This window comes from Pseudarthrobacter sp. NPDC055928, from assembly GCF_042270935.1.
Lineage (GTDB): Bacteria > Actinomycetota > Actinomycetes > Actinomycetales > Micrococcaceae > Arthrobacter.
On sequence record NZ_JBHJZH010000022.1, the window covers coordinates 1 to 57,671 of the forward strand.

At 64.5% G+C, this 57,671-nt stretch carries 51 protein-coding genes and 1 pseudogene (1 of these 52 running past the window's edge); 39 read left to right on the forward strand and 13 right to left on the reverse strand.

All coding sequences use genetic code 11. The annotated features are described in order from the left end of the window. Positions 1-78: 78 nt before the first annotated feature. Positions 79-1,350: a PrsW family glutamic-type intramembrane protease gene (locus ACFC25_RS20590; protein WP_376048582.1), complete on the reverse strand. Its 1,272-nt coding sequence runs from the start codon at positions 1,348-1,350 to the stop codon at positions 79-81. Positions 1,351-1,551: 201 nt separating this feature from the next. On the opposite strand from ACFC25_RS20590, the gene pyrR reads away from it, so the two are divergent. The 13 genes from pyrR to ACFC25_RS20655 all read left to right on the forward strand — a co-directional run bounded on the left by pyrR (position 1,552) and on the right by ACFC25_RS20655 (position 16,721). Further along, positions 1,552-2,139, forward strand: coding sequence for a bifunctional pyr operon transcriptional regulator/uracil phosphoribosyltransferase PyrR (pyrR, locus tag ACFC25_RS20595; RefSeq protein WP_337348590.1), 588 nt, complete (start codon positions 1,552-1,554; stop codon positions 2,137-2,139). Further along, a complete protein-coding gene (locus ACFC25_RS20600) occupies positions 2,136-3,134 on the forward strand; it encodes an aspartate carbamoyltransferase catalytic subunit (protein WP_337348589.1) in 999 nt (332 codons plus the stop codon). The genes pyrR and ACFC25_RS20600 overlap by 4 nt, the downstream gene beginning before the upstream one ends. Next, positions 3,134-4,474 carry a dihydroorotase gene (locus ACFC25_RS20605; RefSeq protein ID WP_376048586.1) on the forward strand — a complete coding sequence of 447 codons (1,341 nt, stop codon included), beginning with the start codon at positions 3,134-3,136 and terminating at the stop codon, positions 4,472-4,474. The genes ACFC25_RS20600 and ACFC25_RS20605 overlap by 1 nt, the downstream gene beginning before the upstream one ends. Next, positions 4,474-4,995: a hypothetical protein gene (locus ACFC25_RS20610; protein WP_337348587.1), complete on the forward strand. Its 522-nt coding sequence runs from the start codon at positions 4,474-4,476 to the stop codon at positions 4,993-4,995. Before ACFC25_RS20605 ends, ACFC25_RS20610 begins: the two co-directional genes overlap by 1 nt. Beyond that, the gene (gene carA, locus ACFC25_RS20615) at positions 4,976-6,277 is read left to right on the forward strand and encodes a glutamine-hydrolyzing carbamoyl-phosphate synthase small subunit (protein WP_376048696.1); all 1,302 of its coding nucleotides are present in this window, start codon (positions 4,976-4,978) and stop codon (positions 6,275-6,277) included. The genes ACFC25_RS20610 and carA overlap by 20 nt, the downstream gene beginning before the upstream one ends. Continuing rightward, positions 6,277-9,606, forward strand: coding sequence for a carbamoyl-phosphate synthase large subunit (gene carB / locus ACFC25_RS20620; protein WP_337348585.1), 3,330 nt, complete (start codon positions 6,277-6,279; stop codon positions 9,604-9,606). The genes carA and carB overlap by 1 nt, the downstream gene beginning before the upstream one ends. Beyond that, positions 9,599-10,471, forward strand: a complete 873-nt coding sequence (gene pyrF / locus ACFC25_RS20625) for an orotidine-5'-phosphate decarboxylase (protein ID WP_337348584.1) — start codon at positions 9,599-9,601, stop codon at positions 10,469-10,471. The genes carB and pyrF overlap by 8 nt, the downstream gene beginning before the upstream one ends. Positions 10,472-10,580: 109 nt before the next feature. Continuing rightward, complete coding sequence (gene mihF / locus ACFC25_RS20630; RefSeq protein ID WP_337348583.1) at positions 10,581-10,898, forward strand: integration host factor, actinobacterial type; 318 nt, start codon at positions 10,581-10,583, stop codon at positions 10,896-10,898. 44 nt (positions 10,899-10,942) lie between these two features. After that, complete coding sequence (gmk, locus tag ACFC25_RS20635; RefSeq protein WP_337348582.1) at positions 10,943-11,515, forward strand: guanylate kinase; 573 nt, start codon at positions 10,943-10,945, stop codon at positions 11,513-11,515. A gap of 39 nt (positions 11,516-11,554) precedes the next feature. After that, a complete protein-coding gene (gene rpoZ, locus ACFC25_RS20640; RefSeq protein ID WP_003800778.1) occupies positions 11,555-11,815 on the forward strand; it encodes a DNA-directed RNA polymerase subunit omega in 261 nt (86 codons plus the stop codon). Positions 11,816-11,845: 30 nt separating this feature from the next. After that, positions 11,846-13,090 carry a bifunctional phosphopantothenoylcysteine decarboxylase/phosphopantothenate--cysteine ligase CoaBC gene (coaBC, locus tag ACFC25_RS20645; RefSeq protein ID WP_376048593.1) on the forward strand — a complete coding sequence of 415 codons (1,245 nt, stop codon included), beginning with the start codon at positions 11,846-11,848 and terminating at the stop codon, positions 13,088-13,090. 77 nt (positions 13,091-13,167) lie between these two features. Further along, complete coding sequence (metK, locus tag ACFC25_RS20650) at positions 13,168-14,403, forward strand: methionine adenosyltransferase (RefSeq protein ID WP_337348580.1); 1,236 nt, start codon at positions 13,168-13,170, stop codon at positions 14,401-14,403. Between the two features lie 149 nt (positions 14,404-14,552). Beyond that, positions 14,553-16,721 (forward strand): primosomal protein N', encoded by a 2,169-nt coding sequence (locus ACFC25_RS20655; protein WP_376048596.1) that lies wholly within the window; start codon positions 14,553-14,555, stop codon positions 16,719-16,721. 23 nt (positions 16,722-16,744) lie between these two features. On the opposite strand, the gene ACFC25_RS20660 is transcribed toward ACFC25_RS20655, so the two are convergent. The 4 genes from ACFC25_RS20660 to ACFC25_RS20675 are packed head-to-tail and all read right to left on the reverse strand — an operon-like array spanning position 16,745 to position 20,659. Next, positions 16,745-17,848: a glycosyltransferase family 4 protein gene (locus ACFC25_RS20660; protein ID WP_376048599.1), complete on the reverse strand. Its 1,104-nt coding sequence runs from the start codon at positions 17,846-17,848 to the stop codon at positions 16,745-16,747. Further along, positions 17,845-18,774 carry an alpha/beta fold hydrolase gene (locus ACFC25_RS20665; RefSeq protein WP_376048602.1) on the reverse strand — a complete coding sequence of 310 codons (930 nt, stop codon included), beginning with the start codon at positions 18,772-18,774 and terminating at the stop codon, positions 17,845-17,847. Before ACFC25_RS20665 ends, ACFC25_RS20660 begins: the two co-directional genes overlap by 4 nt. A gap of 11 nt (positions 18,775-18,785) precedes the next feature. Then, positions 18,786-19,661 carry an aldo/keto reductase gene (locus tag ACFC25_RS20670; RefSeq protein ID WP_337351178.1) on the reverse strand — a complete coding sequence of 292 codons (876 nt, stop codon included), beginning with the start codon at positions 19,659-19,661 and terminating at the stop codon, positions 18,786-18,788. Between the two features lie 35 nt (positions 19,662-19,696). Beyond that, entirely contained in the window at positions 19,697-20,659 is a 963-nt protein-coding gene (locus ACFC25_RS20675) for a sugar-binding domain-containing protein (RefSeq protein ID WP_337348575.1), read from the reverse strand. Between the two features lie 123 nt (positions 20,660-20,782). Here ACFC25_RS20675 and ACFC25_RS20680 point away from each other — a divergent pair, with 123 nt between their 5' ends. The 4 genes from ACFC25_RS20680 to ACFC25_RS20695 all read left to right on the forward strand — a co-directional run bounded on the left by ACFC25_RS20680 (position 20,783) and on the right by ACFC25_RS20695 (position 25,857). Further along, a complete protein-coding gene (locus tag ACFC25_RS20680) occupies positions 20,783-22,594 on the forward strand; it encodes a glycerol-3-phosphate dehydrogenase/oxidase (protein WP_376048606.1) in 1,812 nt (603 codons plus the stop codon). Between the two features lie 95 nt (positions 22,595-22,689). Continuing rightward, a complete protein-coding gene (locus tag ACFC25_RS20685) occupies positions 22,690-23,439 on the forward strand; it encodes an MIP/aquaporin family protein (RefSeq protein WP_337348574.1) in 750 nt (249 codons plus the stop codon). 40 nt (positions 23,440-23,479) lie between these two features. Further along, positions 23,480-24,994 (forward strand): glycerol kinase GlpK, encoded by a 1,515-nt coding sequence (gene glpK, locus ACFC25_RS20690; protein WP_337351180.1) that lies wholly within the window; start codon positions 23,480-23,482, stop codon positions 24,992-24,994. A gap of 104 nt (positions 24,995-25,098) precedes the next feature. After that, positions 25,099-25,857, forward strand: coding sequence for a hypothetical protein (locus ACFC25_RS20695; protein WP_376048610.1), 759 nt, complete (start codon positions 25,099-25,101; stop codon positions 25,855-25,857). On the opposite strand, the gene ACFC25_RS20700 is transcribed toward ACFC25_RS20695, so the two are convergent. Continuing rightward, positions 25,848-28,181 carry a PEP/pyruvate-binding domain-containing protein gene (locus tag ACFC25_RS20700; protein WP_376048613.1) on the reverse strand — a complete coding sequence of 778 codons (2,334 nt, stop codon included), beginning with the start codon at positions 28,179-28,181 and terminating at the stop codon, positions 25,848-25,850. The genes ACFC25_RS20695 and ACFC25_RS20700 overlap by 10 nt on opposite strands. A gap of 298 nt (positions 28,182-28,479) precedes the next feature. On the opposite strand from ACFC25_RS20700, the gene leuS reads away from it, so the two are divergent. From leuS to ACFC25_RS20725, 5 genes are all read left to right on the forward strand, one after another. Beyond that, positions 28,480-31,011 carry a leucine--tRNA ligase gene (gene leuS, locus ACFC25_RS20705; RefSeq protein WP_376048616.1) on the forward strand — a complete coding sequence of 844 codons (2,532 nt, stop codon included), beginning with the start codon at positions 28,480-28,482 and terminating at the stop codon, positions 31,009-31,011. Between the two features lie 58 nt (positions 31,012-31,069). Continuing rightward, the gene (locus ACFC25_RS20710) at positions 31,070-32,077 is read left to right on the forward strand and encodes a DegV family protein (protein WP_376048619.1); all 1,008 of its coding nucleotides are present in this window, start codon (positions 31,070-31,072) and stop codon (positions 32,075-32,077) included. 49 nt (positions 32,078-32,126) lie between these two features. Next, positions 32,127-33,056 (forward strand): helix-hairpin-helix domain-containing protein, encoded by a 930-nt coding sequence (locus ACFC25_RS20715; protein ID WP_376048622.1) that lies wholly within the window; start codon positions 32,127-32,129, stop codon positions 33,054-33,056. A gap of 24 nt (positions 33,057-33,080) precedes the next feature. Continuing rightward, a complete protein-coding gene (locus ACFC25_RS20720) occupies positions 33,081-34,967 on the forward strand; it encodes a ComEC/Rec2 family competence protein (RefSeq protein WP_376048625.1) in 1,887 nt (628 codons plus the stop codon). A gap of 66 nt (positions 34,968-35,033) precedes the next feature. Continuing rightward, on the forward strand, positions 35,034-35,207 hold the full coding sequence (locus tag ACFC25_RS20725; protein WP_376048628.1) for a hypothetical protein: 174 nt from the start codon (positions 35,034-35,036) through the stop codon (positions 35,205-35,207). 537 nt (positions 35,208-35,744) lie between these two features. On the opposite strand, the gene ACFC25_RS20730 is transcribed toward ACFC25_RS20725, so the two are convergent. Together ACFC25_RS20730 and ACFC25_RS20735 are read right to left on the reverse strand one after the other, a co-directional pair. Then, a complete protein-coding gene (locus ACFC25_RS20730) occupies positions 35,745-36,605 on the reverse strand; it encodes a hypothetical protein (protein WP_376048631.1) in 861 nt (286 codons plus the stop codon). Between the two features lie 211 nt (positions 36,606-36,816). Next, positions 36,817-36,999, reverse strand: coding sequence for a hypothetical protein (locus ACFC25_RS20735; RefSeq protein WP_376048634.1), 183 nt, complete (start codon positions 36,997-36,999; stop codon positions 36,817-36,819). Between the two features lie 197 nt (positions 37,000-37,196). Here ACFC25_RS20735 and ACFC25_RS20740 point away from each other — a divergent pair. The 7 genes and pseudogenes from ACFC25_RS20740 to ACFC25_RS20770 form a co-directional block, all read left to right on the forward strand. After that, positions 37,197-37,774: pseudogene (locus ACFC25_RS20740) on the forward strand (zinc-binding dehydrogenase); the annotation flags it as partial. Positions 37,775-38,058: 284 nt separating this feature from the next. Beyond that, positions 38,059-39,075: a DNA polymerase III subunit delta gene (gene holA / locus ACFC25_RS20745; RefSeq protein ID WP_376048637.1), complete on the forward strand. Its 1,017-nt coding sequence runs from the start codon at positions 38,059-38,061 to the stop codon at positions 39,073-39,075. Between the two features lie 402 nt (positions 39,076-39,477). After that, the gene (locus tag ACFC25_RS20750; protein ID WP_337348562.1) at positions 39,478-39,774 is read left to right on the forward strand and encodes a hypothetical protein; all 297 of its coding nucleotides are present in this window, start codon (positions 39,478-39,480) and stop codon (positions 39,772-39,774) included. 222 nt (positions 39,775-39,996) lie between these two features. Then, on the forward strand, positions 39,997-41,211 hold the full coding sequence (locus tag ACFC25_RS20755) for a hypothetical protein (protein WP_376048641.1): 1,215 nt from the start codon (positions 39,997-39,999) through the stop codon (positions 41,209-41,211). After that, positions 41,208-41,810, forward strand: a complete 603-nt coding sequence (locus ACFC25_RS20760) for an ATP-binding cassette domain-containing protein (RefSeq protein WP_376048644.1) — start codon at positions 41,208-41,210, stop codon at positions 41,808-41,810. The genes ACFC25_RS20755 and ACFC25_RS20760 overlap by 4 nt, the downstream gene beginning before the upstream one ends. Beyond that, the gene (locus tag ACFC25_RS20765) at positions 41,807-42,310 is read left to right on the forward strand and encodes a hypothetical protein (RefSeq protein WP_337348559.1); all 504 of its coding nucleotides are present in this window, start codon (positions 41,807-41,809) and stop codon (positions 42,308-42,310) included. Before ACFC25_RS20760 ends, ACFC25_RS20765 begins: the two co-directional genes overlap by 4 nt. Before the next feature lie 3 nt (positions 42,311-42,313). Continuing rightward, positions 42,314-42,877, forward strand: coding sequence for a hypothetical protein (locus tag ACFC25_RS20770; protein WP_376048647.1), 564 nt, complete (start codon positions 42,314-42,316; stop codon positions 42,875-42,877). 133 nt (positions 42,878-43,010) lie between these two features. On the opposite strand, the gene rpsT is transcribed toward ACFC25_RS20770, so the two are convergent. Both rpsT and ACFC25_RS20780 read right to left on the reverse strand, forming a co-directional pair. Further along, positions 43,011-43,271 carry a 30S ribosomal protein S20 gene (gene rpsT, locus ACFC25_RS20775; RefSeq protein WP_066291556.1) on the reverse strand — a complete coding sequence of 87 codons (261 nt, stop codon included), beginning with the start codon at positions 43,269-43,271 and terminating at the stop codon, positions 43,011-43,013. Between the two features lie 161 nt (positions 43,272-43,432). Then, on the reverse strand, positions 43,433-44,026 hold the full coding sequence (locus ACFC25_RS20780) for a type II toxin-antitoxin system PemK/MazF family toxin (protein WP_376048650.1): 594 nt from the start codon (positions 44,024-44,026) through the stop codon (positions 43,433-43,435). A 184-nt stretch (positions 44,027-44,210) separates the two neighbouring features. Between ACFC25_RS20780 and lepA the strand changes: the two genes are divergently transcribed. Then, the gene (lepA, locus tag ACFC25_RS20785; RefSeq protein WP_337348556.1) at positions 44,211-46,064 is read left to right on the forward strand and encodes a translation elongation factor 4; all 1,854 of its coding nucleotides are present in this window, start codon (positions 44,211-44,213) and stop codon (positions 46,062-46,064) included. A 36-nt stretch (positions 46,065-46,100) separates the two neighbouring features. Further along, the gene (gene hemW / locus ACFC25_RS20790) at positions 46,101-47,330 is read left to right on the forward strand and encodes a radical SAM family heme chaperone HemW (protein ID WP_376048653.1); all 1,230 of its coding nucleotides are present in this window, start codon (positions 46,101-46,103) and stop codon (positions 47,328-47,330) included. Positions 47,331-47,404: 74 nt separating this feature from the next. Here the strand turns inward: hemW and ACFC25_RS20795 are convergent, their stop codons facing one another. After that, positions 47,405-47,824, reverse strand: a complete 420-nt coding sequence (locus ACFC25_RS20795) for a DUF4870 domain-containing protein (protein WP_376048656.1) — start codon at positions 47,822-47,824, stop codon at positions 47,405-47,407. 99 nt (positions 47,825-47,923) lie between these two features. Further along, entirely contained in the window at positions 47,924-48,769 is an 846-nt protein-coding gene (locus ACFC25_RS20800; protein WP_376048658.1) for a DUF3097 domain-containing protein, read from the reverse strand. Positions 48,770-48,956: 187 nt separating this feature from the next. Between ACFC25_RS20800 and hrcA the strand changes: the two genes are divergently transcribed. From hrcA to ACFC25_RS20815, 3 genes are all read left to right on the forward strand, one after another. Beyond that, the gene (gene hrcA / locus ACFC25_RS20805) at positions 48,957-49,970 is read left to right on the forward strand and encodes a heat-inducible transcriptional repressor HrcA (RefSeq protein WP_337348552.1); all 1,014 of its coding nucleotides are present in this window, start codon (positions 48,957-48,959) and stop codon (positions 49,968-49,970) included. Positions 49,971-50,051: 81 nt separating this feature from the next. After that, positions 50,052-51,179, forward strand: a complete 1,128-nt coding sequence (gene dnaJ, locus ACFC25_RS20810) for a molecular chaperone DnaJ (RefSeq protein WP_337348551.1) — start codon at positions 50,052-50,054, stop codon at positions 51,177-51,179. 2 nt (positions 51,180-51,181) lie between these two features. After that, complete coding sequence (locus tag ACFC25_RS20815; protein ID WP_376048662.1) at positions 51,182-51,964, forward strand: 16S rRNA (uracil(1498)-N(3))-methyltransferase; 783 nt, start codon at positions 51,182-51,184, stop codon at positions 51,962-51,964. A gap of 8 nt (positions 51,965-51,972) precedes the next feature. On the opposite strand, the gene ACFC25_RS20820 is transcribed toward ACFC25_RS20815, so the two are convergent. After that, a complete protein-coding gene (locus ACFC25_RS20820) occupies positions 51,973-52,893 on the reverse strand; it encodes a GerMN domain-containing protein (RefSeq protein ID WP_376048699.1) in 921 nt (306 codons plus the stop codon). A gap of 390 nt (positions 52,894-53,283) precedes the next feature. On the opposite strand from ACFC25_RS20820, the gene ACFC25_RS20825 reads away from it, so the two are divergent. The 5 genes from ACFC25_RS20825 to ACFC25_RS20845 all read left to right on the forward strand — a co-directional run. Further along, positions 53,284-54,369 (forward strand): PhoH family protein, encoded by a 1,086-nt coding sequence (locus ACFC25_RS20825; protein ID WP_376048665.1) that lies wholly within the window; start codon positions 53,284-53,286, stop codon positions 54,367-54,369. After that, positions 54,366-54,839, forward strand: coding sequence for an rRNA maturation RNase YbeY (gene ybeY / locus ACFC25_RS20830; protein ID WP_337348548.1), 474 nt, complete (start codon positions 54,366-54,368; stop codon positions 54,837-54,839). The genes ACFC25_RS20825 and ybeY overlap by 4 nt, the downstream gene beginning before the upstream one ends. Continuing rightward, positions 54,836-56,167 carry a hemolysin family protein gene (locus ACFC25_RS20835; RefSeq protein ID WP_337348547.1) on the forward strand — a complete coding sequence of 444 codons (1,332 nt, stop codon included), beginning with the start codon at positions 54,836-54,838 and terminating at the stop codon, positions 56,165-56,167. Before ybeY ends, ACFC25_RS20835 begins: the two co-directional genes overlap by 4 nt. Continuing rightward, entirely contained in the window at positions 56,151-57,110 is a 960-nt protein-coding gene (gene era / locus ACFC25_RS20840) for a GTPase Era (protein WP_337348546.1), read from the forward strand. Before ACFC25_RS20835 ends, era begins: the two co-directional genes overlap by 17 nt. Before the next feature lie 98 nt (positions 57,111-57,208). After that, a protein-coding gene (locus ACFC25_RS20845; RefSeq protein WP_376048670.1) for an LCP family protein crosses the window boundary here: on the forward strand, positions 57,209-57,671 show its 5' portion. Its footprint extends 1,118 nt past the window's final position; only the first 463 of its 1,581 coding nucleotides appear in the window; it begins with the start codon at positions 57,209-57,211; its stop codon lies beyond the right edge, outside the window.

The following is a 57,671-nucleotide window of genomic DNA, read 5'->3' on the forward strand; positions in this document are numbered from 1 at the left end:
GCCGCCATCTGGCGGACGCCGGCCCCTTGTGCGTTTTCCCGGCTGGCAGCGCACGCGCTTTGCTGCCAGCTGGTGCCGTCAGCCGGCGACGGCGGCCCGCAGGGCCAGGATCCGGTGCAGCTGATCGCGTTCTTCAGCCTGGTGCAGCGCAACATCGCGGCCGCTCAGGATGCGCTGCCGGGTGAAGGCGAGCTGCGTGGCTGCCTTCACGAAGGCCTTCATCTGCGGCCGCCGGTTGTAGCCGGCAGCCCAACTGAGTGCAGTGCGCCTGCCGCCTGGCGTCGCGAGGAGGTCGACTTCGGCAGGCGTGAACCAACCTGCCGCGGCATACTCCAGCAACCGCTGCCGGGTGAGGCGGTTTTCGGCGACGCGCAGCAGGATGACCACGCCAATGAACAGCACAAAGATGGGCACCTGGATGAGGATGTAGTCCGCGAGGAAGCCCTGGCCCATGCTGTTCCACCGGTTGTGCAGGAACATCGCTGGAAGCAGGCCCACCACAAACGCCGCAACCGACGCGCCTGTGTGCCAACGCCGGGCCGCAAACCCCATGATGAGGCCGGTTGTTCCGGTGAAGATGGCGTGGGCGAACGGTGACATCACCCCGCGCAGGAGGAAGATCTGGGCCAGGTCGGTGGCGGGGCTGGCAGACTCTGCGATGGCCCGGCCGAAGTACAGGATGTTCTCCGTGAACGCGAATCCTCCGGCAATCGTGAACGCGAAGACCACCCCGTCAACCGGTCCGTCGAAGTGCCTGCGCGCCATCAGGAGCAGCAACAGCAGCCCGAGGGACTTGGCGAATTCCTCAACGACCGGTGCCTGGACAGTGGCCATGTACGTCTGGATGTCGGGTTCGTCGGAAAACTGGTAGGTGAGCGCAAAGAACGGCTGGACGAGCAGCGTGACGGCGATCGATACTGCGGCGCCCCAGGTGAACGCAAAGAACAGGAGTCTTTTTGGTTCCGGCTCCCACCGGTCGATCACGTGGACTGTCAGGAGCACCGCGGACAGCGGGAGCAGCGAGGCGATGAAACCCACCATGAACCCGGCGGTTCCCGTGTTGGCCAGGAGGAACGGAACCACCAGGAACAGGCTGAGGAATGCCAGGGCACCGCCGCCGATCATCAGTACCAGCAGGCCCGCACGGCTCGGGGGAGCGACCGGGCCCTGCCGGCCCTGGGCGACCGGCTGGACCACGGAATGGACCGGGCCGCCTGCATTGCCCGGCACCGGCCGGTAGTACTCCGGCTGGACGTGGCCCATCCAACTGGGGTTCGCCTGGCTGGGAAGAGGTCCCTGCGGTCCGGAGGGTCCTGGCTGGCCGGGACGGTGATGGGGGTGCATCGACATAAGGAAAGCCTATGGTGCGTCCATCATGGCTCAAAGGCGCAGCTTGCGGTGTGGCAAGGCGCAACGCAGGGGCGGGGCCCGGATGTGACCATTAACGCGCTCCTCCGGCAAGGGACGGCACCGCGCCGTGTGGTAATTTTGGAACGCAAATAATCCTTCTTTTAATTCCGTCCTGTGAGGCGGGGAAAGGGGAGACGAGCGTTGACTTCTGTCACAAGCGCACCGGTTCCAGCCAGGGTTGTCCTCAACCAGGCAGACATTGACCGCGCCCTCACTCGTATCGCCCATGAGATCCTCGAGGCCAACAAAGGCTCCAAGGACCTGGTGCTGCTGGGCATTCCGCGGCGCGGCTATCCGCTGGCACTCCGGCTGGCCCGCAAGATTGCTGCCGCTGACCCCACCGTTGACGCCGCCGCGATCGTCGGACAATTGGACGTCACCATGTTCCGCGACGACCTCTCCCACCAGCCCACCAGGCCTCCCTATCCCACCCAACTCCCGCGCACGGGGATCGACAACAAGGTCGTGGTGCTCATCGATGACGTGTTGTACTCCGGCCGCACCATCCGTGCCGCCCTGGACGCCATCATCGACCTCGGCCGTCCACGGATCGTCCGGCTCGCCGTGCTGATCGACCGTGGCCACCGCGAGCTTCCCATCAGGGCCGACCACGTGGGAAAGAACCTGCCCACGTCCTCCGCCGAGAAGGTCCGGGTTCGCCTTGAGGAAACCGATACTTCCCCCGACGGGTCCACGGTCAACGAAGTGGTTATCGAGGGCGGCGCGTGAAACACCTCCTCTCAACCGAAGACCTGAGCCTGTCCAACGCCATCCGCATCCTCGACACCGCCGAAGAAATGGCCGCCGTGGGGGACCGTGAGGTCAAGAAGCTCCCGGCCCTGCGTGGCCGCACCGTAGTGAACCTCTTCTTCGAAGACTCCACCCGCACCAGGATCTCCTTCGAAGCGGCCGCCAAGCGGTTGTCCGCCGACGTCATCAACTTCGCGGCGAAGGGGTCTTCAGTCTCCAAGGGTGAGTCCCTCAAGGACACAGCCCAGACACTGGCCGCCATGGGAGCGGACGCCGTAGTAATCCGCCACTGGGCTTCCGGTGCGCCCCACCGCCTGGCCGCCACCGACTGGATCGATGCCGCGGTCATCAACGCCGGGGACGGCACCCACGAACACCCCACCCAGGCACTCCTGGATGCCTTCACCATGCGCCGGCACTGGGCGAAGCTCGCCGGCACCGGATCCATCGGAGCGGACCTGTCGGGCATGCGCGTCGCCATTGCCGGAGACGTCCTGCACTCCCGCGTAGCCCGCTCCAACGTCTGGCTGCTCCGCACGCTCGGCGCGGAAGTCACGCTCGTTGCCCCGCCCACCCTGCTGCCCATCGGCGTCGAACAGTGGCCGTGCAAGGTCAGCTACAACATGGATGAGACCCTTGAACAGGGAGTGGACGCCGTCATGATGCTGCGCGTGCAGGGCGAGCGGATGAACGCCTCGTTCTTCCCCTCCACCCGCGAATACTCCCGCCGCTGGGGTTTCGACGACAACCGGCTCCGTGCCCTGGACAGCCTGGGGCTCAAAGACACGATCATCATGCACCCCGGCCCCATGAACCGTGGCCTGGAAATTTCCGCAGCCGCCGCGGATTCGCCCCGCTCCACCGTGCTGTCGCAGGTGAAGAACGGCGTCTCCGTCCGGATGGCCGCCCTGTACCTGCTGCTCTCCGGGGATACCCGCGAACCAGCCGCCACCCCCACTAAGGAGAGCAACTGATGGCAGAGAATAACGGAACCTACCTGATACGTGGCGCAGCGGTACTGGGCGCCGGCGCCGAGGACCTCCTTATCCGCGACGGCGTCATCGCAGCCCGGGGAACCGGCGCCGCCACGCACGCCGACGCCGACGGTGCCACCGTCATTGAGGCAGCGGGCCTGGTGGCGCTGCCCGGCATGGTGGACGTCCACACGCACCTGCGCGAACCCGGCCGCGAGGACGCCGAGACCGTCGAAACGGGTACCCGCGCGGCCGCCCTTGGCGGCTACACCGCCGTGCACGCCATGGCCAACAGCACCCCCGTGGCGGATACCGCCGGAGTAGTGGAGCAGGTCTACAGCCTGGGCCGCGCCGCCGGCTGGGTGGATGTCCGTCCGGTCGGCGCAGTCACTGTCGGGCTTGCGGGGGAACAGTTGGCCGAGCTCGGTGCCATGGCCGACTCCCGCGCCCGCGTCCGCATGTTCTCCGACGACGGCATCTGCGTCCACGATCCTGTCCTGATGCGCAGGGCCCTCGAATACGTCAAGGCGTTCGACGGCGTCGTGGCCCAGCATGCGCAGGAGCCGCGCCTCACCGCCGGCGCCCAGATGAACGAGGGCGAAGTTTCCGCCGTCCTCGGACTTACCGGCTGGCCGGCGGTCGCCGAGGAGAGCATCATTGCACGCGACGTCCTGCTCGCCCAGCACGTGAACTCGCGCCTCCACGTCTGCCATGTATCCACCGCCGGTTCTGTGGAGATCATCCGCTGGGCCAAGGAGCGCGGCATCAACGTCACCGCCGAGGTCACCCCGCACCACCTCCTGCTCACTGACGACCTCGTCCGCAGCTATAACCCCGTCTACAAGGTCAACCCGCCGCTGCGGACCGACGCGGACGTACAGGCACTGCGCGCCGGCCTCGCCGATGGCACCATCGACGTCGTGGGCACCGACCACGCCCCCCACCCCAGCGAGCACAAGGAATGCGAGTGGGCGCAGGCCGCGATGGGCATGACCGGGCTGGAAACCGCGCTGTCCGTGGTCCAGCACACCATGATCGAAACCGGACTGATGACCTGGGCCGACTTCGCCCGGGTGACCTCCACGGCCGCAGCACAAATCGGCCGGCTGGCGGACCAAGGCCGCCCCCTCGAGGCTGGCGAGCCCGCCAACCTCATCCTGGTGGACCCCAACGCCCGCTGGACCGTTGACCCCGCCAAGATGGCAACCATGGGCCGCAACTCGCCGTTTGCCGGCCTGGAACTGCCTGGCAAGGTGGTGGCCACGTTCTACAAAGGGCACCCCACTGTCCTGGACGGCCAGCTCAACACCCCCTACCGCGAAGTGGCGGGCGTCTCCTGATGGACACCAAGCTCCTCACCGGCATCATCACGGTGGCGATCATCGCCGTGGTCCTGCTGATGATCTGGACCGGGTGGCGGAACCGCCTCAAGCGGCAGGCCGACGTCGAGCAGTTACCTGCAGTGCCCGAGGCACCCGGAACGGCTCTCGAGGTAGCGGAAGGCCAGTACGTCGCATCAACCACCGCGGGGGACTGGCTGGACCGGATCGCCGTGCACGGGCTGGGCATCCGGACCAACGCGACCCTCTCGGTCTACGCCCATGGTGTGCTTTTTGACCGGTCCGGGGCGCCGGCGGTCTACATTCCGGCCGCGGACCTCACGGGCGTGCGGCAGGACAGCGGCATGGCCGGCAAGTTCGTGGAAAAGGACGGCCTCCTGGTTCTCAGCTGGAGGCTGGGCTCCCATGAGCTGGACACCGGCTTCCGTACTCGCCGCGCCGCAGACAAAACAGCCCTTTTCGAATCCCTTCAGCAATTGATCTCCGCGGCCCCCCAGGCTGATCCCCAGAGTGGAAAGTAAAACAGTGACACAAACAGCAGCAGAAAAAGTGGATGCCACTCCAGCAGTTTCCACCCCGGCAGCGCTCGTTCTGGAGGACGGCCGCATCTTCCGCGGCACCAGCTACGGCGCCACCGGCACCGCCTTGGGCGAGGCGGTCTTCGCCACCGGCATGACCGGCTACCAGGAGACCATCACGGACCCCTCTTACGCCCGCCAACTGGTGGTGCAGACCGCGCCGCACATCGGAAACACCGGCGTCAACAGCGAAGACGCTGAGTCCCGCCGCATCTGGGTAGCCGGCTACATCGTCCGCGACGCCGCCCGCCGCCCCTCCAACTGGCGGTCGGAGCGATCTCTTGACTCCGAACTCGTCGAGCAGGGAATCGTGGGCATCCAGGGCGTGGACACCCGCGCCATCACCCGCCACCTGCGCGAGCACAAGACCATGCGCGCCGGCATCTTCTCCGGCGACGCCGCCCAGGCCACCGACAAGGAACTCCTGGACACCGTCCTCGCCAGCGCTCCCATGGAAGGCGCGCGCCTGGCTGAGGAAGTCAGTATCGATGAGGCCTACGTCGTTGAGCCCAAAGACCACGGCTGGGATGGCGACGCCCGGTTCAGCATTGCCGCAATCGACCTTGGCATCAAGGCGATGACCCCCATCCGGTTCGCGGAACGCGGCGTGCGCGTCCACGTGCTGCCCGCCACCGCCACCCTTGAGGACGTCAAGGCCGTCAACCCGGACGGCTTCTTTATGTCCAACGGCCCGGGAGACCCCGCCACCGCCGACGCCCAGGTCAAGCTCCTGCGCTCGGTCCTGGACGAGAAGCTGCCGTACTTCGGCATCTGCTTCGGCAACCAGATCCTGGGCCGCGCCCTGGGCTTTGGCACCTACAAGCTGCGCTACGGCCACCGCGGCATCAACCAGCCCGTGATGGACCGCCGCACCGGCAAAGTGGAAATCACCTCGCAGAACCACGGTTTCGCCGTGGACGCACCGCTCGACGGCGCCACTCAGGCCCCGGAGGAGCGGTACGGCCGCGTCGAGGTCAGCCACGTCAGCCTGAACGACGACGTCGTGGAAGGACTCGCGTGCCTGGACATCCCCGCCTTCTCGGTCCAGTACCACCCCGAGGCGGCAGCCGGACCGCACGACGCCGCCTACCTCTTCGACCGCTTCATCGACCTGATGGAAGGTACCCGCGATGGCAGGACCGCGGGCCTGTCCAAGGACCCGGTTGACGCGAAGCACCCCGCCGATCCGACCACGACTGACAACAAGACTGAGGACAAGAAGTAATGCCCAAGAGAACTGACCTTAAGAGCGTCCTGGTCATCGGTTCCGGCCCGATCGTCATCGGCCAGGCCGCCGAATTCGACTACTCCGGCACCCAGGCACTTCGTGTCCTCAAGGAGGAGGGCCTGCGCGTCATCCTCGTGAACTCGAACCCGGCCACCATCATGACGGACCCGGAGTTCGCCGACGCCACGTACATCGAGCCCATCACCCCCGAGGTGGTGGAGAAGATCATCGCCAAGGAGCGTCCGGACGCAGTCCTGCCAACCCTGGGCGGCCAGACGGCGTTGAACACGGCCATCGCGCTGGACAAGAACGGTGTGCTGGAGAAGTACAACGTGGAACTCATCGGCGCGAACATCGCCGCCATCGAGCTCGGCGAGGACCGCGAAAAGTTCAAGGGCGTTGTGGAGCGCTGCGGCGCGGAATCTGCCCGCAGCCACATCATCCACACCATGGACGAGGCCCTCAAGGCCGCCGAAGACCTGGGCTACCCCATGGTGGTGCGTCCGTCCTTCACCATGGGCGGGCTGGGTTCCGGCCTGGCGTACAACGAGGATGACCTCCGCCGCATCGTGGGCCAGGGCCTGCAGTACAGCCCCACCAGCGAGGTTCTGCTCGAAGAGAGCATCCTCGGCTGGAAGGAATACGAGCTCGAGATGATGCGGGACAAGAACGACAACGTGGTTGTCGTCTGCTCCATCGAGAACTTCGATCCCGTGGGCGTTCACACAGGCGACTCCATCACCGTGGCGCCAGCACTGACCCTCACTGACCGTGAGTACCAGCGGCTCCGTGACATCTCCATCGCAGTGATCCGCGAAGTCGGCGTCGACACCGGCGGCTGCAACATTCAGTTCGCCATCGAACCGGACACCGGGCGTGTGGTGGTCATCGAGATGAACCCGCGTGTGTCACGCTCCTCGGCGCTGGCATCGAAGGCTACCGGCTTCGCCATTGCCAAGATCGCCACCAAGCTCTCCCTCGGCTACACGCTTGACGAGATCCCGAACGACATCACGCAAAAGACCCCCGCTTCCTTCGAACCCACGCTGGACTACGTGGTGGTCAAGGTTCCGCGCTTCGCGTTCGAGAAGTTCCCGGCCGCCGACAACACCCTCACTACCACCATGAAGTCCGTGGGCGAGGCCATGGCCATGGGCCGGAACTTCACCGAAGCGCTGCAGAAGGCTCTCCGCTCCCTGGAACAGAAGGGCTCGCAGCTGGACTTCAGCTCCGTCCCGGAATGGGAAGTCCCGGAACTCATCGAAAAGTCCAAGCGCCCCACCACGGAGCGGCTGCACCAGGTCCAGCGGGCCATGCTCGGCGGCGCCACCGTGGAGGAGCTGTATGCAGCCACCAAGATCGATCCGTGGTTCCTGGACCAGCTCCAGCTGCTGAACGAGATCTCCCGTGAGATCCGCGAGGCCGGCGCCTTGACCGTGGACATGCTCAAGCGCGCCAAGCGCCACGGCTTCTCCGACGAGCAGATCGGAGCCCTGACGCACAACTCCGAGGCCGTGGTCCGGGGTGTGCGCCAGGCGCTGGGGATCCGTCCCGTCTACAAGACTGTGGACACCTGTGCGGCCGAGTTCGCCGCCTACACCCCCTACCACTACTCGGCCTACGACGAGGAGGACGAGGTAGCGCTGCACTCCAAGCCGTCGATCCTGATCCTTGGTTCCGGTCCGAACCGCATCGGCCAGGGCATCGAGTTCGACTACTCCTGCGTCCACGCCTCCATGGCGCTGCGCAAGGCCGGTTACGAGACCGTCATGGTCAACTGCAACCCGGAGACGGTCTCCACCGACTACGACGTCTCCACCCGCCTGTATTTCGAGCCGCTGACCCTTGAGGACGTCCTGGAGGTCATCGCCGCAGAGGAACGCACCGGCGGCGTCATGGGCGTGTTCGTGCAGCTTGGCGGCCAGACCCCGCTGAAGCTGGCGCAGCAGTTGGCCGACGCCGGTGTCCCCATCCTGGGCACGTCGCCGGAGGCGATCGACCTCGCCGAGCACCGCGGTGCGTTCTCCCGCGTCCTGGACAAGGCCGGCCTGATCTCCCCGAAGAACGGCACCGCCGTGTCTTTCGAGGACGCCAAGAAGATCGCTGACGAGATCGGCTACCCCGTCCTGGTCCGCCCGTCCTACGTGCTGGGCGGCCGGGGTATGGAAATCGTCTATGACGAGGCCAACCTCTCCCGCTACATCGCCAACGCCACCGAGATCACCCCGGACCACCCGGTCCTGATCGACCGGTTCCTGGAAGACGCCGTCGAAATCGACGTTGACGCGCTCTTCGACGGCACGGACATGTACCTTGGCGGCATCATGGAGCACATCGAGGAGGCCGGCATCCACTCCGGCGACTCCGCCTGTGTCCTGCCGCCCATCACGCTGGGTAACAACGTCCTGGAACGCGTCCGCACAGCCACCCGCGCCATCGCAGAAGGCGTGGGCGTGCGCGGCCTGATCAACATCCAGTTCGCCCTCGCCTCGGACGTCCTCTATGTCCTGGAAGCGAACCCGCGTGCCTCCCGCACCGTGCCGTTTGTGTCCAAGGCCACCGGCGTCCAGATGGCCAAGGCCGCAGCCCTGATCGGTACAGGCGTCACTATCGGCCAACTCCGCAGCGCGTACAAGATGCTGCCGGAAACGGGAGACGGTTCCACCTTGCCGCTGGATGCGCCGGTGTCCGTCAAGGAAGCCGTGCTGCCGTTCAGCCGCTTCCGTACGCCTGAAGGCAAGGTCGTCGACTCCCTGCTCGGCCCGGAAATGCGTTCCACTGGAGAAGTGATGGGCATCGACAAGCACTTCGACACCGCGTTCGCCAAGAGCCAGGCAGCCGCCAACAACGCGCTGCCCACCGAAGGCAAGATCTTTGTCTCCGTGGCCAATCGGGATAAGCGGTCCGTGATCATGGGCGTCAAGCGGCTTTCGGACCTTGGCTTCGAGATCGTGTCCACCGGCGGTACGGCTGATGTCCTGCGCCGCAACGGCATCCAGGCCACCCCGGTGCGCAAGGTCGCCGAAGGCAGCAGCGCCGAAGGCGAGGGCACCATCGCGGACCTCGTCATCGCCGGCGACATCGACATGGTGTTCAACACTCCGTCCGGCGGCGAAGCCCGCAGCGATGGCTACGAACTCCGCGCAGCCGCCACCTCCATCGGCATCCCCTGCATCACTACTGTGGCTGAATTCAACGCGGCAGTGCAGGCGATCGAGGCCATGCGCACGTACGAGTGGTCCGTGACCAGCCTGCAGGAGCACGCCGCGGCGCTGGCCGCGTCACAGCTCGCCGCGTCGCAGGGCACGGCAGTGCACCATGCCTGACGCCGGATCCGCAGTAACCAGCTCCACAGTCCGGGAGCCGTTCGGCTCCCGGCTGGGGGCGGCCATGGCCGCCCGCGGGCCGCTGTGCGTGGGCATTGACCCGCACCCGGCGCTCCTGAAGAGCTGGGGATTGAACGACGACGCCGCCGGGCTGAGGCGCTTTTCGCTGACGGTCCTGGAGGCGGTCGGTTCGCTCGCTGCCGCGGTCAAGCCACAGGTGGCACTCTACGAACGCCACGGCTCGGCCGGCATGGCCGTCCTTGAGGAGTTCCTCGCCGCGGCACGCGACGAGTCGGTGCTCACCATCGCCGACGCCAAGCGCGGCGACATCGGCTCCACCATGGCCGCGTACGCTGACGCCTGGCTGCGGGACGGGTCGGCACTGGCAGCCGACTCCGTGACGCTCAGCCCGTACCTGGGGTTTGAATCCCTCCGCCCCGCCCTGGACCTCGCGGCCGAATACGGCCGCGGTGTATTCGTCCTGGCACTGACATCCAACCCGGAGGGGGCGTCCGTGCAGCACATCGGCGGGGGCGACTCCGTGGCCCGGCGGATCACCGAGGCGGCTGCTGCGGAGAACCGCCGCTACGACGGGCCCCTCGGGTCCGTTGGACTCGTGGTCGGGGCCACCGTGGGTTCTGCGCTGACTGACCTGCAGCTGGACCTGCAAGCCGTCCGCGGGCCCATCCTTGCCCCGGGGCTGGGGGCGCAGGGCGCCACCGGGGCTGACCTGCGCACGACGTTCGGTCCGGCGTACCCGCAGGTGCTGGGGACATCCAGCCGCGACATCCTTGCCGCCGGCCCCGATATACGGGGGCTCCAGGAGGCCGCCCTGCGGACGCTTGAGGGACTTCGCGAAGGCTAGCCTGGCGTAGCGCCGGTCCATTGATTCGCGGGGCACCAGAGGGTAGGTTTCAGGACAAGTCCAATGGCGGCCGCCTTGGATGCATCCGAGAAAACCGGGGGTGTCCTCCATGAGCCTGCGACCGTTATCCGCGTCGGAACGCGCGGACGCGCTGCAAAAGGCAGCCGCTGCCAGGGCGGCCAGGGCGGCGGCAAAAGAGCGGCTCAAGAACGGCGAGACGTCGGCCGCGGACATCATCAGTTCGGCGGCCGGCGACGACGCCCTTGCGAGGATGCGTGTGGCCGAGCTCCTTGAGGCGCTGCCTGGCATCGGCAAGGTGCGGGCCGCGGCCATTATGGAGCAGCTGGGAATAGCCGCTTCCCGGCGGGTCCGGGGGCTGGGCATTCACCAGCGCCAGGCGCTGGTAGATTTTATAGACGAGAAGTAGGGCGTGCCACGGTTCGCCCCATCCGAACCGCCGCAAAGGAATATGTGAGCAAGAAACCGGGACTGACAGTCCTCGCAGGTCCGACGGCTGTTGGCAAAGGCACCGTGTCCACCTACATCCGGGATAACTACCCCGAAGTCTGGCTTTCCGTATCGGCCACCACCCGCGCTCCGCGGCCCGGTGAGCAGGACGGCATCCACTACTTCTTTAAATCGAAGGAAGAGTTCGAATCCCTGGTCGCTGCCGGGGAGTTCCTGGAATGGGCTGTGGTCCACGGCCAGAACACGTACGGCACGCTGAAAAGCACAGTGAACGAAGCCATCGCCGACGGAAAGTCGGTTCTGTTGGAGATCGACCTGCAGGGTGCCCGACAGGTCAAGGCGGCGGTCCCGGATGCCCAATTCGTCTTCCTCGCGCCGCCGAGCTGGGACGAAATGGTGCGCCGGCTGGTAGGCCGCGGCACCGAAACTGCGGAGGAACAGCGGCAAAGGCTGGAAACCGCTAAACTAGAACTTGCCGCTGAACCGGAGTTTGACCACACCGTCATCAATGATGACGTTCGCCGGGCAGCGGACGAGCTTGTTTCACTCATGGGGCTGACACCGCACCCGCACTAGTTGCCGGTAGCAGTCGGCCCGTTAGAATTTGGAGAATTCGTGTCCACGAACCTTGAAGGCATCATCAACCCGCCGATCGACTCGCTGCTTGAGGCAGCTGATTCCAAGTACGGCCTGGTGATCTTCGGTGCCAAGCGTGCACGTCAGATCAACGCTTACTACGCCCAGCTGCACGAGGGCCTGTTCGAATACGTCGGCCCGTTGGTCGACACCAAGCTCAACGAGAAATCACTCTCGATCGCCCTGCGTGAGATCAACGAAGGCAAACTCGTTTCCACGCCGATCGAAGCCGCAGAGTAATTACACAGACTGCCTGTTGACGGAGGTCACGTGCGCATAGTCCTCGGAGTCGGGGGAGGGATTGCCGCCTACAAGGTGGCATCGCTCCTCCGGCTTTTTACTGAAGCCGGCCATGACGTCACGGTGATTCCCACGGAAGCGGCTACCCGCTTCGTGGGAGTCGCTACGTGGGAGGCCCTGTCCGGGCACCCCGTCAGCAACAGCGTCTTCGACGACGTCCACCAGGTCAACCATGTGCGGTTGGGTCACGAAGCGGACCTCATCGTGGTGGCACCGGCGACGGCGGACCTGCTGGCGCGTGCCGCCACCGGCCAAGCCAACGACCTCCTCACGAACACCCTCCTGATGGCCAGTGGTCCGGTGCTTTTTGCCCCGGCCATGCATACGGAGATGTGGCAGCACCCGGCCACGCGCGCCAATGTGGAGACATTGCGGGGGCGGGGCGCCGCAGTCCTGGAGCCCGCCTCCGGACGGCTTACCGGCTCTGACTCAGGCCCTGGCCGCCTGCCCGAACCGGAGGCCATCTTCGACGCCGCCATCGCCCTGGCCCAGGGCAGGTCCGACTATCAACTGCCGCTCGCCGGAAAAACGGTCACCATCAGCGCCGGCGGAACCCGCGAACCACTGGACCCGGTGCGCTTCCTGGGAAACCGGTCATCGGGCAAGCAGGGCGTCGCCCTGGCCGTTGCCGCCCGCAACGCGGGAGCTTCGGTCCGGCTCCTGGCTGCACATATGGAAGTGCCGCCGCCGGCCGGTGTTGAAGTAGTGGAAGTGGAGACTGCGCTGCAGTTGCGGGAAGCCGCGCTGGCCGCTGCAGCGGATTCCGACGTCGTCATTATGGCCGCCGCGGTGGCCGACTTCCGTCCCGCCGAGATATCCGGCACAAAAATAAAGAAGCGCGACGACGCCGCTGACCCCGTCATCTCCCTCGTCCGGAATCCCGACATCCTGCACGAACTGGTGGAAGTACGCGATGCCGCCCACGACCAGGCGCGCCGAAGCCAGCTGATTGTGGGCTTCGCCGCGGAGACCGGTGACGGCGAGGGGGATGTGCTGGCGTACGCCGAGGACAAGCTCAGGCGCAAGGGCTGCGATCTGCTGGTTGTCAACCATGTGGGCACGGATAAAGTCTTTGGCCAGGACACCAACGCCGTCGTCATCCTTTCGCGCTCCGGCTCCGAACCCCAGGAGGCTTCAGGATCAAAGACCGAAGTCTCTGCCGCCGTTATTAGCCGGATCGGCTATGAGCTGAACCACGTTTCGCACCGCGCCTGACGGCAGGCCGGCAACGTTTCCTTAGCATGGGGACACACGCTGCCGGACGCCCGTTTCCCAACCAGTAAGGTAGTTGAGTGACTTTACCGCTGCACATTCCCCACACCCACGGGGCCACGCCCTCGGCGCTCCGGCTCTTCACCTCCGAGTCGGTGACTGAAGGCCACCCGGACAAGATCTGTGACCAGATCAGCGACGCCATCCTCGACGCCCTGCTGGCTGCGGATCCGGAGTCCCGCGTCGCCGTCGAAACCATGGCCACCACGGGCCTGGTCCACGTTGCCGGCGAGGTCACCACGGACGCCTACGTTGAGATCCCGCAGATCGTCCGCGAGACCATCCTTGGCATCGGCTACGATTCCTCGGCCAACGGCTTCGATGGCGCACGTTGCGGCGTGTCCGTCTCCATTGGGCAGCAGTCAAACGACATCGCCGGCGGCGTGTTCAACTCCCTCGAGGCCCGCGAGGGCCGCCAGGAGGATGACTACGATCTCCAGGGCGCCGGCGACCAGGGCCTGATGTTCGGCTACGCCAGTGATGAAACGCCGTCGTACATGCCGACGCCGATCTGGCTCGCGCACCGCCTGTCCGAACGCCTGACCGAAGTGCGTAAGTCCGGCGAGCTTTCCTACCTCCGACCCGACGGCAAGACGCAGGTCACTGTGGGCTACGACAAGGACATCCCGGTCTCGGTGGAAACCGTGGTCATCTCCAGCCAGCACGCCGAAGGAACCAGCCTGGACCGGCTCCGCGCCGACCTCGCCTCCTTCGTGATCAATCCGGTACTGGCCGCCGCCAACCTGGACATCTCGCGGGCAGCCAACATCCTGAACCCCGCGGGAGAATTTGTCATCGGCGGACCCGTCGGCGACGCCGGCCTGACCGGACGCAAGATCATCGTTGACACCTACGGCGGCATGGCCCGCCACGGCGGCGGCGCGTTCTCGGGCAAGGACCCGTCCAAAGTGGACCGTTCGGCCGCCTACGCCATGCGCTGGGTTGCGAAGAACGTGGTGGCCGCAGGCTTGGCAAAGCGCGCCGAAATCCAGATTGCCTACGCGATCGGCCAGGCCCGCCCGGTTGGCACGTACGTGGAAACGTTTGGCACGGAAACCGTGGACCCGGCGCGGATCAGCGCCGCGATCGCCGAAATCTTCGACCTCCGCCCGCGTGCCATCATCGACGCCCTGGATCTCAAGCGGCCCATCTACGCCAAGACTGCGGCACACGGCCACTTCGGCCGCGACGATCCCGACTTCACCTGGGAGCGCCTGGACCGCGTGGACGATCTCAAGGCCTTCTTCAACGCCTAGCCTGCCTAGCCGACCAAGCCTTCCGCCCGGCCCGGCTGAAAATGTCAGGGCAAGGTGGTTGGTTGGTTGTGTCCAGTCAGTAAGGAACGCCGGAGTCAGTGTCCGGCAACCAACCTGGCCCGCGCCGGATGCTGTAGGGGGTAGCCGACATGGCAAGAGATAAGGCTGTCCAGGCAGAGCCTGACGTTCCCGGCGGTGTGCAGATGTCCCTGCTCCAGGGTTTCCCGCCGCGCACGCCGCAGACCGGTCCTGCCCTGGCCGCGCGCCTCCCGGTTGCCAGGGTGCTGGTGGAGTCGGCGTTGCCCCACCTTGACCGCCCGTTTGATTACAGTGTGCCGGCGGACCTCGATGCCGCTGCCCAGCCCGGAGTGCGGGTCAAGGTCAAGTTCAGTGGCCAGGAACTGGGCGGTTTCATCATGGAACGCGCCGCCGAATCCGACGCCGGCCATACCCTGGTTCCGCTGTACAAGGTCATCTCGCCGGTGCCTGTCCTGACTCCGGCCGTCCGGGACCTGGCCTCGGCAGTCGCCGCGCGCTACGCCGGAACCCTCAGTGATGTGCTGCGCGCTGCGGTTCCGCCGCGGGTGGCCAAGCTTGAGAAGGAGTTTCTGGCCCGTTCCGTGGAGGCAGAGGCATCAGGCCCTGGTGCTGCGTCGCCGCAGGGCCGGGGTTCTGACGTCGAAGATACAGCCGCAGCCGCTAACCATGCCGTGTCCGGCGGTTGGGAGGCGTACCGCAACGGTGAAGCGTTTGTCCGTCACCTGAGGGAAGGCGGTTCTCCGCGCGCGGTGTTCAGTCCCCTCCAGGGCTTTGGGCGTTCGGCGTGGCCGCAGCTGATCGCTGAAGCCATCGCTGCGGTCCGCGGCTCCGGCCGGGGTGCTGTGGTGGTGGTTCCCGACTACCGTGACCTGGACCGCCTCGAAAAGGCGCTGGCGGCACTCCTGCCTGCCGACGACGTCGCCCGGTTGACCGCCGAGGACGGCCCAACACCGCGGTACCGGAACTTCCTGCGCGTGCTCGACGGTTCCGCGCAAGTGGCCATCGGCACCAGGTCGGCGGCATTCGCGCCGGTCCGCGACCTCGGCCTTGTGGCGTGTTGGGACGACGGAAACGACCTCCACATCGAGCAGCGTGCTCCCTACGCGCACGCGCGCGACGTCCTGCTCCTGCGCGCCGGCCAGGAAGGCACGGCTTGCCTGATGGCGGGTCACAGCCGCAGCACAGAGTTGCAGCGGCTGGTGGAAACGGGCTGGGCCATGCCTGTGGTCGCCGAACGCACGGCAGTCCGCTCCACCGTACCCAGGGTCTTGAACACTGCAGACAGTTTCGAACAGGAACGTGACCCACTGGCCCGCATCGCCAGGCTTCCCGGGGCAGCCTGGCGCGCCGCGAAGGAGGGCCTGGAACGGGGGCCGGTCCTGGTCCAGGTGGCCCGTGCCGGCTACGCACCGTCGCTGGTGTGCGAAACCTGCCGCGAGCTGGCGCGCTGCGGATCCTGCCAGGGCCCCTTGGCCATTGCCGGTGCCAGTGGCAGCGCCGCAATGCCCCAGTGCCGCTGGTGCTCCACCCCGGCCCCGGACTGGGAGTGCAGCCATTGCGGCGGCCGCCGGCTCCGCAAGGGCGCCACCGGGGTGATGCGGACCGCCGAGGAATTGGGCCGGGCGTTCCCCGGCAAGGCGGTGGTCACCTCCTCAGGGGATCACGTAAAGACAGATGTCGGCAACGGAAAGGTCCTCGTGGTCGCCACGGTGGGTGCCGAGCCGGTAGCGGACGGGGGATATGCCGCAGCACTGCTCCTGGACGGCGACTCGCTTCTCCGCCGCGAAAACCTCCGGGCGGGGGAGGACACCGTCCGGCGCTGGTTCAACGCCGCCGCCCTGGTGCGGCCCGCCTCCGACGGTGGGCTCGTGGTGATCACGGCGGCCGATACCGCCGCGGTTGGCGCCTTGCTGCGCTGGGATCCCGCCGGTTATGCCCAGCGTGAACTGGCGCTCCGGGTGGAGCTCCAGTTGCCCCCGGCGGTCCGGATCGCCTCCGTCACGGGCCCGCGTGCCGCCGTCGTGCATTTCACCGAGGGTGTGGAAAAGCAGCTGGAGGCAGACGGGGTGACCCTGCGGACGGCAGGACCGGCGCCGGTGCTGCTGGTCGGCGCGGCCACGCCCCAGCGGCTGGGCGAAGACGTCCGCACGCTATTGTTCTTCCCGTATGGGCAGGCAGCGAAGGTAACCCGGGTGTTGCGTGCCGCCCGTGCAGCGGCTGCGGCCAAGCGGATCGAGGAACCGGTACAGCTCCGCCTGGACGGGGTGGATGTCCTGTAGTGCGGTCGGCTCGGCTAGGCCGCTCAGGCCGGATGAGTCGGACGTTTCCGGCCGCCTGACCGGGCCGCCACGATGTCATGGGCCACGTCAACCAGTTGCCGGGCGGATTCATCCCAGGTGAACTCTGCCGCCCGCGCCACGGACCGCCGCGACACGTCCTGCCAATGCTCGCCGTCGCGTAGTTTTTTCACGGCGGTGGCAAACTCCGCGGCGGAGCCGGGGTCAACGTAGGACGCAGCGTGGCCGCCAACCTCCCGGAAGATGGGGATGTCGCTGGCGATGACCGGTGTGCCCAGTGCCATCGCCTCCACGAGTGGCAGTCCGTATCCCTCCGCCCGGGAGAGGCTCACCAGGGCAGTTGCGCTCTTGAGCAGGGTGGCGTACTCGTCGTCAGTCACCCCATTATGGAACACCACCTTGGCGCCCTGGGGCACCATGATCTCCAGTTCGGCCCTGCGTTGGGGGGTGATCCTGCTGAGCAGGTGCAGGGTGAAGTCGGGCAGTTCGGCCATTCCGGCCACCATGGTCTCCACGTTTTTGTAGGGCATGAACGAACCCATGTAGATGAGCGAGTGCTCCGCACCGGCGGCTGCGTCCCGGGGCTCCTGGTCTGGTTGCGGTGCGTTGCTGATGATCCGCACGGGGCGGCTGGTGAGCCGGTACTTGGCCATCAGCGCTTTCGTGGTGCTGCTGATGGTGGCCACGATGTCAGCCCGGTTGAGCAGGAGCCGCTGTGGCCAGTACGCCTTGTGGTAAAGGCGCCACAGGACGCGCACGGGTGCTGGCAGGAATCCCGGCGGGGCGGGGTGCTCATAGTAGATGAGGTCGTGCAGGGTCAGGACCAGTCCGTACTTTCGGCCCCACGTGCCCATGGTCTGCATGGGACACACCACCACGTCAGCTTTGAGCGGGTTGATCTTCCGCGCCACGAAGAGCTCCATCGGGGAGAGCGGGCTGTTGATCAGCGTGTAGGGAACGTCGGGGAGCAGGGCAAGCTGCCGGTGATCGCTGATGAGCATGGACACGTCGGCGATCTTTGCCGTTGCGGCTATCAGGCTGGCTCCATAGCGGCTGATTCCGTCGTGGTGGTCGGTCCGGGTGAAGCGGGCGTCGACGACTATTTTCACGCGGGGTGGTCCTTAAGGAAAGTGAGGATGAAGCCGGCGGCCGGCGCGGGCGTTTCGTAGTGGATCAGGTGCCCGACGCCGGGGATCACCTTAAGGGTGCCGTCAGGCAGCAGCGCGGCGAGGCGGCGCTGGTCAGGCAGCATCGCAATCTCGTCCTTCTCGCCGGCGATGAGCAGGACCGGCAGTGACAACTGCCCGGCCACCTCGGCCACATTTCCGCTGACGGAAGCTGTGAAGGATTCCAGCAGGCTGTCCCGGTCGGCGAATGCGCTGAAGTAGGCATGGTGCTGGCCGTGGATGAACCGGCGAAGCTCTTTGTCACGGGTTTTGGCCATGGCCTCGCTCATGACGCGGACGATCAGGGGGCTGCGGAGCAGCGCAAGGCCCAGCCTCCGGGGGAGCCGGGCCGCGAGCCGATAGTAGAGGACGGCAAGTTTCGTCATGATCCCCTTCGGCCCCTCCAGCGCCGGTGCCGCAATCGGGTTGATGAGGATCAGCGGTGACACTGCACCGGGGTGGGCTGCCACGAAGTGCGCGGCAACGATGGACCCGAACGAATGGCCCAGCAGCACGGTGTCCGGGCCGAGGCCCAAGGCAGCCATAAAGTCAGTGATGAACGTGCCGTAGTGCTCCACGGAATGGGTTCCTGAGGCAAAGGCCCCGGAGCTGCCGAAGCCGGGGAGGTCCGGCATGATGATCCGCATTCCGGGCAACTGGTCCGCAACCCTGAGCAGCCCATGGTGATCACCCCTGAAGCCGTGGATCACCAGAATGGTCCGTGTCTCCGGTGTCGCCTGTACCGGTTCATAGGTCCAGTAGGCCACGGTGCTGCCGTTGAGCTCTATCTCAGAGGCCTGGGTCCGGGCCGCGAGTTCATGGCTGAAGTAGGACGGCGTGGTGGGAGGCGGGGAGTCAGCTGTTTTCATGGCCCTCGGTCCTAGTTGACGTTGTCAGGGTGGGACCCGGTGCGGTATCCCCGGTCAAGTTCAGCGAGCGCAGTCATGTCGCGGTCCGAAAGCGCAAAGCGGAAGACGTCCAGATTTTCGCGGATCCGGGGCTCCGAGCTGGCTTTGGGGATGGCGATGTGGCCCAGCTGGACATGCCATCGCAGAATGACCTGTGCCGCCGTCACCCCGTGTTCGGCAGCGCAGGCCAGGACCACGGGGTCCGCCAGGACCTGCCCGCGCCCCAGGGGGCTCCACGCCTCCGTCAGGATACCGAGTGCGGCATGCAACTCCCGGAGCTCAGCCTGTTGGAGCCAGGGATGCAGTTCGATCTGATTGACGGCCGGCACAACCTCCGCCGTCTGCAGCAGTCGGTCCAGGTGGGCGGGCTGGAAATTGCACACGCCGATGGCACGCACTTTGCCTTCGCGATACAGAGTTTCCAGGGCGCGGTAGGTTTCCGTGAAAAGCCCGCGCCGGGCGCAGGGCCAGTGGATCAGGTACATGTCTATGTAGTCCAGGCCGAGGTTCACCATGGAGGTATCGAACGCATGGAGCGTTGCGTCATAGCCCTGGTCATCGTTCCAGACCTTCGTGGTAATGAAAACGTCCTCGCGGGACAACGCGGGGGCAGCTTCCCCTGAGCCGCCACTTCCGGTTCCGCCGTCGTACCCGAAGGAGGAGCTGATCCCGCGGGCCACTCCGGTTTCATTCCCGTACATGGCTGCGGTGTCGAAATGCCGGTAACCGGCGCCCAGTGCCGTGGCCACCAGGGCGGACGCCTCCGCGACCGGAACCTTGTACAGCCCATATCCCAACTGGTCGATCAGCACGCCGTTGTTCAGGCTGAGCCGGGGAGAGGTTTTCATAGCAACGACTCTACCCATTCTGTACACAGACTCCGTCAGGTGGGGCCGTCGAAACTGACCAGGCGCCGCGCGCTTGCTTCATCAAGGATCAGGTCGGTCGCCAGCCCCGCGGTCAGGGCTCCGCGCAGGCCATTGATCTTCGACGCCCCGGACACCACGCAGATGCGGCGCCGGACCTGCTTCAGTTCCGCGAGCGCAGGGCCGGTGGACCGTTCATTGAGTACGATGCCGTCAGAAGACCCGTCACCACGGAAAAACACGGTTGCGACGTCGCCCACAACATCCGATTCTGCAAGGATCTTGAGATCACTTTCGTCCAAATAGCCCCCTGCGTAGACGTGACTTGGAAAGTCGGCGTCCACCGAACCCACGCCGAAGATCGCCATGCTCATCCTTGACTGGAGCTCCAGGATCCGTTGCACGCTGCGTTCATTCCACATGGCCGTCTTGGTCGCTGCGTGGTCAAAAAACGCCGGTACCGGGAACTGCTCCACCCGGGCGCCGTAGGCACTTCCGAAGCGGCGCATGATGTCGCTGGCGTACGTGATGCCCGTAGTGTGCATATTCCCCGCACCGTTGAGTTGGACAATGACGGTGTCGTGGGTGATCTTGCGGGTGAGGTGCCGGCTCACTGCGCTCAGCGTGGAGCCCCAGGCCACCCCGATGATGGCGTTGGAATCCACCAGCGGCCCGATCGTTCGTGCGGCCTGCATGGCTACGCGGTCCAGGGTTTCAGCTTCGTTCAGGGTTTCCAGGATTGGGACAACGTGCACGTCCACGTTGTACTCGTCCCGGATCATGCCCTCCAGTTCCGGGCCGGTATCCATTGGATTGCGGATCTGGATCTGGACGAGGCCGGAGTCCCGGGCCGAGGACAGGAGCCGGGAAACCGTGGAACGGGACGTGCGCAGTTCCCGGGCGATGGCGTCCATGGTGAGGTCCTGCAAGTAATACATCTGCGCGGCCCGCAGGGTGTCGGAGTGGCGTGAGGGTGACATGGGGAATCCATTCTGCACGTTTGTGCATAGAGGTTGACTCTATTTTCCATTACTTCAAACAATAGTGGGAGACCTGCGGTTCGCCAGGCGGCAGCCGCATACACCAAACCCAAGGGAGTTGTTTTGGGAACCCATGATTTGTTCGGCCACAGCGGAGCCAAGCCGTCTGCAGCCTCCGGAGCGCGTTCTTCAGTGCAGGCCCTGCGGCAGCGTCCGCGGGCAAAAGTGCTCATCGTCGGCGGCGGAATCAACGGCGTGGGCACGTTCCGCGATCTTGCCCTGCAGGGTGTCGATGTTGCCTTGGTGGAGCGCGGAGACTACTGCCAAGGTGCCAGCGGCGCCTCCTCGCACATGATCCACGGCGGCATCCGCTACCTGGAAAACGGCGAGTTTCGGCTGGTCCGGGAATCAGTGGTGGAACGAAACCGCCTGCTCCGCATCGCGCCCCACTACGTGAAGCCACTCCAAACCACGATTCCGATTTTTAGTACATTCTCCGGGGTGCTGTCGGCCCCGTTGCGCTTCCTGACGCACAAGCAGCAGGGCAAGCCGAAGGAGCGCGGTGCGTTCCTCATCAAGGTGGGGCTCAGCCTTTACGATTCGTTCTCCCGTGACGGCGGATCCGTTCCCCGCCACCAGTTCCGGGGCCGGAAGCGTGCACTGGCCGAACTGCCGCACCTCCACCCCGGCATCAAATATGCGGCCACCTACTTTGATGCGTCTGTGCACAATCCGGAGCGACTCACCCTGGACGTCCTCCAGGACGGGGAGAAGGCCGGGTTGGGCGTCGACGGCCCCGCTGACGCCACGGCCCGGGCCAGCAACTATCTTTCGCTGCAGTCCATGACAGCCGCCGCGGCACCCGGCAGTACCGGCCGCACCGCGGGAAGCACCGTCCAGTTGCGCGACGAGCTCACCGGCGACGTTTTTGACTTCACCGCGGATGTCATCGTCAACACCACCGGGGCCTGGGTGGACCTGACCAACGGGGCGATGGGCGCCGGCTCCCAGTTCATGGGTGGCACCAAGGGCTCGCACATTGTCTTGGACCACCCCGAACTGCTCGAAGCATGCCGTGGCCGCGAAATCTTCTTTGAGCACACGGATGGGCGGATCGTCCTGATCTACCCGATGGGGGACAGGGTCCTGGTGGGAACCACCGACGTGGAGGCCGACATGGGCCAGGACGCGGTGTGCACCGACGGCGAGATCGACTACTTCCTTGAACTGATTAGCCACGTCTTCCCCGACATCCCGGTGAACCGCGGGCAGATCGTCTACACGTTCTCCGGTGTCCGCCCGCTCCCGCGGCACGACGCAACCCAGCCAGGATTTGTCTCAAGGGACTATCGGATCGAGCGGCGCGAAGGGGCGGCAGGCGCCGTCGTTCTTTCCCTGGTGGGTGGCAAGTGGACAACGTTCCGCGCGCTGGCCGAGCATATGGCCAACGACGTGCTCGCCGAATTGGGGATGGAACGGAAGGTTTCGACGGCGAAGCTCGCCATCGGAGGCGGGACCGGCTTTCCTGAGGACGAGGCGGGGGTCCAGAAATGGATTAAGGCCCACATGTCCGCCAGCCGCGACGCCGACCGGACCGCGGTCCTGCTGACGCGCTATGGCACCCGCGCCGAGGAAGTCATGGACTACCTCGACGCCGGAGCTGACCGGCTCCTGCACTCCACGCGCGAGCTCAGTGTCCGCGAGCTGGAATTTATGGCCGCCAATGAGCAGATCGGGCACCTCGCAGATGTGCTCATCCGCCGGACGTCCCTTGCCTTCCGCGGCCTGGTGACGGGTGAACTGCTGCACGAGGTGGCGGAGGTGCTCGCCGGTCCGCTGGGTTGGGATCCCGCCACAACGGCCGCGCAGATCCGGGCTGCGCACGACGTGCTGGAGCGTCTCCACCGAGTAGAGATCCACAGTTTGGTCGCCTAGGCAACCCGGCTGAAAGCCGGGGCACCACCGTGCCCCGGCCCTACGGTCGGTCCTGCAACCGCGATGGACCGACGACAGATATAGAGGAGTCAAAGATGTCTCTTGGAATTGTTTTCCTTTCCGAAGTCTTCGGAACTGCGATGCTCACCCTCCTGGGTTGCGGCGTGGTCGCCAACGTTGCCTTAAAGGGCACCAAAGGCTACAGCGGCGGGTTCCTGATGGTGACCTGGGGGTGGGGCATCGCCGTTTTCGCGGGTGTTTTCGTTGCTGCCAAGTCCGGCGCACACCTCAATCCCGCCGTCACCCTCGGGATCCTGGTTGAGGGCAAACGGCCCTATGCCCCAGAGGTCCCGATTGATGTTGCTTCAACCCTGACGTACTTCGGCGGCGAAATGCTGGGGGCTTTCCTCGGCGCAGTGGTCTGCTGGGCCGCCTATAAGCAGCACCTCGACGCCGACCTCGAGACGGCCAGTAAACTGGGCGTGTTCTCCACCGGCCCGGCGATCCGCTCCACGCCGTGGAACCTCGTCACCGAGATCATCGGCAGTTTCGTGCTGGTTTTTGTGATCCTCACCCTCGGCGGAACTCCCTCGGGCCTGGGACCTCTTGCCGTCGCCCTGCTCGTGGTGGGCATCGGTGTTTCCCTCGGCGGACCCACAGGCTACGCCATCAACCCGGCCCGTGACCTGGGGCCGCGGATTGCTCACGCTTTGCTTCCCATCAAAGGAAAGGGCACCAGCGACTGGGCCTACTCGTGGATTCCCGTAGTGGGACCCCTGGCAGGTGGTGCCCTGGGCGGTATTGTCGCCAGGATAGCCCCGATCATCATTACTGCCGCCGCCTGACCGTTCAGCCAACACCCCGTATACAGACAAGGACGTCATCATGAACCAGTACGTAATCGCCATTGACCAAGGCACCACCAGCTCCCGCGCCATCGTCTTCGACCACAGCGGCAATATTGTCTCGTCGGGCCAGATGGAGCACGAACAGATCTTCCCGCAGGCAGGCTGGGTGGAGCACAACCCCGCCGAGATCTGGAACAACACCCGGGAGGTCATTGCCTCCGCGCTCTCCAAGGCGAACCTGACCCGGCACGACATTGCCGCCGTCGGCATCACCAACCAGCGCGAAACCGCCGTAGTGTGGGACAAGACCACCGGCGAGCCTGTTTATAACGCCATCGTCTGGCAGGACACCCGGACCCAAAGCATCGTTGACGAGCTCTCCCAGGACGGCGGGCCGGAACGGTTCAAGCACAAGGTGGGCCTTCCCCTGGCCACTTATTTCTCCGGCACCAAGATCAAATGGATCCTGGACAACGTGGAAGGTGCCCGGGCCAAGGCGGAAGCCGGTGAACTTATTTTCGGCAACACCGACGCCTGGGTCCTGTGGAACCTGACTGGCGGGGTCGATGGCGGCGTGCACGTCACTGACGTCACGAATGCCTCCCGCACCCTGTTTATGGACCTCGAGACCCTGAGCTGGGACGAGGAGATCCTGGGGATCTTCGGTGTCCCGCTGAGCATGATGCCGGAGATCAAATCCTCCTCCGAGGTCTACGGCACGGTCCACACGTCGCAGTTGCTGCGCGAAGTCCCCGTAGCTGGCATCCTCGGGGACCAGCAGGCCGCTACGTTCGGCCAGGCGGCCTTCCAGACGGGCGAAGCCAAGAACACCTACGGCACTGGCTGCTTCCTCATCTTCAACACTGGGGAGGAGATCGTCCACTCCAAGAACGGGCTCCTGACCACCGTCGGTTACAAGCTGGGAGATGCCGCACCGCACTACGCACTGGAAGGCTCCATCGCTGTCACCGGGTCCCTGATCCAGTGGCTGCGGGACAACCTGGGCATGATCAGCAGCGCTCCCGAGGTGGAGACGCTGGCGGCGTCAGTCAAGGACAACGGCGGCGTCTACATCGTCCCGGCGTTCTCCGGCCTCTTCGCCCCGTACTGGCGCTCCGACGCCCGCGGCGCCATTGTGGGCCTGACCCGCTTCGTCAACAAGAACCACATTGCACGGGCAGCGCTGGAAGCAACGGCGTTCCAGACCCGCGAGGTGCTGGACGCTGTCAACGCGGACTCAGGCGTTCCGCTCACGGAGCTAAAGGTCGACGGCGGCATGGTTGCCAACGATGCCCTGATGCAGTTTCAGGCGGACATCCTGGGCGTCCCGGTAATCCGGCCCGAGGTCGTGGAAACCACCGCCCTGGGCGCGGCCTACGCAGCAGGCCTCGCCGTCGGATTCTGGAAGGACCTCGGCGAGCTGTCGGCCAACTGGTCCGAGGACAAGCGCTGGGAACCGCAGCTTGACCAGGCCGAACAGGACCGCCAGCTCCGCCTGTGGCGTAAGGCCGTCACGAAATCGATGGACTGGGTGGATGACGACGTGAGGTAGTTGTTCGGCCATCCTCGTGTGTAACCATTGCGGCGTTGCCGGAAACTTATGGGTTGAACCGGCAGTCAGTCGGCGTTCAATCGCTTCAAGGGGGATAGTGGCACATGGGTTCATACCGTGTCCGACGTATTGGTGCAGCCGTCGTTGGTGGTTTGGTGGTGAGCCTGGCACTTTCCGGGTGCGGACCTCAGCCCGAGGTTGAGAAAACGGGGGCTGCTGCTCCGTCGCCGGCGGCGGTGACCACCACAAGCGTTGTCCCTGTTCCGGCGGTGAGCACTACAACCGCTGCTCCTGCTCCGAAGGAAACCACCGCGGCCGCTGTAGCTGTTTCGCCGGCCCATAAGTCGTTCACGTTCCCGGACGGGCATATCTCTTTCTCCTACCCGGAAGACTGGTCGGTCACGACCGTAAGCGGTGGTCCTGGGTTCGAGGACCCGCCCGGGGGTGCCATCGAAGCGGTCGTGTCGGATGGCGGTGGTAATGATCTCCTCCGCGTAGCAAGCGGGGCGGACGGCATCGGGTGCACCGCCGGGCCGGCCGACCGCACGGTGCTGGACAGGTCCGCTGTCCCTGCAATGCGTGATGCGGAGGGCACCGTGCCTGAGTTCGGGTTCGTTGTGGAGAGCATAGGGGAGCAGGACTGGTACAGCATGACGGTCAGGCAACCGCGGTACCTGGAAGAAGGCGAAACGTCCTCGGGCTGTGACATTCTGACCATGGGAAATGGTGCCTCCATCACCAGTGTCATCTTCAACACCCCGCCCGAGCCGGCCTTCGCGGGCAGGGAAGCAGCGCGGGCGTGGATGGCTACAGAGCAGTACGCACAGCTGAAGGCCGTGATGCTCAGCCTGGCCTATGCGTGAGAACCCCGTTGATCTGAAAGACTCCCCACTTCGACAGTCCCCGCGCTGCCATCGACAGTAACCAGCTGCCCTGTCCGAAGGAGCTCGGTGGCGTTGCCGGTACCAACAACGGCGGGGATGCCGTACTCGCGGGCCACGAGGGAAGCGTGCGCGGCCAGGTTGCCGCCGTCCGTCACGACGGCGGCAGCCACAGCAAACAGCGGGGTCCACGCCGGCGCCGTGGCTTTGGCCACCAGGATCTCGCCCGGCAGGAACCGGGAGAATCCCTCCGGACCGTCCACCACGCGCACCCGGCCCTCCGCCCGCCCTGGACTGGCCGGATGCCCCACCAAGGCACCTGTCGGCACGTCCCTGGTGCTGCGTGCCGAGTTGGCTATTCGGTCGAACATGTTGCCCACCACCGGCGGCATCTTTCCCAGTTGCAGCGGAGCTGATAGCTTCCGCTGCCGTGCCCATTCCTTGCGGCGCCGGGCTACTTCTTCGTGCTGCGGCGGCGCGTCCAGGCGCAGGGCGTCGAAGGTCAGGAAGTAGATGTCCGCGGGGTCGGCGATGATTCCGCCGTCCCGAAGGCGGATGCCTATTTCGGTGGCACACTGGCGCAGCAGGGGCCAGCCCAGCGTGAAGTCCCTCGCCTGCTCCTCGCGGAGCAGGGCATAGTGCTGGGCCGCGCTGAGGAGGGTGTCAAACCTGCGCAGCTGGCGTGTCCGCTTCAGCGCCGCACGGCATGACGCCTCAGCCGCCCGGCGCCGTTCAGCTGCCGGCGGGGCAGGCACGTGCTGCGGAGCGTTGATACTCAGCGTCTGGGGCGTCGGCGCGGGGTGGGGGTCGGGCTGCTCGCCCGCGGTCCGGTGATACCAGTCGAGGCTGTAGACAGCGTGCGGAACGCTTGCAGGCAGGGCAGGAGCCAGGCCGCCCAGAAGTGTTTGGTATCCGGTGGCCTCCAATGCGCCCGGCGCGGCCCGGCTGGCGGTCGCACCGGCAATGTTTCGGCGCCAGAACCGCGCGAGTACCATCTCCATCTTCCAGGCAGCACCGCCGGTGGCCGCAAAGAACCAGAGATATTCTCCTGCTTTCTGCGCCACCCGCTCCACGATGTCCATCAGCTCGGGCAGGGCAGCCGTTCCCACGACACCCCTCGAGGACTCCACAAGTGCCCGGTATGAGGGCAGGCACTGGGTGCGCCATTCGTCTTCGAGCCCCCGCAGCACTGTCCTGTCCGCCCCGGCGGGGTCGAACATGGGCCGCACCACGGAGTTGAAGAAGTACGGCAGGGACCGGGGTTCGCCGCCGAACAGCAGGTGGGGGAGCGCCCTGGGGCTCGGCGGGGCGACGTAGTACCAGCCATTGACCAGCCCATGCCCCATGGGCACGGAAATGCCGGCGGACGCGAAGACGGCCTGGTTGTAGGCGGCATCGATCCGCGGTATGACCCAGTCCATGAACAGCGGAGTGACCGGCTCAGGCAGCCATTCGCCCAGGCGGAAGTTCCGCAGCCAGGTGCCCCTTCCGGGCGGGTTCCAGGAAACAGGATCGGGGAGGGCGGTCATCGGACGGGCCTGCAGAACCTGGACCTTGCCCGCTTTGTCCAGTGCCCACTCAATGTCCTGCGGGCGCCCAAAGTGCCGGGCCACCTGCGCCGCAGTGGCGGCCACCGCCGTCGCGCTTTCCTCCGAAAGAACACCGGCGGCGCCGCGGGCCAGGGCGGGCCGCCCCTCGCGCACAACCCATTCCTCGCCCGTCTCCACGCCGGAAACCAGGCCTTCGGCGAGGCCCGGAACCGCGGAGATGACGGTTTCGCTGCGGTCCCCGGTCAGCGGGTTGGCGGTCAAGGCGACGCCCGCGGCGACAGGGTCCACCATCTGTTGCACGAGAACCGCCATGCCGGCCCAGGCACCTGCCGCTGCGCCGTCGTACGTGTCCGGTCCCTCGCCGGCGACAGTCCTGATAGAGGCTTCGTAGGCCCTGACGCGGTCAGCCCTGGCCGATTCAAAGCAGCGCTCCACGGCCCCGGGCAGGCTGGCCGCGTCCACGTTGAGGTAGCTCTCATACATGCCCGCGAAGGATGCGCCGGGCAGGTCTTCCGCAGCGGCCGAGGACCTTACTGCGTACGGGCCGGGGCCGGCAGCGGCGGCTGCCGCCTGAAGGCCTCCGGTCACACCTTGGGATACTCCGGCCTCAAGGGCAGTGCCCGTGACCACAAAGCCGGGCGGTACCGGGAAACCTGCTGCCGCCAAGGCCGAAAGCGCAGCAGCCTTGCTGCCGACGGTCTCCCGGGCCAGCGCGGCGGGGTGGCCGAGAGGGGGAAACAGGATGTTTTCACTCACCAGGGTCACCGGTCCCGTCCGTTGTTGCACAGCGGATTTCAGTCTATTCATGCCTGGCGGCAACGGGTAGGCACGGGTCACCGCAGCGTCCCTTCGCGGTGCGCTAAAGTAGTTCTATGCGTGCGATCCTTCTGCTTAGCTAGCCGCCCGGTATCCGGAGTCAACCGGATCGCCGCGCGGCAGCCCCTCCATGGAGAGGGGCTTTTGTGTGTCCGGGCAGGTTTGCCGGGCCGGCAGCAGAAGGGATCAGAGAAGTTACGGCCGCACAGATGCCGTAACAGAACAGAAGAGGGCAGCAGTGAGCGTTCAGCCGGAGACAGAGACCGGAACACCAGCAGTGGCAGCTGAGGGGCCTGAGGAGGGCACCTACAGCTTCGCGGCTATGGAGGCCAAATGGCCGCAGGTATGGGAAGACCTCAAGGTCTTTACCCCAGCCGATGACGGTTCCCGCGAGCGCCGCTATGTCCTGGACATGTTTCCGTACCCATCGGGCGACCTCCACATGGGCCACGCCGAAGCGTTTGCCATGGGCGACGTCGTGGCACGGTACCTGCGCCAGCAGGGCTTCGATGTCCTGCACCCGATCGGTTGGGACTCCTTCGGCCTGCCGGCGGAGAACGCCGCCATCAAACGCAACGCCCACCCCAGCGAGTGGACCTACGCCAATATCGAAACGCAGGCCGCGTCGTTCAAGCGGTACGCGATCTCCGCGGACTGGTCACGGCGGCTGCACACTTCCGACCCGGAGTATTACCGCTGGACCCAGTGGCTGTTCAAGCGCTTCTATGAGCGTGGCCTGGCCTACCGCAAGGATTCCCCGGTCAACTGGTGCCCTAAGGACCAGACCGTCCTGGCCAACGAACAGGTGGTCAACGGGGCCTGCGAACGCTGCGGCACCGCGGTCACCAAGAAGTCCCTGAATCAGTGGTACTTCAAGATCACCGAGTACGCCGACCGGCTCCTCGATGACATGGAGGAGCTACGAGGCCACTGGCCCGAGCGCGTGCTGGCCATGCAGAAGAACTGGATCGGCCGTTCTGAAGGTGCCCACGTCAACTTTGTGATCGAGGCCGACGGCGGCAAGCCCGCCAAGGACGTCACGGTCTTCACCACCCGCCCCGACACCCTTTACGGCGCCACGTTCTTCGTGGTCGCCGCTGACGCGCCGCTCGCCGTCGAGCTGGTCACGGAAGAGCATGCCGGCGCCCTGGACGCGTACCGCGAGCAGGTCAAAGCCCTCACGGAGATCGAACGCCAGTCCACCGAGCGCGAAAAAACCGGTGTCTTTACCGGCCGGTACGCCGTCAACCCGCTGAACGGCGAGAAGCTGCCCGTCTGGGCCGCAGACTACGTGCTGGCCGACTACGGTACCGGAGCCATCATGGCTGTCCCGGCCCACGACCAGCGTGACCTTGACTTCGCCAAGACCTTCGACCTGCCCGTCCGCGCCGTGCTGGACACCGGCGAGGAGGACCCGGCTGCTTCCGGTAAGGCAACTGCGGGGGAGGGCACCCTGATCAACTCAGGCGTCCTCGATGGCCTGCCAAAGGCTGAGGCCATCCCCGCCGCCATTGGCATCCTTGAAAAGCAGGGCACCGGCGAGAAGTTCGTCAACTTCCGGCTGCGTGACTGGCTGTTGAGCCGGCAGCGGTTCTGGGGCACGCCCATCCCCATCATTCACTGCCCCGCCTGCGGTGAGGTTGCGGTACCGGACGAGCAGCTGCCCGTCACCCTCCCGGCAGATCTCCGTGGCGAGGACCTTTCGCCGAAGGGAACGTCGCCGCTGGCTGCCGCCGAGGCCTGGGTCAATATTGAATGCCCCAACTGCCACGGACCGGCAAAGCGGGACACCGACACCATGGATACGTTCGTGGATTCGTCGTGGTACTTCCTGCGGTTTGTCTCCCCGGAATACACGGACGGCCCCTTCGACCCCGCAAAGATCAACGACTGGATGCCAGTTGGCCAGTACGTCGGCGGCGTGGAGCACGCCATCCTGCACCTGCTCTACGCCCGGTTCTTCACCAAGGTCATCCACGACCTCGGCATGATCGACGCCGACGAACCGTTCAGCGCCCTGCTGAACCAGGGCCAGGTCCTCAACGGCGGCAAGGCCATGAGCAAGTCCCTCGGCAATGGCGTTGACCTTGGTGAGCAGCTGGATAAGTACGGTGTGGACGCCGTCCGGCTCACCATGATCTTCGCTTCCCCTCCGGAGGACGACGTCGACTGGGCGGATGTTTCGCCGTCGGGCTCTGCGAAGTTCCTGGCCCGCGCCTGGCGGCTGGCGCAGGACGTCACCAGCACCCCCGGCACCGACGCCGCCTCCGGCGACCGGGCGCTGCGTTCGGTGACCCACCGCACGATTGCCGACGCCGCGGCCCTGTTGGACAGCAACAAGTTCAACGTGGTGGTGGCCAAACTGATGGAGCTGGTCAACGCGACCCGCAAGACCATTGATGCGGCTGGCGGCGCCGGTGGTTCCGATCCTGCGGTGCGCGAAGCCGCGGAGGCCGTGGCCGTTATCCTCAGTCTCTTCGCGCCGTACACCGCGGAGGACATGTGGAACGTCCTGGGCCACCCTGCCTCCGTGGCGAACGCCGGCTGGCCAACCCACGACGAAGCGCTCCTGGTGCAGGAAACCGTCACCGCTGTCGTCCAGGTCCAGGGCAAGGTCCGCGACCGTCTCGAGGTCTCCCCGGAGATCAGTGAAGACGAGCTGCGTGAACTGGCCCTCGCGTCGGAAAACGTTCAGCGCGCCCTCGATGGGCGGGGTATCCGCACAGTCATCGTGCGTGCCCCTAAACTGGTGAACATCGTCCCGGCTTAGCCGGGTCACCGGCCGCCGGATCCTTCCGGCGGCCGGCAAAAAATTCCAGGAGGCGCACTTGCCCGACCGTGATTCCGCTGCCTGGCTCTGGCTCCGGGACCGTCTGGCGGCCTTCCGGCCCGTGCCCCGTCCGGGGGCAGCGGGTGCCGGCGCGGCCGACGTCGTCCGCACTGCTGTGGTCACCGATTCCGCAGCCGCGCTGCCGGCCGACTGGGTCGCAGCCTTCGCCGGCGACGGGCGCCTGACTGTGATTCCCATGCCCGTGATGGTGGGTGAGGAAATCTACGGCGAGGGCGAAGACGACATCACCGAAACCATTGCACTGGCACTCGCCAGCGGCAAATCCGTCAAGACTTCCCGTCCGTCACCCGGGCAGTTCGAACAGGCGTTCCGTGCCGCCGGACGGCGGGGCTACGAAGCCGTTGTTTCGATCCACATTTCCGGCGGTTTGTCCGGGACCGCAGATGCGGCCCGGCTCGCGGCCAGCCGGGTGGACATCCCTGTCGAAATTGTCGATTCCGGGACAGTCGGAATGGCGCTTGGCCTGGGCGTGCAGGCCGCTGTGGTCGCAGCCGCGGCGGGCGGCGACGCAGCCGCCGTGGCGGCCGTCGCACAGGAACAGCTCGGCCGGACCAAGGTGTATTTTTATGTCCCCAGTTTGGAGCAGCTCCGCCGGGGCGGCAGGATCGGGGCGGCCGCGTCCCTGGTGGGAACCATGCTGTCCATCAAACCCATCCTCGCGGTCGACGGCGGCAAGATCGTTCCGCTGGAAAAGGTCCGTTCTGCGGCCCGCGCAGTTGCCCGGTTGGAGGAGATCGCTGCCGAGGACGCAGCTTCCCGGCCTGCCGGCCGCGTCAGCCTCGCCGTCCACCACTTCGGAAATCCTGCCGAGGCTGAAGCGCTTGCCGACAGGCTGGCCGCTGCGCTGCCTCACTGCCCGCGCGCCCAGATCAGTTCGCTTCCTGCGGTGCTGGCCGCCCATGCCGGCCTGGGCGTTCTGGCTGTGATCGTGGGGGAGGGCTACTCCCCGCGGCTGGCCGACGACGTCCCCGGACTTTCCACATAGCCGCTGCCGGCGCTGTCCCGTTCCGGCGGACTTCCCTAGCGTGGGGGATATGTCACGCCGTGAAGCTGGAGCCGCCAGTCCTGGGGCGCGCCATGCCGGAAGCCGTTTGCAGGCCACACTCGGATCTTCCTCCGCCGGGCTGTTGCCCGGCGGTGAGGAGGCCTTTGTCTACGGCAGCTCCGGCCAGGGGGAGTCTTCCCAGTCGGCCGAAGGCTTCGGAGGGGGAGCGTCCTCCGATCACGCGCCCGCCATCCGCGCAAGCACCCCGTCGGTCCCCGTGCGCAGGGGGCCGGTCCTGAGGTGGCGGCTTGGACTGAAATCCGCCCTGCTTGTGGGAGCTGTGGCTGTCCTGTGTGGTGCCTGGTTCTGGTGGCAGGTTTCCGCCGGCCGTCCCGAAGTGCTGCCAATCAGTGAGGCGGCGTCGTCCGGAAGCTCGGTGTCGGCCAGCCCCGACATGGAGGGTGGTCAGACCGCGGGAACAGTTGCGGAGCCTTCGCAGCCCGTGAGTGCCGGTCCTGCCGTGCTGCATGTGGCGGGAGCGGTTGCCCGGCCGGGCGTCGTGGAACTGTCGCCGGGAAGCCGCGTCAATGATGCCCTCATTGCCGCTGGCGGAGGCACCCCTGGGGCAGACCTTGACCGGCTCAACCTGGCAGCCGTCGTCCTGGACGGGCAGAAGATCTATGTGCCGCGGCAGGGTGAACCCCTCCCGGCCGACTCCGCAGGTGCCGTTTCGGGGGAGGAGGGCGGCTCGGCTGCCGGCGGTGCTGCGTCACGCTCTGTGGGGGGCAAGACCAATCTCAACTCCGCTGGTCTTGAAGAGCTGGGGACCCTGCCCAAAGTAGGCCCCGTGCTGGCCCAGCGGATAATGGATTGGCGTAAGGAGCACGGCCCGTTCACGTCAGTCGAGGAGCTCGATGCGGTGGACGGCGTGGGACCGAAAATGCTCGAAACGCTGCTTCCTTTGGTGAGCGTGGAGTGATGTGTCCGGCAGGAGCAGGCCGCCGTGGGTAGCCCCAGCCGGTGGAACCGGTTTGTGGAGTCGGCAGTCCGGACGCCTGATGCTGTCGAATCCACCGCACACCGCACCCGGCCGGCAGAGGAACCCTTCAGGACCGGCACGAAAGTGCAGGGGAGGCCTATACGGGAAACGGTCCGCCGGGCGGTTGCGGAGAACGTCCGTGGGAAGCCCAAGACTCTGGCTGTAGACGGGCCGAGGCGGCGCACGGACGTCCGTCTTGCTCCGGCTGCCCTGCTGGTTTGGGGTGCCGCCATCGCAGGTGTCTGGCTGACGCCGGACGCCCTTCTGGTCCTCAGCTGTGGACTACTGGTTCTCGCGGGCCTTCTCCTTGGCAAGGCCGTGCGGAGTGCCGTTCCCCGCAGCTTCCTGATCACTGCCGCCCTTGCCGTGCTCCTGGCTGTGTCCACCGCCGCGCATTCGGCGGTCTCGTCCTCGCAGCGCAACCACGGTCCCTTCGCCGATGCCGTGCGGGACGGCGAATCTGTGGTGGCCGTCCTGGAGGTCACGGGACCACCTCGAGCCGTTTCGCCGGTGGGACAGAGCGGCGCCACAGGGCGGTGGGCCGTACCGGCCGAGGCGGCTGAAGTCACCACCGGTGGCCAGCTGCTTCGGACCCACGCCGACATCGTGGTCATGGGCGGAAGCGGCTGGGGCGCCGTGGCGGCCGGTCAGCGCCTCCGCACCACCGGAAAACTCAAGCCCGCAGATCCGGGGCAGACCGAGGCCGGTATCCTGGCGGCCTCATCGGCTCCGGGCCTGCTGTCGGGAGGCTCCCTGGGCTGGCAGGAGGGCCCGGGCCAACTGCGCAGCCGTTACGTCGCCGCCGCCTCGTTCCTTGAGCACGACCCCGCCGGTCTCCTGCCCGGCATGGTCACCGGGGACACCAGCGCCTTGGATGAAGGGCTGAATGGCGCCATGCAGTCGGTGGGCATGACCCATCTGACCGCCGTCAGCGGCGCCAACTGCAGTCTGGTGCTTGGTGCCCTCCTGCTGCTGGCCCGCAGCCTGCACCTGCCCAGGGTGCCAGCGGCCGCCGTGGCACTGTCCGGCTTGGGACTGTTTGTCCTCTTGGTCGGCCCGGATGCCAGTGTCCTGCGGGCTGCCCTGATGGGTTCCGTCGCGCTGGCGTCACTGGCCGGCGGCCGTACGGGGCGGGGACTGAGCTTCCTTTGCCTCGCCGTGATCGGGCTTCTGTTGTTCGATCCGGGCCTGGGCACCAGCTTCGGCTTCCTGTTGTCGGTCCTCGCAACCCTGGGCATCATTGTGCTTGGCCAGCGGTTGGTGGACCTGGCTCCTGTTTGGATGCCCCGGTGGGCGGCGGCAGCGTTCGCCGTGCCGTTGTCCGCCCAGCTGCTGTGCGGTCCCGTAATTGTGCTTCTGCAGCCACAATTCTCGACCTACTCATTGGTGGCGAACATCGCGGCTGCCCCGCTCGTTGCCCCGGTGACGTTGCTCGGCACAGCCGCTGTTCCCTTGACGGTACTGGCGCCATGGGCTGCAACCGTACTCATCGCGGTGGCGGGCGTTTTCTGCGGCGGCGTTGCCGGGACGGCCAGGTTTATGGCGGCTCTGCCCGGTTCCTCACTTCCGTGGCCGGAAGGAGGCTTCGGGGTGATGACCATGGTGGCGTTGTCGGTACTGACGCTGGCAATGGTGCTGCTTGCACTCCGCCCACGGATGGCAGCGGACCTGTTGCTGGGCTTGCACGGCCGCTTCGAGCGACTTCTCGAAAAGGCGGAAGGCCTCCGCTGGCCGGCATGGCCGCGCTCCCCGTACCGCGGTCCACCTCGTGGCTTGGAGCCACGGTGCGAGCGAACGCTGGGCAGGGAATTTGAAGGGGATGCCCGCAACGGCTCGGGAACCGCCGACTGACGTTCCAGAAACGCGTCTCGGAGAGACCATCGAGACGCGGGGTCGACGCTATCCAGTTCGCATGACATGACCTGGCGCGACGAACGGGCCAGGATCGGCGTGAACGCGCTGAACGCGGCCGCTTGGACACTCGCAGCCACGCCGTTGTCGGCAATCGATCAGGACAGGAAGGACCGTGAAGCGCCGGCGGTCCAGCAGGCCTTGGACCTGTTCGCGTCAATGGGACCGGCCTTCGTGTAAGCGGACGAGACCGACACGAACCCAAACTGGGCAGCACGAGGCGCGACATTCAACATCGGCACGCTCCTGCTGTCACGAGGAGCATCATCCCAGCTCAAGGCTGGTTCCCTCACCAGCAAGGCCGGCCTCGCGGCCGAACGGCGAAGCATTGCCACAATGGACAGTGCCAGGCTGGGCGGACTTTCCGCGGCCCTGGGCAGCACCGCAAACGGACTGGGGACAGCAGGGCCTCTTGGGCCGGCTTAGTGATCAAGCACGCTTGTCGCTGTACGACTTTCAGCACGTCGCGGTGAAAGCTGTGGAGAGATTGCATGAGGCCAGGAGGATCAGTGGCCCCCAGATCCAGATCGAATAGATGGGGTACTACAGCCGTTAGCTCAGTCTCGTTTGCGTGTTGGATATTTCGGTATGTTCGTCAGCTGTCCCCTGGTCGGTCATGGCCTCCGCCTAAATGACCGAAACACAGCCGGTCAACGGAGCGGAACGGAACGGTCAGTCCTGTCCTCCAACGACTGAACTGACCGACCGCTCACTGGTCTATTTAATGTTGGCCGTCGCGGTAAGGATCGCGTGTCCGTCCTTTACCCGATCTACTTGAAAGGTCCCCCCTGACTTCAACGGGGTCTGCTTAGCGGAGAAGAATACGTAGTCGATCTTCCGACCGTCGACGGTGTCTACGCCCGCGCGAGCCGCCTTTCCGGTCTGGAGCTGGTGCGCTTCCACGAACTTTCCCTCACCGTTGTACTGGTACATGTTTGTCATTGCCTCTGTCTGAGGGCCCGTGTTGAAGTCACCTCCGACGACGACGGAAATGCCATCGTGGATCCAGCGCTTAGTGATGTTCTTGATTTTTTGGGTCTGCTCGGTGCGGTCTGCATCCACATCATCGCCGTACGCCTGCAGGTGCGTCGCGCAGGCATTCACCTTGTTGCCGTCCTTTCGAAACTTCACACAAGCCATCCCAAAGGTCTGGCCCTTCGCCTTATTGACTTCGTCGCCGAAGAAATTAACGTCTGTGGTGGTGCCGGCGCCGCTGTGAACGGCGACCAGCCCCTTCCAGGTCGTGCCGTCTGCTGAAGTCGGACAGACGGCCGCAGCGTTGCCCGCAGTGGTTTGTTTCTGCCGGTGGAACGAGAACGTCCAGTTGGGATGGGCCGCCTTTGCAGTCTCGTACGAAGCCTCGCAGACCTCTTCAGCGAGCAGTACATCATTGTCGCCAGCAAGCTTCAGGACATCGTTCCAGCGCTCCGGAATTTGATCAGTGTTGTGCTGGACCACCCGAAGCTTCGTCTCTGCGGCGGCCGCCGGCAGCGCCGTAGCTGTCGCTCCGGCACAGAGCGCCGCGGTCAGGGCTGCCGCCAGCAAAGCACGGCTCAGGGCCTTAGGTTGATAACTCATCGTTGTCGGTCCCTTCGTTGAATGTGTCGGGGACGACGAAATTCCCCCAGTGAGAGGCGATAGACGCCCCTCACTGAAGATACATCCAACGAATGGAATTATCACCAGGTCCGTCGGAGAATCCTGACTGTCCATAGTTTTTCGTCCCCGAGTTGCTTCGCGCTGCGCTCAGGCCCCGGCACTCGGGAGGGGACCGTTTGGACGGTAGGCGTTAGTAACTGACCTCGACGTCGAAGTCATGTCCGGGCCGTCTGGTAAGTCTTTCCGCGGCGTCGCGGACTGCGTCAGGGATGTCCTCGACATTTCGGGCGTGGGCTTCAAGATCCGGCATCTCGATCACGCGCAGGTCGAGCCAGCCGTCGGCCGCTTTCTTGATCTGTGCAGTGAGTATCATGTCTTCCCCTCCGAGCGTCAGGTTGCTGCTCGGTGCACCTGAAGGCACGAGCGTTTACATTTTCCAGCTCGTCCGTGCTTCACCTTTTAGTTCAGACCCACGCCCGGCTGTGCCAATGAAGCGCGGACGAAACCTGATGGTGGATCTTCGGCGATTTGCCTGACAGCGCTTCAACGGCAACCCCGTGTCGCGACCGCCTACGTGCGCTCACCGGCCGGGCCCGCCTCGTCGCCGAAGAATGGGTCACCATCGTGGGGGCGGGCGATGTGGGTCTCAGTGCCGTCATGATCGCCAAGGCGCTCGGCGGCAAGGTCATCGCCATCGACCGGAACACAGGCGCTCTCGATGCGGCCGCTCCCTCGGCGCCGACCACGTCCTGGTCGCGGACGGTTCAGACATCCCGGCACAGGTCCACGCGATCGCGGGAGGAAGCCACGTTTCCATTGACGCCGTCGGCAGCGTACAGACTTGCGCCGACGCGATCCTGAGCCTTCGCCGCCGCGGCCGGCACGTCCAGATCGGCCTACTACCGCCCGTTGAGGGTCACCCCCGCGTGCCCATGGCACGGGTGATTGCATGGGAACTGGACGTGTTCGGAAGCCATGGAATGCCCGCCGCAGACTACGAGGGGATGCTGGCCCTGATCGAATTGGGGGCATCTGAACCTCAGAAGCTGATCGAGCGCGTCGTCGGACTGGACGAGGCGGCTGACATGCTGCCACGCCTTGACACCGCGAACGTCGAGGGCATGACGATGATCGATCCGACACACTGATGTGCACCAACCGTGTGCACAGCGATAAGTCTTGATGTCTCAACTGGCTCACGTCAGCACACCCACCCTCTTGTGAATTAACTCTGGCGCCAACTGCAGTCTGGTGCTTGGCGCCCTCCTGCTGCTGGCCCGCAGCCTGCGCCTGCCCAGGGTGCCAGCGGCGGGTTTGGCACTGCCCGGCTCGGGACTGTGTCCAGGTACCGCGGTCCGGTTCATGGCTTGGAGCCACGGTCCCGTCATGGCAGGCTTAGACACTGCACTAACACTTCCGGAAGGAATCCAGAATGGCCGCTGCGCCGAATGCACGAAACAGGGCGACGGCTGCCGGCGCGGCCACCTGGCGGGATGTAGAACCTGCCGGAGTGGTGTTGATTGGCGGTCCGGAGGAATACCTGGGGATCCGGGCCATGGACCGTGTCAGGGCACAGGTGCGGGCTGTTTCGCCGGATGTCGAAGTCACCCGGTTGAACGCGGGAACCTACGAACCCGGGTCACTTACTTTGCACGTCAGCCCCTCCCTCTTCGGCGAGAACAAGCTGATCGAGGTCGAGGGCGTTGAAAGCATGAACGACTCCTTCCTGGCAGATGCCCTCGCGTACGTCGCCCGCCCCGAACCTGATGCAGTCCTCGTCTTGCGCCACGGCGGGGGTGTCCGGGGAAAGAAGCTCCTTGATTCTGTCAAGGCGGGGGGCTGGCCGGTAGTGGACTGCCAGCCGCTGAAAAAAGATGCAGACAAGACCGCTTTCGTCACTGCAGAATTCAGGGCTGCCGGGCGCAAAATCAGCGGCGACGCCGTCCAGTCGCTGGTCAACGCAGTGGGCGCCAACCTTGCCGAACTCGCGGCGGCCTGCAACCAACTGATTGCGGACGCAACCGGGGCCGTGACCCCTGAGCTGGTGGACCGCTATTACGGCGGCCGGATCGAGGCCACGGCCTTCAAGGTTGCCGACGCCGCCATGGCGGGCAACGGTCCAGCAGCGCTTTCTGCGCTGCGCCACGCCCTGGCCACTGGAGCCGACCCCGTTCCGCTCGTGGCCGCGTTGGCTGCCAAGCTGCGGACGGTAGCCAAAGTGGCGGGCGCCCAGGGGTCTTCCGCCCAGATAGCCCGTGACCTCGGGATGCAGCCCTGGCTCGTGGAACAGGCCCAGCGGGACGTCCGACGCTGGACACCCGAGGGCCTGGTGCGGTCCATCCAGGTCACTGCCGAAGCGGACGCCCAGGTCAAAGGACTCTCACGGGATCCGGTCTACGCGGTGGAGCACGCCGTCACGGTCATTGCCGCCTCGGCCCGGGGCCGCTAGAGGACCAAATGCCAGGCGGCCATTTGCTAGCCGCTGGCCAACTTGAGCCGCGTACGTCCCGGAGCGCGGAAGCTGCCTGAACAGCCGCTCCGCCCCTTTCCAGGAACGCAACACAGAACCATGGATGGGTAGCTCTCGCCCGTCCACGGAAAGTCATCGGCGTGCCACGGGGCCGCGGGTCTTTTCCCCCGTGTACCTACTCATAGGCGGCTCGCATCCACTCAAATTCGCGGCGATCAACACTGAAATTCAGGTGAACGGCCACCTACCTGACTTTTTCGGCCTTAGCGTTCGTCGTGGGAGCTGACCCCACCGAATGGCGTGCCCGAAATGTCAGCCCCCTTAAGTGTCGGGCGCGTTTCCATGAGTGGCTAAGAAAGTCACTATACGAAAGGAACATTCATGTCAGCTCTCGTTGAGAGTCCGAATCGTACCAACGGCTCAGTCCAAGGCAACGTGGCGAAAGTGGGAGGGGCCTCCTTGGCGCTCATCGTCACAATGTCGGTGGCTTTTCAGGCCGTTGCCACCCTAGGCATTTCTTCTGGTCTTGCCACAAACCTCTACTTTGCGCTCAATGCTCTGTCTTGGGCCGCGGCGGCGGCAGCAGTGGTGGCGTCTTTCGGCATTGGAGCCGCAGTGGCTGGGCTCATTTTTGGCCTGGCCAAGAAATGGGCTCTGAAGCAGTTCGTTGCCTGGTAAACGCCTAATACCTTCGTACCAGCCCATGAGATGGCCACAATGAAATCACCTCAAGTCAACCAACGGCGTCCGCGTGAATGCGCTGTGGTCCTCTCCGGGTGTAAAGCCACCTTCATAGACGATTTTCGGCGCAGGTCCCACCGACTCCAGGATCTTCTGAAAAGCTTAGGTTTTCCTTCTCACGCTGCAGCGGTAAATAGGGTACTGATTTTCGGGTACTTGTTGACATTACTCATCATCGGCGTCGGTTTTTTGTGGACGCCTCAGTCGGCTGGCTTAGTCACCTTGGGAATTCCGCTCAGCACTCCTGACGTGGTGAGCATTGTGGCCGTGCTGTTGGCAATCTCGCTTTTACAGGCGAGGCATCGCTATAGGCAGGCCCACCGTTGCTGGAATACTGTATCGGCGCCCTTGGAGGCGGGGATGCGCGCGGGGTTGGTCCTTATGGATCTGGGTCTTGCCAGTATGCTCGTCCTTCAGAACCTGCGGTGGCACCACGCCAGTAATCTATTAGCCTTCGGGGCCCTGTTTGGTTCATCAATTCTTGTCGTGGCACCTCTGAAGAGAATCACCATCCGGGTGCTCGTTGTTTTGATTGGTGTCTTATCTGCGAGCAGCCTCATTATTATTCTTGCGAATGCGTCGTGGTTGGCGGGCGGTGAAACCCTAGGCTCCGGTTTTGGTTCCGCGTTGTTGTTGATTCTGGCTGGTACCGTTATTACTGCCACCTCCACACCTGCCCTTTACAGGGCCACCGCTGACCCCCGCGCCCTGCGTAGCCGAGGATTGCTGACTGATTTATCAATCAAATCAGGAAGTATTTTCCTGCTGTCAAGCTTGGCTCTGTCAATTATGGAAAAGACCCCATGGCCGAGGACGGCACCGTATATTGCTCTTGCTGTTTTCTTCTTAGGGTTGGTTCTTGACCGGTCATCCTTCGCAAGGATCGCGTCGCCTGAAACGCTGGGTTTTGCCTTATTCCTCGTACGGCTTAGACCATCCTGGGTACGGCCGATTATTTTCCACAGCCTAGTGGCCGCAACAGTCGTAACTACACCTTTGACCTTGGGGCTGTGCGTACTCTTCCTTTTAGGAAAATATACTCAGGTGCCACTCTTGCTTTTAGCACTTGTCGCTTTAGAGATCAGCATCGACGCTTTGATTGTCCAGCGTCGGACTGCCGTTTTGCCAGCCTCGCACATTTCGAAATTGGTACAGAAATCCAAGGCCGGCTTAGGCGCAGCGCTTTGCGCCGGGCTTGCGGTTGTGTTCTCAGGCATTCTGGGAACGATCACACCGCAAGCAGCACAAAGTCCCTGGCTCGGCGTCACGTCCGGCGCGCTTGCTCTGGTGGCTGTTCTCTTGACAGTCCTTGTTCTCAAAGACGCCCCTGCATGGCTGCGTGAACTATCAGCGACCGAAACGGAGGACACATGAAATCTCTGTCGCGTGTAGATCATGCCTTTGGATCCCACCTCGTTTTCAACGCAGCCTCTGTGGATCTTCCGGACCGAGGCGTTGTTGCGCTTCGAGGGCCGAATGGATGCGGCAAAACGACCCTGCTCAAGCTCCTCGGTGGGGTGATCGCGAAATCCTGCACGGAGATTACGCGGTGGAGAAAGGACTTCACGGCGGTCTATCTGGACACGGAGTTTCTTACGCTCGACTACCTCACGGTCGAAGAACACTTGGCTATGGTCAGACCGCTGACTCTTCCGTCAGAAGATGGCTGGCGTCATCTTCTGACGGAAGAGATGATGCCAATCAAGGTTGGAGACCTATCCCTCGGACAACGCCAGCGACTTGTTCTGACGGTGGCCTTGGCACTCAAGAACGTCGATGTCCTACTGCTGGACGAGCCAAACAACGGATTGGACCAGCAAGCCTCTTTAGCTGCACGCAAGTCCATTCTCACCGTAGGGAAAAGCCGTCTGGTCCTCGTGGCTACCCACGAAGAAAACCACTGGACCGACTACGATCTCGTGGTCCGCCAAAATGATGCGGTCGAACTGAGCCCAACAGGAGCGCGAAGGTGAGCACTCCTCTCACTCGCTTCCCGTATCTGGGCATCGATTTCTTGAAGATTCTGATCGCTATCGTCTGTGGGATTGGTCTTGCTTCTCTCTTCACGTGGGACAGCACCAGCGACCTAACCTCCATTAGCGCGCCAGGAATTCTTCTGCACAACGCTTCCTTGGCCGTTCTCGCACTATTTCTGACCCACTACGGTGCGATCGTCATGATGATCCTCAACGGCTTTTGGCTCGGGATGGGCCTGGTTGCCGCTACCGCCGCTGTTGGCCTGCAACAGACCGTTGCGCTCACCGTGGTCCATGTGCCCCTCGAGACCGTGGCGTGGGCACTCACCATCCAAGGGGCACGTCTGTTCTGGCCGACACTTCTCGGAACGATCAGAAAAGAAGGCACCTGGCGCTGCATGGCTCAGACAATGGGCGAAGTACTCACTGCCCCCGCCATCTTCTACATCCTGGCGGCACTTGCCGAGTGGGCCGAACACGCACTACTTGAAAGGTAAGTAATGACCTCCGCGAACCCAGAGACGTCCAGTCATCCCACTACGCAGAGCCTGAAGAAACTCAACCCCGTCTGGATCATCTGCCTCCTGCTTGCATACAGTGCAGCTGCCCAATTTGCGGTAGGAACCGGCATTGAACGGCTAGTTACAGAAAATGCCGAACACAACCAGTTTTCGAGCCGCGAAGTGCTCGTCACCTTCCTTCGCGTGGGCGTCATTGTCTGGAGTATCCTGGCGTCGTTTCTACAAGGCCTCGTACTGAGGCTTATGTACAAGGGCATCGTCAAAGGACATGGCCCCACCCTCAGGGCCAGCTGGTTTTGGGTTCTTCTGGGTCAAATCCCGTTTTTGGCCACTGTCCTCATCATGGGACTGTTTTTGCAGCCCGACGCGATCGGCCTCCTCGGTCAAGCCTGGGTGCGTATCCTGTTCGGCACCATCGCAGCCGGCATCTACATTGCAGCTGCCAAGACAGTCCTTGGAGCCCAGAACTGGCGCCTGGCGATTCTCTTCGTCGTCATCGCCATCATCAACTCCCTCCTGCTCGTCTCAGGTAGTTCCGCCTGAACCACACATCGAAGGGGAGCGCGAGTCATCGCATCTGAAAATGCATATGAGACCAGACTGAGTAGCGCTTAAAGCGGTGTGGCCGGCACCCAGGGGTGCCGGCCACAACCATCAGTTCAGGGAACTGGAAACCTTACAGTGCGTTGACCTTCTTGGAGATCGCCGACTTGCGGTTCGCTGCGTTGTTCTTGTGCAGAACACCCTTGCTGACAGCCTTGTCCAGCTTGCGGCTGGCGGCAACCAGGGCAACAGCAGCTGCATCCTTGTCAGTGGACTCAACGGCGGTGTTGACGGCGCGGATGGCCGTCTTCAGCTCAGACTTGACTGCGTTGTTGCGCAGGCGTGCCTTCTCGTTGGTGAGGATGCGCTTCTTCTGGGACTTGATATTAGCCACGTGTGAACTCTCTTTTTAATGCGGAAATGGTCTAGAGGGCTTTCAGATTGGCCATTGACTGAGCGGCGTGGGGATACCTATGGCGGCCAACCATCAGTGGCCGTCGACCTGCACGGACACACAGCTATAAAGAATAGCAGATTGGCCCGAAGGCTGGCCATTTAGCGGACCTGGTCCCATGCGTGTCGTTTCTGGAGTGCAGCCGCGACAACTTCGAAGCGCTGCCGGTCAAGAACTGCACCCTCGCGGCGGATCCGGTCAGGGCTGACTTGCAGGATTCGGTCAAGCTTGGCTTCGCTTGGCCTGGACTGCCGGTCCCAGGCGCCGGTGCCGATATCCACGTAGTCCTGGCTGGCGTGGGCTTCCTGGTCGTGGTCGCGGCTGGTGAGCATAAGCCCCAGGAGGTGACGGCCGTTGTGCCCGATCAGCAGCACAGGACGATCCTTGCCCCTGGTGTGGTCCTCTTCATAGGGCACCCAGGTCCACACCACTTCACCCGGATCGGGCGAGCCGTCAGGATGTGGGGCGTACTTGACGGCTACAGCGCCGTGGAAGTCGCCCGGGTAATCGGCTGCGGTCCCTGTGCCGGCGGAAGCGGATGCTGGTGCTGCAGGCTTTGCCCGTTTCGCCGGTGTCCGCGCCGGGCTGCCCACCTTGGTGCCGGGGGTGGCGGTCCTTTGGTCCCGCCGTATCGTGTCGAAAACGCGGATAGACGTCCGGAACGCATTGACCAGTGAGCGGAAGTTCAGTGCCATGGGACAACCCTATCGCTGCGTGGGAAACGCGGCCCTGGCTATGTTGCTGGAGAGTTGTTGGCCGGATGCGGTGCGACAGGCACTGACGTGGGACACTGGAGGTTGAAAATGTGCGGCCCGTCCGCAGGGCGCCGTCGGCGTGTCCTGGTGGTGGCCGTGTGAATGCCAACAGTAAGGACCCTGCGTGTCTCCCATGGCCCGCACCGCCCCGGTGCCCGCCGCGACAGATCCGGCCATTATTCGGAATTTCTGCATCATCGCGCACATTGACCACGGTAAGTCCACCCTGGCCGACCGGATGCTGCAGTACACCGGAGTGGTCCAGTCCCGCGACATGAAGGCCCAGTACTTGGACCGGATGGACATCGAGCGCGAACGCGGCATCACTATCAAGTCCCAGGCCGTCCGTATGCCCTGGGAACTTGATGGCACCAGCTACGCGCTGAACATGATTGACACCCCCGGCCACGTGGACTTCACGTATGAGGTTTCCCGCTCGCTTGCGGCCTGCGAAGGTGCGGTGCTCCTTGTTGATGCGGCCCAGGGCATTGAAGCCCAGACCCTTGCCAACCTTTATTTGGCGATGGAAAACAACCTCACCATCATCCCGGTCCTGAACAAGATCGACCTCCCGGCTGCCCAGCCCGAAAAGTACGCCGCGGAACTGGCCAGCCTGATCGGCGGCGACCCCGACGACGTGCTTCGTGTCTCCGGCAAAACCGGTATGGGCGTCGAGGCGCTGCTGGACAAAATCGTTCGCGACCTGCCTGCACCCGTGGGCGATGCCAACGCCCCCGCCCGCGCCATGATCTTCGACTCGGTCTATGACACCTACCGCGGCGTGGTCACCTACGTCCGCGTGGTCGACGGCATGCTGCACCCCCGCGAACGCATCCAGATGATGTCCACCAGGGCCACGCACGAACTCCTCGAGATCGGCGTGAGCTCCCCGGAACCCACCCCGTCCAAAGGCCTTGGTGTTGGCGAAGTCGGCTACCTCATCACCGGCGTCAAGGACGTCCGGCTGTCCAAGGTTGGCGACACCGTCACCAACCTTGCCAAGCCTGCCTCTGATTCCCTTCCCGGCTATGCGGATGCCAAGCCCATGGTCTTCTCCGGCCTGTATCCGCTGGATGGCACGGACTACCCGGTGCTCCGCGATGCGCTGGAGAAGCTGATGCTCAACGACGCCGCACTGGTGTATGAGCCAGAAACGTCCGCCGCTCTGGGATTTGGCTTCCGCGTGGGCTTCCTCGGGCTGCTCCACCTGGAAATCACCAGGGAACGGCTCGAACGCGAATACAACCTCGACCTGATCTCCACAGCCCCCAACGTGGAATACGAGGTGACGCTGGAGGACAAGAAGGTTGTCCATGTGACCAACCCCAGCGAATACCCCTCTGGCAAGATCGCCGAAGTCCGTGAGCCGATGGTTTCCGCTACCATCCTGGCTCCGAACGAGTTCGTGGGCGCCATCATGGAGTTGTGCCAGAGCCGCCGCGGCGTGATGGGCGGCATGGACTACCTGTCCGAGGACCGTGTGGAAATCCGGTATCGCCTGCCACTGGCCGAGATCGTCTTCGACTTCTTCGACATCCTCAAGTCCAAGACCCGCGGCTATGGCTCACTGGACTGGAAAGCGGACGGCGAGCAGGTAGCCGACCTCGTGAAGGTGGACATCATGCTCCAGGGCGAGCAGGTGGACGCGTTCTCGGCCATCACGCACCGGGACAAGGCCTATGCCTACGGTGTAATGATGACCACCAAGCTGCGCGAACTGATTCCCCGCCAGCAGTTCGAGGTGCCCATCCAGGCTGCCATCGGTTCCAGGATCATCGCCAGGGAGAGCATCCGGGCCATCCGCAAGGACGTTCTTGCCAAGTGCTACGGCGGTGACATTTCCCGAAAGCGCAAACTGCTGGAAAAGCAGAAGGAAGGCAAGAAGCGCATGAAGATGGTGGGCCGCGTAGAGGTCCCGCAGGAAGCCTTCATTGCCGCGCTGACCACCGACGAGTCCAAGGACAAGGCCAAGAAGTAGTGATGACCGTGGCCGGAACCACCGGAGGCCGCACCCGTGCCTAGCGTTCTTCCCCTCGGCGACCCCGCGCCGTCGGACGGTCTGCTGCCCGCCCAGGCAGCGAAAGGTTCGGCGGACCGGGCTTTCGGGCTGTACGTGCACATTCCGTTCTGTGCGGTCCGCTGCGGATACTGCGACTTCAACACCTACACGGCCACAGAGTTGGGAGGCGGCGCGTCGCAGGATGCCTACGCCGCCACGGCCGTCTCAGAGGTGGACTTCGCAGCAGCAGTGCTGCGGAACTCCGGAATTCCGGACCGGCCGCTGAGCACCGTGTTCTTCGGCGGCGGGACGCCAACGCTGCTTCCGGCCGGGGACCTGGCCCGAATTCTCGGCGCTGCCATTGGCGAGTGGGGCCTGGAGCCCGGCGCTGAGGTCACTACCGAGGCCAACCCGGACTCCGTCACCCCGGAATCCCTTGCCGTCCTCAAGGATGCCGGATTTACCAGGGTTTCCTTCGGAATGCAGTCCGCCGTGCCCCATGTGCTGAAGGTCCTGGACCGGACCCATACCCCCAGCCGCGTGCCGCAAGTGGTGCAATGGGCGCGGGACGCCGGACTGGCTGTGAGCCTGGACCTGATCTACGGCACACCGGGAGAGTCACTGGACGACTGGCGGTACTCCCTTGAGACGGCCCTGTCGTACCAGCCTGATCACATCAGCGCCTACGCGCTGATCGTGGAGGACGGTACCAAGCTGGCAGCCCAGATCCGCCGCGGTGAAGTCCCCGGAATCGACGACGACGACCACGCGGACAAGTATGAACTCGCGGACCAGCTGATTCGCGAAGCGGGTCTGAGCTGGTATGAAGTCAGCAACTGGTCACGGACGCCGGAGCAGGCGTGCCGGCACAACCTGGCCTATTGGCGCGGCGACGACTGGTGGGGCATCGGTCCCGGAGCCCACTCGCACGTGGGCGGCGTGCGCTGGTGGAACGTCAAGCACCCCACCGCCTACGCCGGCCGGTTGGCTCAAGGGCTCTCGCCGGCAGCAGGGCGGGAAACGCTCGACGACGGCACCCGGGACATGGAACGGATCATGCTTGAGGCACGGCTCGTCTCAGGTGTAGGCATCAGTTCGCTGGGGGAGTCAGGCCGGAAAGAAGTGGCCGGACTCATCGCCGACGGGCTGGTGGACCCTGCCTCCGCCTTTCAGGGAAGCCTCGTCCTGACGCTGAAGGGCCGTCTGCTGGCTGACGCCGTGGTCCGCAGGATCCTGCCGGACTGACGCGGGGGTCGCTTCCTGCAAGCCCGGCTCGGGACCACCTGACGCCGCTTAGCGGAGCCAGCGGAAGCTGACCCTTATTTGATCCACCGCAGGTTGTACTGGTAGCGGTGCGGCTGGCCCCGGTTCACGTGGATGCCGGCGGCAACGGAGTAGCAAGTCAATGCGATCCAGATGAGGGTGGCAATCACGGCGAAAATATTGCCGACCACAGGGATGAACACCAAGAGGTTGGCCACAACGGCCGCGATGGTGGGCGGCAGGCTGAAGTTCAGCGCCTCCTTGGATTCCTGGGCGGTAAACGGCCCACGTTCCCGGAAGATGAGGTAGATCAGCAGCGACGGCACGCACCCGAGGATGCCGCCGAAATGCGCCAGGGTTGCCCACTGCCGGTCTTCGCTGGCCGTTAGCGGCAGCGCATTTGCTGGAACGCCATGGTACTCGGAGTGGCCCTGGCCGCTCTGGTTGTCCCTGTGTTCGTGTGCGTTTTCTGCCACGGTGTCTTCCTTCGAAAAGCAATGGTGCGGGGGTAGAACATTCAAAGTTACAGTGTGCCGGGCTCAAGCGCACTGGCAACTGCAGTACCAAGAATACTGCTAGGGAACGGTGAGGAAGTCGATGACCTCTTCAACCCTGCCCAGCAGCGAGGCTTCAAGGTCTGCGTAGCTGCGGACCGCCCCCAGGAGTTTCTGCCAGCCCAGACCGATATCTTCCTTCGTGGAATGCGGCCAACCGAACGCCGCGAGGATGCCGGTCTTCCAGTCCTGGCCACGTGGGACCACAGGCCACCTTTCAATTCCCAGCACGGAAGGCCGGATGGCCTGCCATACGTCAACGTACGGATGTCCCACAATCAGGACATTGCCGGCAGCGCCCGGGGATGCCATCACGGCATCCGCAATCCGCGATTCCTTGGAATCGGGAACCAGGTGGTCAACGAGCACTCCAAGCCGGCGGCCCGGCCCCGGCGCGAAGTCTGCCACGGCCGCAGCGAGGTCATCGATTCCATGCAAAGGCTCGACGACGATGCCCTCCACCCGGAGGTCGTCTCCCCAGACTTTTTCCACCAGTTCGGCGTCGTGCTTTCCTTCCACCCAGATCCTGCTGGCCTTGGCCACCTGGGCGCGCTGACCGGCTACCCGGACCGAGCCCGAGGCCGTCCGCCCGGCCGGGGCGGTGGCTTGCCGCGGCGCCGGGGGCATCAGTCGGATCGGCTGTCCTTCCAAGAGGAAACCGAATCCGAGCCGGAAGGACCTTGATTTGCCCCGCCGGTCCTCAAGGGCAACCACATGCATTCCGCCTGACTTCTCGACCCGCGTGACGGCGCCCACCCAGCCGGACTGGACCTCTTCCAGGACCATGCCGCGCTCTACCGGGACTTCAGGGAGCTGATTCCTCACGGGGGCGGCGATCTCCCGGGGACCCCAGTTCTGGTACTGCATGGATGTGTTCCGCCTTGCCTAGATCCTGGCCCGGAATTTCGCCCGGAGCGGTACCAATGCTAACAACGGGGTGAGTCATATTAGACTGTTAGCACTTAGGCATGTCGAGTGCTAAGCCGCGCCAAGACGGCGGCCGGTGCACGCGCCGGGGAAACCGGCGGCCTGTGACCATGGATGGAGGTGGAGTGTGAGCGAGCCGCGCAAACTTGAAGTACTGCGTGCCATCGTTGAGGACTACGTGCACTCCCGCGAACCTGTGGGCTCGAAGGCGCTGGTCGAACGCCACCATTTGGGCGTCTCCAGCGCCACGATCCGCAACGACATGGCAGCCCTTGAGGACGACGGCCTCATCACCGCCCCGCACACTAGCGCCGGACGCATCCCCACAGACAAGGGCTACCGGCTGTTTGTCGACCAGATTTCGGCCATGAAGCCACTGTCACCGGCAGAACGCCGCGCCATCCAGACCCTCCTGGAGGGCCCGGACGATCTCGACGACGTCCTGGAGCGCACTGTCCGGCTGCTGTCGCAGCTGACCAACCAGGTAGCTGTGGTCCAGTACCCGCACCTGAGCCGCGCCACGATCCGGCACATCGAGTTCGTGTTGCTGGCTCCCCGCCAGGTCCTTGTTGTCCTGATCGCCAACACCGGCAAGGTGGAGCAGAAAGTGGTCGACGTCGGGCAGGACCTTGGTGACGACGCCCTGGCAGGTATCCGGGGGCGGTTCCTCGGTTCGCTCGCAGGGACGCCGCTGAGCCAGTTGACCCAGTCGCTGCCGGCAGTTGTTTCCGGCCTGGGCCCAGGACAGCGGCAGGCTGCGCAGGCCCTGGCGCACGGCCTGGAGGTCCTTGCCCACAGCAGCCGCGAAGACCGCATGGTCATGGCCGGCACCGCCAACCTCGCACGGTCCAACGTCGACTTTCCCCTGAGTATCGGCCCGGTGCTGGAAGCGCTTGAGGAACAAGTGGTCATGCTGCGCCTGTTGAGCGAGATGGCACAGGATCCCCGCGGCGTGACGGTCAGCATCGGCCGCGAAAACCCATACGACGGGCTCACCGAAGCGTCGGTGGTCGCCACGGCCTACGGCCCAGACAGCACAGCCAAGATCGGGGTGCTCGGTCCCACCCGTATGGACTACCCCACCACCATGGCAGCAGTCAGGGCCGTGGCCCGCTACCTTTCGAGGATTCTGGGCCCCTGACAGCACCTGGCCGGGCCCCAGGCAACAAGAGCAGTACAAGCAGTCCGACTGCAGCAGTACAAACAGGAAGAGATACGAACTTTGAGCAGCCACTACGACGTCCTTGGAGTCTCGCCGGAAGCCACCGGGGAAGAGATCAAGAAGGCCTACCGCAAGCTGGCCCGCACGCTCCACCCGGACGTCAACCCCGGTGAGGATGCCTCGGACCGCTTCAAGGCCGTGACCCACGCCTACGAGGTACTCTCCGACCCGCAGAAACGCAGGGTCTACGACACCACCGGCAACGAAAACGGTACCGACAACGGCTTCGGCGGCGGCGGTTACGCCGGACAGGGCTTCGCCTTCCAGGACATCTTCGATACCTTCTTCGGCGCTGGCGGATCGCAGGGTCCGGCTTCACGCGTCCGGCGCGGCCAGGACGCCCTCATCAGTGTCCGGATCGAACTCCGCGACGCCGTGTTCGGGGTCAACAAAAAGCTTGAGGTGGACACCGCCGTCGTTTGCCCCACGTGCAACGGTTCCTGCTGCCGGGAGGGAAGCCACCCGGAACGCTGCGACATTTGCGGCGGCAGTGGCCAGGTCCAGAGAGCGGTCCGCTCCATCCTTGGCCAGGTCATGACCGCCGCCCCCTGCGGCAGCTGCGAAGGCTTCGGCACCGTGATCAAGGACCCCTGCAACGAATGCAGCGGGCAGGGGCGGATCCGTAGCCGGCGGTCAATGACCATCAAGGTCCCTGCAGGCGTAGCCACCGGGACCCGCATCCAGCTGTCGGGCCAGGGCGAGGCAGGCCCGGCCGGCGGCCCGGCCGGTGACCTGTACGTTGAGATCCGGGTCAACAACGACGCCACGTACGTACGTGACGGCGACGACCTCCATGCAACGCTCAACATCCCCATGACCGCTGCCGCGCTGGGAACCGAACTTTCCCTGGAAACCTTCGACGGGCTGCAGGAAATCGACGTCAAGTCGGGAACCCAGTCAGGGGAGATCATCACCCTTCGCGGCCTGGGCGTGACACACCTTCGCGGATATGGCCGCGGCGACCTCAAGGTACACCTTCAGGTGGAGACCCCGGCCAAACTGGATTCGGCGCAGGAAGACCTGTTGCGGCAACTGGCGAAACTTCGCGGCGAGCAGTTCACTGAGGGCAAACTCGCGGCCAGCGGCGGCGTCTTTGCCAAGCTGCGGGACCGGCTCGGTAACCTGTAGGGGTGAGCAATCCGGTTTTCTTTAGCGCTCCCGGGACGCTGGACCACATGGTCCCAGGGGGCCACTTTGTCCTGGAAGGGGCTGAGGCGCGGCATGCGGTAACGGTCAAGCGGCTTGCCCCCGGCGAGTCCGTGGACATCGCAGACGGGGCCGGCAAGCGGTTGACCGGCACGGTCGTGGCGGCGTCGCCGTTGGAGCTGACAGTGGAGTGTTCGGCGCTGACGGTCGAAGAAAAGCCCGCCATCCGGCTTGTCCTGGTGCAGGCGCTGGCCAAGGGCGACCGAGACGAGCTCGCAGTTGAAACTGCCACCGAACTCGGGATTGATTCGGTCATCCCGTGGCAGTCCGAACGGTCCATCGTGAGGTGGAAGGGTGAACGGGCAGCCAAGGCACATGCCAAGTGGCAGTCGGTGGCGACGGCGGCGGCCAAGCAGGCCCGGCGGGCCTGGATTCCTGAGGTGCGCGCCGCCGTCGAAACCCCCGGACTGGCAGCGGCTGCCGGCGCGGCCGATCTCGCAATCATCCTGCACGAGGACGCTGTCCGGCCGTTACGGTCCGTTTTGGAGAATTGGCAGGCGGCTGCGAACGGCAGTGAAACCCGCGAAATCCTGCTCATTGTGGGACCGGAAGGCGGGATCAGTCCGCGTGAAGTGACCAGGCTGTGCAGTGCCGGTGCCGTAACGGCGCTTCTGGGGCACCACGTCCTCAGGTCGTCCACCGCCGGACCCGCTGCAGTCGTCCTGGCCAGCGATGTGTTGGGCCGCTGGTCCGCACCTGAGCTCTGACAGTCGAGCTAGCGCACGCTGAAGCTGCGCGTATCAACGTTCAGCTCCTGGTCGTTTCCTGAGGTGTCCGCCTGCGCGACGCGAAGCTCGTAGTTGCCGGGTGTGAGGGTTAAGGCCAAGGTAAAAACTCCGGACTGGGCGGCCTCGGTCGCGGCCGTGGTTTCCCCGGTCAGGTACGGCGTCTTGTCGCCGTTGTCTTCCTCGCGCAGGATCCGCCAGCGGAGCTTGCCACCGGCCAGGGTGTTGCGGCCAGTAATCTTCACGCTGCCATCGGCGACTTCCACGTTCTCCTGCGGATCGATAATCCAGACCGGCGCCACCATGCCCGGGCTCCGGGACATGAGCGTGCCGAGGCGCACGTGGTCAAAAGCAAGATAGTCCGTGTGGCCGTCGACGAGGATCATCACCTGGATCTGCTGGCCGGAGTCAATGAGCCCGGAACTCGCCCCGGCCGCCGTGGCCGTATAGACGAGCTGCTGGATGGCCCGGCCGGCCATGTCGGCGTCGAGGTTGCTGTTGAAGGCATCCTCCGAGACGTCCACTGTGATGACGTTTTTACCCGAGATCGACGTGGCCAGTTTCTTGGGGTTCTGCCATGGGGTAAAGAAGTCCGGGTCCAGCGGTTTGTCAGACATCATGGCCCGCAGCGCCCTTGTAACCGGGTTTTCCTGTTCGGGCACGTCCCTGAACTCGCGGTACAGGAAAACGTTGCTGTTGCTGCGGCCGATCCAATAGACGGGTGCCTTGTTCGATGACTGTGTGGTCTCGAGCGGGGCGCTGGTGGCCGACACCCCTGGCGAGGTGTTTTCGGTGCCCTGGCTTGAATTCTGCACCACAGTGGGCTCCGGCCCTGGCTCCGCGATGCAGCCCGTGAGGATCAGGACGGCAGGCAGGAGGCTCAGCAGGGCGGTGGAGCGGATGCGCCCCAGGGCAGTACCCAAGGCAAGGGGCGTTTCTGGTCCCGGCACGGTGATGGCACTATCCTTCCTGGCAGCGATGATGCAGCCGGTCCCCGGACGGCCTTGAATTTCCAGCATTGCATAAGGAAAGTCGCCTCGGTGGCGCAAGGCGGCTGCCCGGTACAACTGCAACGGGAACGATATGAGGCCGATATGAAGTTGATACCTAATGACGGCAACTTCCCGCCCACATGGGCCGTTCCGGCACTGGCGGAAGGCTGCCCCCAGCCGCTGACAGCGGCGCGCTGGCGTAAGATGGTATGAATCCGGAGACCTCCGACGGGCGGGACCACACGCCGCGGCGGTCTGCGGGATTACGTACTTGAACTGGAGGGGACCATAGGCCTGCGGGCCAGCACCATGACTGAATCAGCTAACGGAAAGCGCCGGCTGAACACTGAGCGCACCGCAGGAGAATTTCCCCACACCCTTCCCGGCATCCGGACGGAGGTGGTTGTCTTTGATAACTCCGATCAGATGGTCCAGTCGCTCGGTAGCCACGATGAGGCGTTGCGTTTCATCGAAGAACAGTTTCCCGCCGTCAATTTCCATGTGCGGGGCAACGAACTGTCCATCAGCGGCCCGGCGGCCGATGTCCCCAGGATCATGCGGCTGCTACAGGAGGTCCGGGGCCTGGTAGCCCGTGGCACGGTGATCAGCCCCGCAGTGCTGCAGCAACTGGTGGCGCTGCTGCGGAGCCAGTCCCTGCAAAACCCGGTCGATGTCCTAACCCATGACATTCTTTCCAGCCGGGGCAGGACCATCCGGCCCAAAACGCTGAACCAGAAAAACTACGTAGACGCGATCGACGCCAACACGGTGATTTTCGGCATCGGTCCTGCCGGAACCGGCAAGACTTACCTCGCCATGGCGAAGGCCGTCCAGGCGCTTCAGCAGAAGGAAGTCAGCCGTATTATCCTCACCAGGCCGGCCGTCGAAGCGGGGGAGCGGCTTGGTTTCCTGCCCGGCACGCTCAGCGACAAAATCGACCCCTACCTCCGTCCCCTCTACGACGCGCTGCACGACATGATGGACCCGGAGTCCATCCCGCGGCTGATGGCTGCCGGCACCATCGAAGTGGCGCCCTTGGCCTATATGCGCGGACGTACCCTCAACGATGCCTTCATCATCCTTGACGAAGCGCAGAACACCACACCCGAACAGATGAAGATGTTCCTGACCAGGCTCGGCTTTGGTTCCAAAATGGTGGTGACCGGGGACGTCACCCAGGTGGACCTGCCGTTTGGGACGCGTTCCGGATTACGGATCGTGGAGGAGATCCTGCGCGGTATCGAGGACATCAATTTCTCCGTCCTGGACGCGACGGACGTCGTACGCCATCGCCTTGTCGGTGACATTGTGCAGGCGTACAGCGTCTGGGACGATGTCCAACGGAACCGGGTGAAGCACTCGGTGAGCCGTGAAAAGCAGGGGGAGCGGGCATGAGCATTGAAGTGAACAACGAATCCGGTATCCAAGTGGACGAGGCGGAGCTGGTTGCGCTGTCCAGGTACATCTTTGGCCAGCTTTATATCCACCCCCAGGCTGAACTGTCCATTCTCCTGGTGGATGAACCAGCGATGGAAAAACTTCATCTTGAATTGATGGACGAGCCCGGTTCCACAGATGTGCTCTCTGTCCCCATGGATGAACTGACCCCTGGAACTCCGGACCGTCCCACTCCGCAGGGAATGCTGGGTGACATTGCAGTCTGCCCGCAGGTTGCCAAAGTCCAGGCGAAAAATGCGGGCCACTCCCTCCAGGATGAGATGCTCCTGCTGACCACCCACGGTATCCTCCACCTCTTGGGGTACGACCACGCAGAGCCCGAAGAAAAAGCTGAAATGTTTGGGCTCCAGCGCGAACTGCTGTCCGGCTTCACCGGCAAAGAAGCTCCCGCCGAGACCACGCAGTGACGCCCCTGCTCCTTGTTGGCATGGCCCTGGCTTTCCTCAGCATTGCCGCCATCCTGACCGCGGCTGAGGCTGCGTTCAATTTCCTTCCACGGCACGACGCCGAAGAGGCTCTCCTCAGGAGCCGCGGAAACGCCATGAAAAGCATCATGGCCCACCCGGTGGCGCACATCCGCGCGCTGAGGTTTTGGCGGATCTGGTTCGAGATGGCCTCGGCAGTGGCCGTGGCCGTCCTGCTGCACAGCCTGCTGGACAACGTCTGGCTCGCCGGGCTGGCAGCCACGGGCATCATGGCCCTGCTCGGTTTCGTGATCGTTGGCGTCTCTCCCCGGCAACTCGGACGGCTCCATTCGGCAGCTGTCGTGAGGTTCACGGCCCCGCTGATCCGGTTCCTCACCTGGGTCCTTGGTCCCATTCCGGCATGGCTGGTGGCACTGGGCAGTGCTGCGGCGCCCGGTGCGCCCGGCGGGGACGAAGCATTCTTCAGCGAACAGGAATTCCGCGAGCTTGTGGACCGGGCCAGTGAATCGGACATGATTGAGGACACCGAGGCGGAGATGATCCAGTCCGTCTTCGACTTTGGCGACACGCTGGTGCGCGCCGTCATGGTTCCCCGGACTGACATCCTCAGCATCGACGCCGGGTCCAGCCTCAGGCGGGCAATGTCCTTGTTCCTGCGCTCCGGCTATTCCAGGATTCCGGTGATCCAGGACAATACGGACCAGATCCTGGGAATCGTCTACCTGAAGGACGTCGCAGCCACTCTGCACGAATTGGCGCCGGACGAGGAACCACCGCCTGTCGAGTCCTTGGCCCGTGAGGTGCGGTACGTTCCGGAGTCCAAGCCGGTCAGCGACCTGCTTCGTGAGCTACAGAAAGAATCCACGCACGTGGCCATCGTCATCGATGAATACGGCGGCACGGCGGGCCTGGTCACGCTGGAAGATCTCATCGAGGAGATCGTCGGGGAAATCGTGGACGAATACGATACCGAAAGTGCCGAAGCCGTGGCACTGGATGATGGCTCCTACCGGGTCAGCTCCCGCATGAGCATCGATGACCTCGGGGAGCTTTTTGATATTGAACTCGACGACGACGAAGTGGACACCGTTGGCGGGCTGCTGGCGAAGGCCCTCGGCCGGGTGCCGATCGTGGGAAGCACCGTCGAGGTGGGCGGCATCTCGCTGCGCGCCGAACGGCTTGAAGGCCGCCGCAACCGCGTCAGCCACATCGTTGCGGCAGCCGTACCAAAAGTAGACACTGACCTTGAAGACCTCCTCGACGAGGCGGAAACAACCCAGCAGGGAGTTCCACGTGAGCAAGAAAAGTAAAGCCCCTTCCAATGAAGATTTCGGTGGCTTCCGCGCCGGCTTTTCGGTCCTGGTGGGGCGCCCGAACGCCGGCAAATCGACGCTGACCAACGCGTTGGTGGGCAAGAAGGTGGCCATCACCTCAGCCAAGCCCCAGACCACCCGGCACACGATCCGCGGGATCGTCCACCGTGACGACGCCCAGCTGATCCTGGTGGATACCCCCGGGCTGCACCGTCCCCGCACGCTGCTGGGTAAACGCCTTAACGATCTTGTGGCAGACACCCTGGCCGAGGTGGACGCCATCGGGTTCTGCCTCCCGGCCAACGAAAAGATCGGTCCCGGCGACAAGTACATCGCTGCCCAGCTGGCCGCAGTGGGCAACAAGCCGGTCATCGCAATCGTCACCAAAGCGGACCTGGTTGATCGCCAGGCGCTGACGGAACAGCTTCTCGCCGTCGCCGCCCTCGGCCGTGAGGTCTTCGGGGACGAAGGCTGGAAGGACATCGTTCCGGTCTCAGCCGCTGACGGTTTCCAGGTCGAAACTGTGGCCGATGTGCTCATCAGCCACATGCCGCCGTCGCCTCCGCTGTATCCCGGCGGCGAACTTACCGATGAGCCCGAAGCCGTAATGGTGGCTGAGCTGATTCGCGAGGCCGCCCTGGAGGGAGTCCGCGATGAGCTGCCCCACTCCCTGGCGGTGGTCGTGGACGAGATCGTACCCCGCGAAGGACGGGCAGAGGACAACCAACTGCTCGACGTGCGGGTCAACCTCTATGTGGAACGGCCCTCCCAGAAGGCAATCATTATCGGCAAGGGAGGCAGCAGGCTCCGCGAAGTGGGCACGAATGCCCGAAAGGGAATCGAGGCCCTGCTGGGCACCCGGATCTACCTTGACCTCCATGTGAAGGTAGCCAAGGACTGGCAGCGCGACCCCAAACAGCTGGTCAAGCTAGGCTTCTGAGAACGTCTCAGCCTGTGCCCCGACGGCGGCACCCGGCTTTTTCCCAGCCTGGACTACTAAAATGGGCCGGATTCAGATTTTAGAGGAAGGTACATCCTGTGGTGCGAGGCCGCGACAAGCGCGAGTACGGAGCTGATCTGTCAGCCGGATCAGGACCAGTTTCCCGTCACGCGGAAGATGCCGCGGTGGGCGCCGCCCGCCACCTTGGGCCAGAGCGCGGGATGCCGGTATGGCTGAAAGTAGCCACCGCGCTCGTCACCGTTGTGGTGGTAGGCGGCCTGGCTTTCGCCGGCTATTGGTACTTCCGCCTGCAGTCAAACATCTCCAAAGCACCGCTCACCGCAGGGGACGGCACCGCCCAGCCTGTCAGCGACTCCAACGACCGGATGCAAATCCTGATCCTCGGCTCTGACACCAGGGACGGCAAGAACTCCGAATACGGCACGGCCGAGGACTCCAGCGGGTATGGACAATCTGACGTGATGATGCTGATGGACATTTCGGCCGACAACAAGCGCGTCAATGTCATCAGTTTCCCCCGTGACCTGCTGGTGGACATTC

Excerpts from the sequence above, each read along its gene's own strand:
- ACFC25_RS20590 (WP_376048582.1), bottom strand. The coding sequence starts at position 1,350 with ATGTCGATGCACCCCCATCACCGTCCCGGCCAGCCAGGACCCTCCGGA.
- ACFC25_RS20605 (WP_376048586.1), top strand. The coding sequence starts at position 3,134 with ATGGCAGAGAATAACGGAACCTACCTGATACGTGGCGCAGCGGTACTG.
- ACFC25_RS20610 (WP_337348587.1), top strand. The coding sequence starts at position 4,474 with ATGGACACCAAGCTCCTCACCGGCATCATCACGGTGGCGATCATCGCC.
- carB (WP_337348585.1), top strand. The coding sequence starts at position 6,277 with ATGCCCAAGAGAACTGACCTTAAGAGCGTCCTGGTCATCGGTTCCGGC.
- pyrF (WP_337348584.1), top strand. The coding sequence starts at position 9,599 with ATGCCTGACGCCGGATCCGCAGTAACCAGCTCCACAGTCCGGGAGCCG.
- mihF (WP_337348583.1), top strand. The coding sequence starts at position 10,581 with ATGAGCCTGCGACCGTTATCCGCGTCGGAACGCGCGGACGCGCTGCAA.
- ACFC25_RS20655 (WP_376048596.1), top strand. The coding sequence starts at position 14,553 with ATGGCAAGAGATAAGGCTGTCCAGGCAGAGCCTGACGTTCCCGGCGGT.
- ACFC25_RS20665 (WP_376048602.1), bottom strand. The coding sequence starts at position 18,774 with ATGAAAACAGCTGACTCCCCGCCTCCCACCACGCCGTCCTACTTCAGC.
- ACFC25_RS20670 (WP_337351178.1), bottom strand. The coding sequence starts at position 19,661 with ATGAAAACCTCTCCCCGGCTCAGCCTGAACAACGGCGTGCTGATCGAC.
- ACFC25_RS20675 (WP_337348575.1), bottom strand. The coding sequence starts at position 20,659 with ATGTCACCCTCACGCCACTCCGACACCCTGCGGGCCGCGCAGATGTAT.
- ACFC25_RS20685 (WP_337348574.1), top strand. The coding sequence starts at position 22,690 with ATGTCTCTTGGAATTGTTTTCCTTTCCGAAGTCTTCGGAACTGCGATG.
- glpK (WP_337351180.1), top strand. The coding sequence starts at position 23,480 with ATGAACCAGTACGTAATCGCCATTGACCAAGGCACCACCAGCTCCCGC.
- ACFC25_RS20695 (WP_376048610.1), top strand. The coding sequence starts at position 25,099 with ATGGGTTCATACCGTGTCCGACGTATTGGTGCAGCCGTCGTTGGTGGT.
- ACFC25_RS20715 (WP_376048622.1), top strand. The coding sequence starts at position 32,127 with ATGTCACGCCGTGAAGCTGGAGCCGCCAGTCCTGGGGCGCGCCATGCC.
- ACFC25_RS20725 (WP_376048628.1), top strand. The coding sequence starts at position 35,034 with ATGACCTGGCGCGACGAACGGGCCAGGATCGGCGTGAACGCGCTGAAC.
- ACFC25_RS20730 (WP_376048631.1), bottom strand. The coding sequence starts at position 36,605 with ATGAGTTATCAACCTAAGGCCCTGAGCCGTGCTTTGCTGGCGGCAGCC.
- ACFC25_RS20735 (WP_376048634.1), bottom strand. The coding sequence starts at position 36,999 with ATGATACTCACTGCACAGATCAAGAAAGCGGCCGACGGCTGGCTCGAC.
- holA (WP_376048637.1), top strand. The coding sequence starts at position 38,059 with ATGGCCGCTGCGCCGAATGCACGAAACAGGGCGACGGCTGCCGGCGCG.
- ACFC25_RS20750 (WP_337348562.1), top strand. The coding sequence starts at position 39,478 with ATGTCAGCTCTCGTTGAGAGTCCGAATCGTACCAACGGCTCAGTCCAA.
- ACFC25_RS20760 (WP_376048644.1), top strand. The coding sequence starts at position 41,208 with ATGAAATCTCTGTCGCGTGTAGATCATGCCTTTGGATCCCACCTCGTT.
- ACFC25_RS20770 (WP_376048647.1), top strand. The coding sequence starts at position 42,314 with ATGACCTCCGCGAACCCAGAGACGTCCAGTCATCCCACTACGCAGAGC.
- ACFC25_RS20780 (WP_376048650.1), bottom strand. The coding sequence starts at position 44,026 with ATGGCACTGAACTTCCGCTCACTGGTCAATGCGTTCCGGACGTCTATC.
- ACFC25_RS20800 (WP_376048658.1), bottom strand. The coding sequence starts at position 48,769 with ATGCAGTACCAGAACTGGGGTCCCCGGGAGATCGCCGCCCCCGTGAGG.
- ACFC25_RS20825 (WP_376048665.1), top strand. The coding sequence starts at position 53,284 with ATGACTGAATCAGCTAACGGAAAGCGCCGGCTGAACACTGAGCGCACC.
- ybeY (WP_337348548.1), top strand. The coding sequence starts at position 54,366 with ATGAGCATTGAAGTGAACAACGAATCCGGTATCCAAGTGGACGAGGCG.